Genomic DNA, 57671 nt, shown 5'->3' on the forward strand with positions numbered 1-57671 from the left:
AGGATATTATCCTGCAGACCAATATTCTGCCCCACCTCGATCTGATGCCCTCCCACATCGACCTCGTTGGGGCCGAGGTGGAAATGATCAACCTGCCCAACCGCGAGGAGAAGATGAAGCAGGCGCTGGCCTCGCTGGTCGATCAGTACGACTTCATCATCATCGACTGCTCGCCCTCGTTGGGCCTGATTACGGTAAACGCCCTCACGGCTGCCAACTCGGTAATCATCCCGGTGCAGTGCGAATACTTCGCTCTCGAGGGCTTGGGTAAACTCTTGAATACCATTAAAATCATTCAGAGCCGCCTGAACCCGCAGCTCGAGATTGAGGGGATTTTACTCACGATGTACGATGTGCGCCTGCGCCTCTCCAACCAAGTAGTGGAAGAGGTGAAGCTGCACTTCCAGCAATTGGTGTTCGATACCATCATCCCGCGCAACGTTAAGCTATCGGAATCGCCGAGCTTTGGTATTCCGGTAATCCTGCACGACGCCGAAAGCAAAGGCTCGATCAGCTACCTCAATCTGGCTCGCGAGATTGTGGAGAAGAACTCCGTGACGCAGGACGGTGCAGCGTACGCCGAAGGCGACGCTGCCTAGGTTTACTTAGGATAATAACTCCAAGGGCAGCCCCTAACAGGGCTGCCCTTTTGCTTTATCATGGCTACGCATAAGCGAAATGTATAAGCCCTATTGCGGCAACGATTGGTAAGAATGAAAGAAGCTCAATCTAAAGGGTTTATAACGAAATATAGTCCAGTTGCACTGTTTATATTATTCCTTGATTAAATAAAAATTTACGATTATTTTATCTAAACAAAACATCAAACCGTACAAGATATGTCCTCCTACTGCTACTGCCCTTCTGCCGTGGCTTACCCGTGCTGCTTGCTAATACCCGCCCACCCTCTCTCCACTAGCTATGAAGCATGCTTTACTGTTATCCCTCCTGACGATGGTTCAGGTGGGATACCTACAGAGTTCGGCTTCAGGGCAAAACCTGATCCAGAACGGAACATTTCGTAATTACCCTGCTACCCAAGCCAACGCCACAGAGCTGCCTCCCGGTGCCGACCTAGGCGGGTGGAGCAGCGGGCTAGGGTACAGTGGTACCAGTATGTACCCGCCCGACACCAAGATATCGGTGCAAACGGGGTCGGTGGTATATTACTACAACATGGTGCGCCAGGGTATTTTTCCTGGTGATGCTGCTAACCGCGTACCTCCTTCGAATACTTGGCTGTACTCCAACGGCAACCTCAGTGGTTTGCCCATGACGGTGTGGATCCAACGCGTTGAGGTTAGGCCCAATACCGATTACTTGTTCTCCTTCTACACATCAAACGCCATCAGTTCCGAGCGCGATTTGCAATCGGATCCGATTCTACGGATCGAGGTAGACGGCAAGCAAGTAGGGAAAGACATACAAGTGTACGACGAAGCCGATCCGCGCTCGGGCCACAAAGGGCGCGACGCTTGGGACCGGCGGGTGGTACACTTCCAAACGGGGCCCGGCGTTACTAGCATCGAGCTGAAGATCATTGACCTGGCTACCGACAGCAACGGCGACGACCTTGCTCTTACGGCCCTCGATTTGCACCAAGCCTCCAAGGAGGAAATCATTCGGGCTACGGCGCCTAGCGGGCTGGCATTGTTTCCAAATCCCGCGGTTCGCTCTACGCGGCTCGACTTGCGCACATTGCCTGAAGGCAGCTACGAGGTAACCTTTATTGACGCGGTTGGCCGCTGGATTCGTACCGAGCAACACCTAGGCGGCGAAATGCAGGCAATTGATTTACGCGAGCTTCCTGTGGGTACCTACCTGGTGCGGGTGCGGAGCGGCAAAACCAACCACACCTTGCGCTTGATGAAAGAGTAGTTAAGCACCGATGCCTAGGTACTGTACGCGAGTATAACCACAGTTGAATGTTGCAACCGGGTCGGGCCGGAAACACCTAGGTGTTTCCGGCCCGACCCGGTTGTTTGGGGTTGCTACAAACTGCAGCCAGTGTATTATGATAGACCTTTGGAACAAATAGAAAAACATTAATTATAATTTTTCTTATTGAGAAATGCTAATCCGGAAGCCGTGGTATGCCGGTGTTTCGCCGGTGAGCTGATCGTTCATAAGGATTATTGAAAATTAACCCGCCTAGCAAAAGAGCACGAAAAACGGCTTAAGCTCGCTGCTATCACATTTTATCCTCCCTTGGCGTTAGCGTGAAAGCCAGGTGCTAAGTGCGGGTGTTGCCGCCGGCTCGACTATAACCTTTAATTTTGTGCTCTATCCGGTACTTTGCCGGTAATATCACTCTTAATCATAACACGATGCGTAGTCTGATATTCTGCACTGTACTGGCCGGGCTTGCTGCCGGCCCATTTGGGTTGGTTGGCGCTGAGGCACACGCAATGAGGGGGGGAGAGGCAGCTCGGATGTTCGGTAAGGCATCATTGCGGTTTGCTCGCCCAGCGGTATTGCCCGTGCAAGGCGCAGGCAGCGGACTTACGGCCAGCTATTTTGCCAACGGCACCCTGGCCGGCGCTCCGAGCGTGCGCCGCATCGATGCCGCTATCGACTTCAACTGGGGCACCGGCTCACCTGCTGAGGGCTTACCCACCGATAATTTCTCAGTACGCTGGGAGGGCCTCCTGGCAGCACCTAGCACGGGGCGCTACCGTTTTCTGGCGCGCACCGAAGACGAAATACGCGTGTGGGTGAACGGCAAGCAGATGATTGACACCTGGAACGGACGCAAACCCAGCGCAGGCGAAGGCTACGTGGAGCTGGCTGCGGGCGAGAAAACCAGCATTCGCATCGAGTATGCCGACTCGGAAGGCGATGCGCGCTTGCAGCTGCAATGGGTACCGCCAGGGCAAGCGGCGCAGGTTATTTCTACGAGCTACCTGTACCCGCTCGGCTCGCCTACCACGCCCGACCCTGTAAATCCGGCTGCAGCGGTTGCCGCTGCGCCTGCAGCTAAGCCCCAGCCAGCACCCGCCAAAAAACCGGCAGCACCAGCCGCTGCCAAGCCCGCTGCACCCAAAACTACCGCTGCTAAGCCCGCCGAAACCAAGCCGGTGGCCAAGGCTACGCCCAAACCCGAACCCGCAAAAACCGAGGCCAAGCCGGCAAAGCAGAGCAAAGCCGACGCTAAAGCAGCTGAAACCGCTGCTGTATTGCCCGCAGGCGTGTACATCCTTACCTCGCGCGCTGGCAACAAACCGCTGGAGGTAATCGAGCCTGGCCGCCCCAACAGCCGCGCCTATACCGAGGCCGGTGCCGGCGGACCCGTCGTAGAAGGCCGCAGCACGGCCCCACAGTGGCGCATCGAAAGCCTTGGCAATGGCTACTACCGCATTGGCGTGCAAGGCAGCAACAAAGTGCTCGAAGTGCTGGGTAGTGCAACGTCAAATGGTACACCCATGAGCCTTTGGACGTATTACAGCGGCAACAACCAGCTGTGGCGCATCGAGCCGGCCGAAGGCAGCTACTACAAGCTAATCGCCAAGCACAGCAATAAGGCCCTCACGGCTAAGGACTCTATCGAGGGTGGCCTGCAGCAGTGGCGCTACAGCGCCCGCGTAGACCAGCAATGGAAACTGGAAGCAGTGGCGCAGGAAGATGCCGTATCGCCGGTGGCTGCTGCCGCACCTGCCGACCTTAAGGGTACCGGCTCCTACAACATGAGCATTTACCCCAACCCAAGCAACGGCGTGGTGCAACTGCGCTACGCATTGCCCGAGGAAATTCCGATGGGCTGGGTGCTCTACAACCACAACGGCGCCCCGGTGCGTGTATCCGACTACCGCCGCAAAGCCGCTGGTAACCACCACCAAACGCTCGATTTTACGGGCTTGCCCGCTGGCGACTACAACCTGCGCATGACGGTGGGGGCTAACACTACGCGTGTGCAACTGCAGTTGCGCAAGCCCTCGGCTGGAGAGACTGCTCCAAGCGGAGAAGCCTCGGCCGTGGGCGTTAAGTAGCCCTAGGTCATGCAAGGCTCCGCAACAAAAAGGGCTGGCTCCGAGTAGGAGCCAGCCCTTTTTTCTGTTAGCAGCTCTGGTGGAGCCAAACATATTTACGACCGTTCCAATAAATCATGCCCCCACCGGACGCATCCTTCCAAATCTCAATCGCAGGGCGCTGCAGCTGAACGGTACGGTCGCCGGAAATCTCACCATTTTTACCAAATAGCCCTCGAAGGTGCTAGGTTTGATGTAAAGCTGCCAATGGTCGGCCCATTGGAAGTTGGTGTGCAACATATCGTTGCTGAAAGCGGAGCCGGTGCCAATAACGTGTACGCCCGTTTGGCCTTGGTGCAGAATCAGCATACCATGGCTACCCGACTGCTTGCGAATTACTGCGACGGCTACATCTAGTTTGCCGTCGCCGTTGAAATCGGCATGTAGTGCCTGCGGTTTTAGGTAAGGAACTCGACTGTATGTTTGACTGAGGCGAGCAGCCTGCCATTGGGTTTCTGCCCATGCGGGCAGTGCGTAGGGCGCCGACTGTACTGCGGATGATGTAGTTGTCAACGCAGTAACAAGAACCAGCGAGTATCGATAACGCATAGGTGTTAAGTAGCGGATTAGTAAAGCACCCGAAATTTAATCGTCTGCTCTACCTGCCGGAGGGCTTTAATCACCTCTTGATCGTACTCCCGGTTCACGTCGGTAATCACGTAGCCGATGTGCTCGTTGGTTTTGAGGTACTGACCTAGGATGTTGACAGCGTGCGCCGCCAGTACGTTGTTGATGTGGGCCAGCACGCCGGGCACGTTGTGGTGAATGTGGATAAGCCGGTGGGCCTGCTGCTGTGGCGGCAATTGAATATTCGGCAGATTTACGCTTTGAAGGGTGTTGCCGGTATTCACGTAGCCCATAATGCGCTCGGGCACAAACTCGGCAATGTTGCGCTGCGCCTCGGCCGTGCTGCCGCCCACGTGCGGAGTAAGCAGTACGTTGGGCAAGCCGCGAAGCGGGCTTTCGAAAGGTTCGTCGTTGGTTTTGGGCTCGTACGGAAACACATCCACCGAAGCGCCACCTAGGTGACCCGAGCGCAAGGCATCGGCCAGGGCCTCGATATCGACGACGTGGCCGCGGGCGTTGTTGAGAAACAGGGCGCCGGGCTTCATCAAGGCAAACTCGGCCGCGCCAATGAGGTTGGTGTTTTCGCGGCGGCCATCTACGTGCAGCGTTACAATATCGGCTTGGCGCAGCAGCTCCTCCAGCGTGCGGCACTTGGTGGCGTTGCCGAGCTGCAGCTTCTCGGCAATGTCGTAGTACAGCACCTGCATGCCTACGGCTTCGGCTACCACCGAAAGCTGCGAGCCAATGTTGCCGTACCCCACAATGCCCAGCTTTTTGCCCCGGATTTCGAACGCGCCGCGGGCCGATTTATCCCACACGCCGCGGTGCATTTGTTCGCTCTTCACGGGTAAGCGGCGGGCCAAAGCAATGATTTCACCTAGGGCCAGCTCGACAACCGAGCGCGTGTTGGAAAACGGCGCGTTGAATACGGCAATGCCCCGCTGCATGCAGCCGAGTAAATCAATCTGGTTGGTGCCGATGCAAAAGGCACCTACGGCGATGAGGCGATTGGCGCGCTCCAGCACCCGGGCCGTAACCTGCGTTTTGGAGCGGATACCTAGTATGCTGACGCCCTCGACGCGCTCCATCAGTTCCTCCTCATCGAGCCCGCCGGGTACCACCTCCACCTGATAACCCTCTTCGCGAAACAGGCGCTCGGCCGTAGGTTCGATGTTTTCGAGCAGCAGCGCGCGAATGCGGTTTTTAGGGTAGGAGAGGGTCATCGGCAACTTGTTTTGGTACAGAAACTCGTCGAAAGAAGGCACTACCTCATCGGCTTGGGCCACCACGGCAGGGCGGGCTACGTTTTCGGTGAAGGCGTAAAAGCGGGCTGCCAGGCCGGCTTCGCGAATCTGGTAATCGGTAATGCCGTCGCCGAGCACGTACACCGGGGCGTCGTCGAGGCCGAGCAGGTGCAGCTGCCTGATTTTGCCGCCGTCCTGGCTTAAGGGGTTGTTCGGGTCGAAGCCGGTGATGCGGCCCTCGGCATCGAAGGTGAACGTGTTGGCCAGTACCTGCTCGGGCGGAATGCCAAACTCGGCCACCACCGGCTCAATAAACTCCCGAAAGCCGCTGCTCACGATGTACACGCGGTCGGCGTGTTGCTGAAAAAACGCCTGATTGCGCCGAATGCTCTCCGTAACCTTGGTGTGCAGGTGCTGCACCAGCTCGTGCAGGTGCTCGTGCCGGGCAGGCAGCAGCTCGATGCGTCGCCTGAGCGATTCGCTGAACGACACGGAGCCGTCCATGCCGCCATCGGTGAGGGCTTTTATCTGAGCCACTACCTGCTCGCGCTCGGGGCGTCCGCGCAGGGCTATGTCAGCAAGCTCATCAAGCGCCTCTACCTGCGTAAAGGTGCTGTCGAAATCGATAACGATGTAAGGAAGCGGCGGTGTGGTGTTGGCCATGGTGCGGGTAAGGTAGGGCAGAAACGATTAGGCCGCTACCGGCAGAGCTCCAACGGAAGCAGGTAACGGCGGCACAGGGCACAAAAAAGCCCGCCGGCAAATAAGGCCGGCGGGCTAGGCTTTGAAGTGCCGAAGCAAATCGACTAGTCGTCGATTTTAGCTTTCGACTTCTTCTTCTTGTCTTTGATCTTGGCATCAGCCTTGCCGCCCGGAGCCGTCAGTACCGAAGTGCCATCGGTGGTGCCGGCAGCAGGTTGGGTGGTCATCGAGCCACCGGTGGTGGTCGATTCTACCGTGGTGGTAGTGGTTTCGGTGGTGGTAGCCGGCGTGGTAGTGGGCGTCGTCACCGGGGTTTGCGGAGCCGTTTGGGCCGGGGTGGTCGTTGTTTGCTTGGTAGTGGTAGTGGTGGTGTTGGTTTGTGCGTTAGCAGCATAGGCACCACCTACAAGCAGGGCGGCAAGAACAACAAACTTTTTCATGGGTAGGGAGTTTAAAACGCTCACACATAAGAAGCTTCCGGCAAGAAGCTCCTCTTTAGATTAGCCTTCAACGATATTAAGACGTGAGGGTTACGGTTGAGGTGAAATAATTGTCGAGCTTGGGCCTAATTAAGCGAAGGTCAGGGTATTAACAAGCTGCCGAAAAAGCTGAAAACGAATTCCCTTGAGCAATGCGTCCCTGCCACGGGTCCATTATCTTGTCGCAGTTTTGATAGTTCAAGGTTTACTACTCGCATTGTCGACGTTATCTGGCGCGGTTACGCAGCCGCAAACAGCCACCGAGCAGCCCGTACGAATGCGCACCTTTGGGCTGGAATGCAAAACCACAATTAGCCAGGCGGCGGGCGGGGTGCTGGAGTTGTGGGTGCCCGTTCCGCGCTCCGATGCTTCGCAGCAAATACAAGCTGTGCAGGTAGAGGCAGCCTACCCCTACGAGATTGTAGAGGGCCGCTACGGCAACCGCATGCTGCACATGCGCCTGGCGCAGTCGCCCGCAACGGCATTTACCGTAACGCTGCGCTGCCAAGTAACCCGGCAGGAGCACATCAACCCGCTGCTACCTAGGGCGGCCATGCGCAAACTCCCCAAACCGCCACCCGACCCAGAGCTGAAACGTTGGCTTGGGCCTGACCGCCTTGTGCCGCTCGACGACAAGATTCGGCTTTGGGCGCACGAGGTGGTAGCCAAGGCCAATGCCAAAACCGACCTCGAAAAAGCCCGCGCCGTGTACAACCACGTGGTAAGCACCGTGCAGTACGACAAAAGCGGGCAGGGCTGGGGCCGCGGCGACATTTACTACGCTTGCGATACGCGCCGCGGCAACTGCACCGATTTCCACGCGGTGTTTATCGGTTATTGCCGCGCCCTGGGTATTCCGGCCCGGTTCAGCATCGGGCTGCCGCTGCCCCCGGAGCGCGGTACCGGCGAAGTAAAAGGCTACCATTGCTGGGCCGAGTTTTACACCAAGCAAACGGGTTGGGTGCCCATTGATGCTTCCGAAGCAGCCAAGAACCCCGGCAAGCGCGAGTACTTTTTTGGCGCCCACGATGAAAATCGGGTGGAGTTCAGCCGCGGCCGCGACCTGGTGCTGACACCCGCCCAGCAGGGCGAACCGCTCAACTACTTTGTGTTTCCGTACGCCGAACTCAACGGGAAGCCTTACCCCGAACTGAGCTACCAATACCGCTACCGCGACGCGGCTGAGTAGCGGCTTTGGGTAAGTAGCTCCGCAGAAATGCTACCTTGCCCCTATTGGCAGTGCATCCTTAGGTTATGCAAATACCTTTTACTCCACTGGTTGCGCTGCTGTTTGCGGTAGTAGCGCAGGCCGTGTTTGCCGCGGGCCTGCTCTGGACGGCGCCACTCAACCGCCTGCCCAACCGCTTTTTGGCACTGCTGATGCTGGCCATTGCCCTATGGCTGCTCGATGCCTTTTTCCGGGTGGCCAACGTGTATGGGCAAAACCCCAATTGGTATTTCGCGCCCATCTACTACTCCTTCGCTTTCGGGCCGCTTTTGTACCTGTACGTGCAAAGCCTCGTCAACCACGGTTTTCGGTGGCGGGGCCGGTACTTGTGGCATTTTGTGCCGGTGCTGCTGCAAGCGGCGCTGTACTGGTGGTTGCGCTTTCAGCCCTACGAAACCCGCAACTGGTTTTGGCAAACCATTCATCGGCCCTATACCTACCGGCTCGAGTTTGTTGGCACGTGGGTGTCGTTGATGGTGTACCTAGGGCTGGCGCTGCAGCTGCTGCGCCGCTACGGGCGCTACCTCAACGACAACTTTTCCGAAACCTCGCAGCTGCGCCTGCGCTGGCTGCGCACCTTGCTGCTGGTGCTGGCGGTGGTAAGCGCGCAGTGGCTGCTGGAGCTGGTGCTGCGCGAGTTTTTTGGGCTGTACTACCGCTACGATTACTCCACCGAGTTGCTGGGTGGCGTGGTGCTGCTGATTGGCGTGGTGGGCTTGCGGCAAGCCAACATGGCGGCCGTGCATTTCGAGCCCGACGCGGAGGAGCCCTTGCTTGTGCCCGAGGCGCAACCCGCAGCGGCAGCTGCCGCGCCCAGCGCAGTGCTAGCCGCTCCCGATCGGCCGATGGTAGCCGAAACCGCTGTGGCGGCCCTGCCTGCAACCGAGGTAGCCCGCCCAAGCCAAACCACCGATGCAGCCGTGGTGGAGCGCATTCGGGAGGCCCTCGAGAACCAAAAGCTGTACCTGAACCCCACGCTTACGCTGGCCGAGCTATCGGCGCATACGGGTTTGGCACCCCGGCTTATTTCGTTTACCGTGAACAACGGCTTCGGCCAATCCTTCAATGATTTGGTGAACAGCTACAGGGTAGCCGAGGTAAAGCGGCGCCTCGCCAGCACCAACGATGCCACACGCCTTACCCTGTTGGGCATTGCTTTCGAGTGCGGGTTCAACTCCAAAACTACCTTCAACCGCATCTTCCGGCAATTTACCGGCATGGCGCCGAGCGCCTACGTCCGGCTTCAGTAGTAGCCTAGGCCCACATCATGATTTGGGGCGCCCCAACTCCGGAAATGGGGCGTTTTGAGCTGAGGCAAACAGCACTTTTGGGTCGTTCAACATCAACCCCACGACACATGAAAACCCTGTTTGCTGCCCCTGTGCTGGGCTTGCTGATGCTAGTAGCACCTAGGGCCCACGCCCAAGCCGCCTGGCCCGACCGCACCCGTGCGCTGCCGGCCAAGCTGCGCCAAGTACCGGTAGGCCTTACGCTGTGGCACACGCCCAACCCGGTGTACCCCGAGCCCAACCCCGAAAAGCCAGGCCAATACGTGTGGAAGCACAGCACCAGCGTACGCGCCGACGTGGCCGACCTCGAGATAGTGGAGTGCGGCAGCTTTATCTGGTACAACGAAAGCGGCTGGCAGGCCAACATGCGCGAAACCCCCGCCGAGTTTGCCGAACTGTTCGGGTGCCCCCAAGGCAAACTCCTGAAAGGCCAGACCTACACCTATGAGCGCAACTACCGCTACGCCACCAGCCGGCAGCAGCTGTACGGCGGCGATGCGCTCTGGTACATCTTGGCCCGCGACAAAAACGGGCGGCTTTTCAAAGGCATGGGCCTCATCGAAACGGAGCAGCAGCTCCAGGGTGATAACACATCAACGCGCTAAGCACAAAGGCCATGTCAACTACAATCAACCAACGGGCAGTGGGAGTGTGGCTTGTGGGGCTGCTGTGCCTAGGTGCCTTGCTGCTGATGAGCTTCGGGCAAGCACCCACCCGCTACGTAGTGCGCCCGGCCGCCTGCCGCCTTGCCTGGACGGGCTATGCCGAGGTGGGCACCTGGGCGCCCAGCGGTACCGTGCAGCTGCGGCAGGGCAGCTTCGAGTACGACGGAACCACGCTGCGCAACGGCGTTTTCGAGATTGATATGCGCACCATAGCCCACGAAAACGCCCAACTGCAGCAGCACCTTCGTGGCGCCGACTTTTTTGCGGTAGCTGAGTTTCCGGCGGCCACATTTCGGCTGAGGCAGGTAAGCAATGGGCGGGCTACGGGTTGGCTTACCATCAAAGGAGTTACCCAGCCTGTCGAGTTTCCGGTGCAGTTGGAGCGCCAAGGCAGCACGTTGCGCATCGAGGGAGCCGCTACGCTCGACCGCACCCGTTACGGCATTCGCTACAACTCGCGCAGCTTTTTTGCCGACCTAGGCGACCAAGCCATCCGCAACGACTTTCGCATCGTTTTCGCAGTAGTGGCTGATGCTCAGCTCCGAGCGCTGCCCTAAGTAGCCAAACTGGCTAAGCTGATGAGAAGTCTATGCTAAAATATTTAGTTTATTATAGCTATATATTTTAGCTCTTATTATATTTGACTAATCATCAGCAAAGGGGTAAGCTCATGGATATACGTGCGGTTAGTACACTCGAGCTAGGTGCGTGGTCCGAAGAAACCTACCAGGAGCTAGCCGATGCGCCAGCCATGGCACGGGCCAGTGCCACGCAGCTGTTTAGCGGAGATATTGAGGGCGAAGGCCGCCTTGAGATTCTGATGACCTACTACCCCGATGGCTCGGCCAGCTCGGTAGGGTTGGAGCGGGTGGTGGGCCGCGTAGGAGGGCGCACCGGCAGCTTTGTGTTGCAGCACAGCGGCAGCCTCGAAGACGGGGTAGCCAAAGCCAACCTGGCGGTGGTGCCCGGCTCGGGTACGCACGAGCTAAACGGGCTGCATGGCCGCGGCTGGTGCGTGCGCCCCCAAGGCAAACCCGGGGCTATTACACTGGAATACAGCTTTGAGGACTAGCCCGCCGGCGCCCTAGGTATTGGGCAGGCCGAGTGCGTGTACTAGCTGAACAATACCCATTTACCGCGTCGGTAGTACAACGGAGGCCAAGTTACTTCCTCCGCATGCCCACCAAGCGCCAGCCCCGCGAGTTTATTCTGCAAACCGTAACCCTGCACCAAGAGGTGAACGGGGTTGAAGAGCTAACCCTAAGTACCAATGCCGGCGACATGCCGGCTCGTTTTCACCCTACTGCCCCATACGCCAGCGCCGTGCTGTGGGTAGGGGGCGCAGGCGGTGGCCTCGATGGCCCGGCCTGGGGCATGTACCCTAGGTTGGCCGCCCAGTTGCAGCTGCACGGCATTGCCTCCCTGCGCCTGCACTACCGCTACCCCAACGACCTCGAAGCCTGCGTGTACGATGTGCTGCTGGCGGTGCAGTACATGGTACAGCACCGTTCTCTTATCAAGGTAGCGCTGGTGGGGCACTCGTTTGGCGGAGCGGTGGTAATTGCGGCCGGGGCCATGGCCAGCGAGGTAACGACCGTAGTGGCCATGAGCAGCCAAACCTACGGCACCAACTTAGCGGCCAGGCTCAGCCCCAAGCCCTTGCTGCTGGTGCACGGCACCGACGACGAAATACTGCCACCCGCCTGTTCCGAGGACATCTTCGCGCGGGCTAGCGAGCCGAAAGAGCTGTTGCTGTACCCCGGCTGCGGCCACGGGCTCGACGAGTGCTGCGACCAGGTTGACGAGGACGTAGTAGCCTGGCTCACGCGCCACCTGATGCAGTCCAGCACCTAGGCCAATTAGCCTTCCTTGTACAGCTTGCCCGCCTTCTCAGCTGACACTTTGATGCCCTTGATCATGGCCGAGCTGAAGCCTTGGTGCTCCATTTCGTTGAGGCCGGCAATGGTGCAGCCCTTGGGCGAGGTCACTTTATCAATTTCCTGCTCGGGGTGCGAGGCCAGCTGCAACAGCAAATCGGCGGCGCCTTTGGCGGTTTGGGCAGCCATCTTCAGGGCATCGTGGGCATGAAAGCCGATTTCGGTGCCGCCCTGCGAGGCTGCCCGAATGGAGCGCAGAAAAAAAGCAATGCCGCATGCGCACAGGGCCGTGGCCGAGGTCATCAGTTCCTCATTGATGCGGATGCTCACGCCCACGGTGTCGAAGAGGCGCTGCACCAAGGCAAAGTCATCCTCCGCAGCCTCATCAGCCGCCACGCACGTCATCGATTGGCCAATGGCAATGGCGGTGTTGGGCATGGCGCGCACCACGCGCACCGACTGCCCTAGGTGCTGCCGGATATCGGCGCAGCTCACCCCCGAAACCACCGATATCAGCAGCGGCTGCCGGCTTTGCAAAGCCGGGGCTATTTCATCGAGCAGCTTATTCAGTTGTTGCGGCAGTACGGCCAGCACCACAATATCTGCAGCCTGCACGGCGCCTAGGTTGTCGGCGGTGGTGGCGTAGCCGGCAGCGGCCAGCGGAGCCAGGGCAGCCGTGTTGCGGCGCGTAAGGGTAACGTGCGCGGGTACCGCCATGCCGGCTTTCACGAGTCCCTTGGCCAAGGAAAGGCCAATGTTGCCGCTGCCCAAAATGGCGATGTTGAGGTTGGTGCTATCCATAGTCGAGAGGGGCAATTAGTGTGCGCCGCCTGGGTTATGGCCCCCCGGTTAAGCGGGCATATAGTAAAAGTGCAGTTTGGCCCCCGAAGGTTGCAGCCTCACTTGCGTTATGGGCTGCAATCTTAATACTTCGGTAACGTGCAAGCCGCTTATACGTCAGACCTTTGCGCTGAGGATTGCCCGCTACTGAGCTACGGGCGTAGCCTATACTGAAAAGCCCCGGCGCTGAGCGCCGGGGCTTTGTGTTTGGGGTTGTGCTACAAGGCCGGTTCGCTCTGCCGCTGCGCTGTGCAGGCGGGTATCCAAGCATCGGTTTGGCACTCGGGGCAAGTAGCCACGGCACCGCGCTCCAAGTGCTGCACGTAGCCGCACTGGCAGCAGGCATGCAGCCCGGCCTTTTCTACACGCTTGCGTTCCTGCCCAAGCCGCTCGGGCCAAATGGGCAAGCCGGGCTGTACGTCTTCGGGTGTGTAGAAGTAGGCGCTGACGTTGCCGGTGGCCTCGATGTAGGCGCGGCGCACTTGCCCTAGGTGCTCTACCTGCAGCTGGCGCAACTCGCCGAATAGCTCTTTCTGCGTCAGGTTTTGGCGCTTAAAGTTTTCGAGCTGCACCCGGCCTTCCTCGATCAGCAGCACCGGAGCGCCCTCGAGCCAATTGCTGAAGCGGGGCAACTTTTCGGTAAGGCGGTTGAACAGCAGGTACATGCCGGCTACCATGGTAAACACAACCGCCACGTGCAGCAGCGGCACGTCGTCGTAAAACATGGCGTCGCCGGCGGCCGAGCCCAGCGCCAGAATAATGCTGAGCTCGAAAATGGAAAGTTGCCGCACGCCGCGCCGGCCCGTAATGCGCAGCAAGCCCAACGTGAGCAGGTAAGTAACCAAGCAGCGGAAAGCCACCTCGAGCAAATACGCGGGCGGAGCCTCATCCGACAACAGCACGCGCTGCCAGTCGAATGGCTCGATGGATGAAAGCAATAGCATAGCGGCAACTAAGTAGCCTGGGTGTGACAGGTAGTAGCAAAAAAGCGCAGCACCGGTGTGGCGGTGCTGCGCTTTTCTACGCATCGGCAGCGGTTGGGGCTGAGGCGCAGGCGGTTTACTTTAGGTAAGCTGAACCCGCCCTAGGTGCGCTGCGCTACAAATCCTGCTTGGGGTTCCAGTTTCTGAACACGTTTTGCAGGGTGTACTGCTGCGCTTCGGCTGCGGTGAGCTGGTGCGCCCACAGCACGCGCTGCTTGGGCTGATAGCCCTTGCCGCGGTTGTTGTACTCGGCGTAATAGGCGGTTTGCTTGTTGCTTTCTTTCTCCCAATGGTCCCAACCCTCGGGCCGGATGTGCGGCCCGAGGTCGCAGCCGATAAACACCGTTTTGGCATGCGGCCGCCACGGGCGCCCTAGGTAAAACGAACCCTTGGCAGCATCGGCAGCTGGCACCACGCGGCAGTTGCTGAACACGTAGCCGTAGCGGGTGCTGTCGGGCGTGGAGGCGGCCGTAACGTAGCCGTTTTGCTTGCACACAAGGGTGCAGTTCTCAAACCACGCCGTGCTCGAGCCGAAGATGAAGTCAACGGTGCCCTCGATGTAACAATCCTGGTAGTACTGGCGCGCGCCGTAGCCGTAGGTGTACAAGGTGTCCTGAAACCCCAGAAAACGGCAGTTTCGGAAACGGGCTTTATCACCCGCCACCCACATAGCCACGGCTTGGCCAACGGGCCCCGAAGAGTTCTGAAACGTCAGGTTTTCGGCCGTGAAATCGGTGCCGTAGATGTAGCAGCTCGCGGAGCCCGAAGTGCCCTTGTCTTCGCCGAAGATGTTCTTCTTCTGGTTGTAGTCGTCGTAGGTGAGGATGGTTTGGTCGCGGTCTTCGCCGATAAAACGCACGAAATTTTTCGAGCCGGCCACGATGAGCTTTTCCTTATAAGTGCCCTTCTTGATGAAGATGGTAGTCACCTTCTTGCGGAAATCGGGCACGGCGTTGATGGCCTCCTGCACGGTTCGGAACTGCCCCGATCCATCCTGCGCCACTACAAAATCATACCCTAGGGCGCGGCCGATCATCAGCCAGCTCAGGTACAAAAACGAAAGCAGATGCTTCATGGCGTGGTGGGCTGCGCGTCGGGTTTGTTAGTGGCGGGCGGCACGGCGTTTTTGGGCAGCGGCTTAGCCATGCGCTCGGCCAGCAGCGGCAGCTTTTGGGCTTGTACTTGGCCTATTACCAACTGGGCCATTTTGCGGGCACCCAACTCGCTGAAGTGCGTGTTGTCGTCGCGGCCGTAGGGGTAGTTGGGATGCTCGCCCGGGGCCAGCTGCAGAAACAACAGCTTGGAGTTTTCTTCGCCGAACTGCTGCAGCAGCTCCCGGCTGAGCTTATCAAGGTCGATGAGCGGCACCTTATGGGTTTTGGCCACCTCGGCCGTGGCCGCCGAATACGCAACGTGGGTTTCTTGCTGCTGGCCGTTCTTAAACTTGCGCCGCGTTACGGGCGTGATAAGCACCGGATAGGCCTTTTTACTCCGGGTTTCCTGCACAAACCGGATCAGGTTGTTGCGGTAATTGGCCGGCGAGGTGTAGCGGTCGGGGTGGGCTTCCGATTCGTCGTTGTGGCCGAACTGGATGAACACATAGTCGTCGGGCTGCAGCGTTTGCATCACGGCTTGCCAGCGGTTTTCGGCCAGGAAAGTGCGCGTGCTGCGGCCATTCATGGCGCGGTTATCCACTACCACCGTCGAGTCGAAGTAGGTGGGCAGCGGCATGCCCCAGCCGGTTTCGGGAAAGGTTTGCTTTACCTTCTGCGCAATCGTCGAGTCGCCGATGAGGTACAGCTTAATCTTCTTGGGCGGGGCGGGTGCCGTGGTGAATGCCGCCAGCAGCAGGAGCAGCAAGCTCAGCGGAACTAGTTTTTGATAGGGATTAGGCATCGGTGTTACTGATTATGACACATCCTGAGGCGCCAGCCAAAGAGCCTCCTTGTGCAAGTACGACCTAGGCAACCAACGTCATTCCGTGCAAAGCGAGGAATCTCGCGTGCTGACGCTGTATAGTAGAATACTACCGGGCGAGATGCTTAGCTGCGCTGACCTGCGGTTCGGCTAGCGCCTCTGCATGACGACCGAGGCGAAGCGGGAGAGATGCTTGGCTACGCCGACCTTCGGTTCGACGGGGCTCAGCATGAAGGCCTAAATTGGTGTTATTTCGTTTTATGATCCTTCGGCTAACTCTTAAGCTGACAGACTATTTGTGTTGCTACCGGGCTTGCGGATCAACTGCCACTTTCACTTCGCGTTGCACAACGCGGTTGGCCAGCTCCAATTTCAGGGCCCGAATATCGGCCAGCACCAACTGCGCCATTTTGCGGGCGCCCAGCTCGCTGAAATGCGTGTTGTCGTCGCGGCCTTGCGGGTAGTTTGGATGCTCGCCGGGCGCCAGTTGGTTGAAGAGCAGCTTGGAGTCCTCCACCCCGAATTGCTGCAGCAGCGCCTCGCTGCTTTTCTCCAAGTCGATGAGCGGAACTTGGTTGGCGCGGGCTACTTGGCGCACCAACTCGGCGTAGGGGTGCGTGCCCACTACTTTGCCAGCCTCATCAAATTTGCGCCGTGCCACGGGCGTGATGAGCACCGGTGTGGCTTTTTTGCTGCGCGTTTCGGTAACGTAGCGGAGTAGGTTTTGCTGAAAGTCGGCCTCGGTGGTGGCGCTTTTCTTGGTGGGTACTTCGTCGTTGTGACCGAACTGGATGAGCACGTAGTCGCCTTCGCGCAGCTGCTGCGCAATAGGCTGCCAGCGGTTTTCCTGCAGAAAAGTGCGGGTGCTGCGGCCGTTCTGGGCGTGGTTTTCAACGGCAACCAGCTCGGGCTCGAAGAAGGCCACAAAAGGTGTGCCCCAGCCGGTTTCGGGGTAGGCTTTTACCTCCTTCGTCGACATGGTAGAATCGCCCACCAGGTACACCGTAATCTTTTTAGGGGCCGGCGCCACGAAAGCCACCAACAGCAGCGCTGATAAGCAAAGCGAAGAAAGAAGGCGGGTGGTCATGAGTGCAGAGGTGGGATGAAGCGGCTATGCCACAACGCTGGCGGCGGTGCTCACTCACCAGAGTACACCACCAGCCAGCGTCGGGCATAAACACTCGTCAGGTTGATAATCAGTAATCTGGCAGCGGCACGCAAACAAGCCGAAGCATTTTTCTGCGCACACGATGCCGGGAACGTTGCCGGCTGCCCTAGGTATTGCACCCTTCATGCACCAACAAAAGGCGCTACCCGCAAACGCAAACCCCGCGGCCTCGCTGCTAAGTCATAGCAACGGGGCCGCGGGGTTCTTGGGCTAATGTAAACCTAGGCGCTGGCCTGGTTCAGCTGGCGCAAATCCTGGCCGCTCAGCTCGAGGTGCATCGAGTTGAGCAAATCCTGCACTTGCTCGGAGCTGGTGGCGCTGGCAATGGGGGCGGTGAGGCCAGGTTGGGCCATAATCCAAGCCAAAGCAACCTGGGCCGGCGTAGCACCTAGGCGGCCCGATATTTCATCAAGGGCACTTAAAATCCGCAAGCCGTGCTCGTTGAGGTACTTGGCACCTACGCCACCGCCGCGGGCGCTCTTCTGCAAATCGGCCTCGGAGCGGTACTTGCCCGTAAGAAAACCCGCCGCCAAGCCGTAGTACGGAATCACGCCGATGCCGTGCTGCTGGCACACGGGCAGCAGGTGTGTTTCAAAATCGGCGCGGTCGTAGAGGTTGTAGAGGGGCTGCAGGCTTTCGTAGCGCGGCAAGCCGTGTTGCTCGCTGGCCTGCAAGGCTTCGGTTAGGCGCTCGGCCGAGAAGTTGGAGGCCCCGATGGCGCGCACCTTGCCCTCTTTGATAAGCTGGGCGTAGGCTTCGAGCGGCTCCGATACGGGCACCGTGGGGTCGTCTTTGTGCGACTGGTACAGGTCGATGTAATCCGTCTGCAGGCGCTTAAGCGAGCCTTCCACGGTGCGCAGAATGTAGTCTTTGGAGAGGCCTTTCTGATCGGGCGCTACTTCCCAGCCTACTTTGGTGGCAATCACGATATCGTCGCGGCGGCCGCGCTTTTTCAGCCAGTTGCCGATAATAGTTTCCGACTCGCCGCCGGTGTGGCCCGGCACCCACACCGAGTAGCCGTGGGCTGTATCGATGGCATTGCCGCCACCGTCAACAAAGGCATCGAGCACCCGGAAAGAGGTGGCCTCGTCGGCCGTCCAGCCAAATACGTTGGCGCCTAGTACCAGCGGCGCAATGGAGAGGCCCGAGTGGCCAAGTTCGCGTTGTTGCATAGTCGAATCAGGGGAAAATAAGTAGTACCAACCAGCCGGGTACCGTAAGGTTTAGGACACCTTAGGTCGGTGTGTTGCTAAGCCAGTGCTTACGCAAACCATTCAAGCGGGGGCAACAACTGCTTGGGTCTTGCCGTGTGCTGCGTACCTTCGGCTGTATGCCCCAGCCAAGCCTTCCTAACCTTTTGCGCAACCATTTTGCCAAGCACCAATTGCCGAAAACCTGTCGGCTGTGGCTGACCGCCGCGCTGCTGCTGGCTGCCGGTAGCACACAGGCCCAACAGGCACCTAGGGCTTCGCTTATCATCCGCAACGGGCGCGTGCTCGATGGCTCAGGTAATTCTTGGTTTCGGGGCGACGTGGCCGTGCACCAAGGGCGCATCGTAGCTGTGGGGCGCCTGCCGGCCAACTTCTCGGCCGATACCGTTATCGATGCCAAAGGCTTGGTTGTAGCGCCGGGGTTTATTGACGTGCACACCCACATCGAGGACGACGAGCTGCGCCAACCCACCGCCGATAACTTCATTTACGACGGCGTAACCACGGTTATCACTGGCAACTGCGGCTCCTCGCGCCCCGACCTAGGGCGCTACTTTCAGGTACTCGATAGCGCTAAGCTGGCGGTGAATGTGGCCTCGCTTATCGGCCACGGCGATGTGCGCAAGGCCGTGCTGGGCCGCGCCAAACGCCAGGCCACCGAGCCCGAGCTGCAGCAGATGGAGCAGCTGGTAGCCCGCGCGATGCAGGCCGGAGCCATGGGCCTATCAACGGGGCTGATTTACATACCCGGCACCTATACCCGCACGCCCGAGCTGATACGCTTGGCGCGGGTAGCCGGGCAGTACCGCGGCCTCTACGCCACACACATGCGCAACGAGGGCGACAGCGTGCTGCAAGCCATACAGGAGGCACTGCTGATTGGCCGCGAAGCCAGCCTACCCGTGCAGATTTCGCACCTGAAAATTGGCGGGCAGCAGAACTGGGGCCGCGCTCCGCAAGCCCTGGCACTGATCGAGCAGGCCCGGCAAGCCGGCCAGGAAGTTACCATCGACCAATACCCGTACACCGCCAGCTCTACCTCGCTCAGCACCATCATTCCCGACGATGTGCAGGCCGATGGCCGCGACTCGCTGCGCGCCCGGCTGCAGCGGCCCGCCGTACGCGCCGCCGTGGAGGCCGCGATGGTACGCCGCCTCCGGCAACGCGGCCTCAAGCACTACGACTACGCCGTGGTGGCCAGCTTTCCGCCGCAGCCCAGCTACCAGGGCTTGAGCATAGCCGAAGTAAACCAACGCCTAGGTCGCAAGCACAAAGCCGCCGCCGAAGCCGCCACCATTCTGGACTTGGTACTGCAGCACGACGCGGGCATGGTGTTCCATGGCATGAGCGAGCAGGATGTGCAGCAGATCATGCGCTACCCCTTCAACATGGTGGCCTCCGATGCCAGCGTACGGGTATGGCAGGAGGGGGCACCGCACCCCCGCGGCTACGGCTCCAACGCCCGCGTGCTAGGCCGCTACGTGCGCGAGCTGCGCGTCATCAGCCTCGAAGAAGCCGTGCGCCGCATGACGTCGTTGCCGGCGCAAACCTTTGGCCTCGCAGACCGCGGCCTGCTGCGCCCCGGCATGGCCGCCGATATTGTGGTGTTCGACCCCGCCACGGTGCAAGACCGCTCCACTTTTGAGCAGCCGCACCAGTACAGCACGGGCATGCAGTACGTGCTCGTGAATGGCGGCCTAACGGTGGTGCAAGGCAAGCACCTAGGCACCCGCGCCGGGCAGGTGCTCTACGGCCCCGGTAAGCATTAGCCCAATGTAGCGCGAAGTAGCGCGGACTTTGCAGTCCGCGTCCACAGGTAGTAAAATCAATCGTTGCCGGTGGCGCCGGTAGCGCGGCCTTCGGCGCGCGTTGGCGTGGACGAAATCGTCGGGAAGAAACTGCGCTGTACCACTCGTTCTGGCAAACGCGGGCTGAAGCCCACGCTACAGCGCATTAGCTTCCTAGGTCCAAAAACAGAAATTAGTATCTGTGGACGCGGACTACAAAGTCCGCGCTACTGCTGACCGCGCTCCAGCACGCGGTAGCTGTGCGGCGGCACGGGCAGCGTCACCTCAGGCGCAATGCTGTAGGCCTGATCCACGAACACATCCTGGTATTCGCCTACCCATTCCCTAGGTATGGGCAGCTCCTCCAGCTGGTTGCCCATGTTCACAGCTACCAGCACCGCGTTTTCGCCTTTGTGCCGCACAAAGGCGTATACCGAAGCCGGCGAGGTGAGGCGCGTAAACTGCCCGCACGGGTCGCCGTTGGCAAGGGCCGGGTTGCGCTTTTTCAGCTGCAGCAAACGGGTGTAAAAATCCTGCAGCGGGTAGCTGCCCCACTCAATTGGGTCTTTGTCGAAGAACTTCAGGCGCTTTTTCAGGGCCGACTCCTGTCCGCTGTACACCATGGGGATGCCCGGCAACAAACCCGTGAGCACGGCCTGCGGCACGGCGTTTTCACCTAGGCGCTCGTACTCCGTGCCGTCCCAGCTGTTGATGTCGTGGGAGGTGGTGAAGTTCATGAGGTAGGCACTGGCCGGGTATTTGGCGCGCTCGGCTTTCAGGTACGCATCGATGGCGGCAACGGGCTGCTGGCCGCGGGCTACGCTATCGAGCAGGTAGCGCAGGCGCAGCGCATACGTGGCATCAAAAGCCTTTTCGAGCATGCGGGTGTTCGGGTCGAACTCGCCTGGCTTCAGGAACGGCGGGTTGTGCAGCTCGTCCCACTCGGCCAGCATAAATACCGGCTTCATCTTTTCGAGTTCCTGGCGCGTGGTATTCCAGAACTCCATCGGCACCAGTCCCGCTACGTCGCACCGGAAGCCATCCACGTCGGCCTCGCGCACCCAGTAGGCCATGCTTTCCGTCATGTACTGGCGCAGCTCGGGCTTGCTGAAATCGAGGTCGATTACGTCCTGCCAATCGGCTACGGGTGGCACAGGTTGGCCTTGGCCGTTGCGCGTAAACCAGTCGGGGTGTTCCTTGGCAAGTCTGCTGTCCCAGGAAGTGTGGTTGGCAACCCAATCGAGGATTACGTGCATACCGCGCTTATGCGCTTCCTGCACCAAGTGGCGCAGGTCGTCGAGGGTGCCCATTTCGGGGTTGACAGCGCGGTAGTCTTGCACCGAGTAGTAGCTGCCCAGGGCGCCCTTGCGCTTCTCTTGCCCAATGGGGTGCACGGGCATCAGCCACAAAATGCCCACGCCCATTTTTTCGAGGCGGGGCAAGTGTTTTTCGAATGCCTTAAACGTGCCCTCCGGCGTGTATTGCCGGATGTTTACCTCGTAGATGCTGGCTTGGCGGGCCCACTCGGGGTGCTTAATGGTGTACTGCGGCGGGGTAGGAGCGCAGTCGTTTTGGGCGGTGGTTTCGGTTTGGCGCTGTTGGCAGGCGTTTAGCAAAGCTGCCGACATAAGCCCCATAGAAAGAACGGTGGATAGACGCATGGCCTAAACATACGCGGTTGAGCTTGTTGTTGCGCCTCCACGAGCCCGCAGCACACGTTGCCCCGCATGCGCGGCAACGTTGGGCAGTGTACCTTTAATAGGATCGGCTGCAAGCCTTACTGCGGGCCGCTCGCGCATTTATCTGTTTGCTTATGAAATACTTGTACTGGCTGTTGGCCGGAACGCTTCTGCTGACGGTGGTTATGTGGGCGCTGGTGCCGGCACCCGGGCCAGTTGCTGCGGCCACGCTGGGCGGCCAAGTAGTGGAGTTTTTTGCCTTGCTGCTCGACCCAACGGGTTTTCCGGCGAGGTGGCGTTGCGGCCGCTGGACGGACTTCCACGGCTGGCTTTACATCGCGTCCGACCTGCTGATCTGGGCAGCCTATTTCACCATTCCGTTTCTGCTGATCAGCTTTGTGCGGCAGCGGCGCGACATTCCGTTCGACCGTCTGTTCTGGGCCTTCGGGTTGTTCATTTTCGCCTGCGGCGCCACGCACCTCATCGACGCCATAATTTTTTGGGTGCCACTCTACCGCCTCAGCGGCTTGGTGCGGCTGCTTACGGCCGTTGCCTCGTGGGGCACAGTGTGGGCCTTGGTGCTCGTGCTACCTAGGGCGCTGCTGCTGAAAACGCCCACCGAACTGGAGCAGGTAGTACAGGCCCGCACCGCCGAGCTGGGCGCCGCCAACGAGCAGCTACGCCAACGCGAAACTGAGTTCAGCACCATGGCCAACGCCATTCCGCAGCTGGCCTGGATGGCCGAGCCCAACGGCGACATTCGTTGGTACAACCAGCGCTGGTACGACTACACCGGCACCACCTTCGAGCAGATGAGCGGTTGGGAGTGGCAGCAAGTGCACCACCCCGAGCACCTAGGGCACGTGCTCGAAAGCTGGCGGCGCCACCTGGCCGCAGGCGAACCGTGGGAAGACACCTTTCCGCTGCGCCGCCACGACGGAGTATTCCGGTGGTTTTTGTCGCGCGCGGTGCCCATCCGCGACGAGCACAACCGCATTGTGCGCTGGTTTGGCACCAATACCGACGTAACCGACATGCGCGAACTGCAGGAGCAGGTGCAGCGCAGCGAAACCCAGTACCGCGTGCTGATGGAAAGCATTCCGCAGCTGGTGTGGGCCGCCGACGGCGACGGGCACCTCACATACTGCGACGGCCGCACCACCGACTACACCGGCCTAGCGCCGGGGCAGCTGTGCGGCCACCCTTGGCTCGCCTTACTTCACCCCGACGACCAAGCCCCTGCCCAAACGCAGTGGCAGCAGGCGCGGCTAAGCAGCAACTTGCTGGAGGGCGAATACCGCATGCGGCGGCACACCGGCGAGTACCGCTGGTTTTTGGTGCAGGCCCGCCGGCTAAGCAGCTCGTTGGCCAGTGGCGAGGCCCAATGGTTTGGTACCTGCACCGATGTGCACGAGCAGCACACCCTCCGCGAAGCCCTGCAGGTGCAGAATACGGAGCTGGCCCGCACCAACCGCGAGCTTGACACCTTTGTGTACGCTGCCTCGCACGACCTCAAGCAGCCCGTGCACAACCTAATGGGCCTTTTTGCCGAGCTGAAGCGCACCGCCACCTTTGCCGACCCCGAAGCCGAACGCATGCAAGGCATGGTAACCGATGCCATGGAGCAGTTGCTGGGTACCATTCAGGCCTTGGCCGAGGTGGTGCGCGTGCAGCGCCACGCCGAGCATTTGCCACCCGAACCCGTGCAGCTGCAGCCCTTGGTAGAGGAAGTAATCCGGACAGTACAGGACCTAGGCACAACGCCACCCACGTGGCAGCTCGATTTCTCGGCGCTGTCGGCCGTGGTGTTTGTGCGCGCCAACCTGCGCTCGGTGCTCTACAACCTGCTCAGCAACGCCGTAAGGTACGCCGACCCCAACCGGCCCGCGATTATTGTGGTGCGTACCGAGTTGGAGAACGGAGTACCCGTATTGGTGGTGCAGGACAACGGTTTGGGCATTGATCTGGCGCGGCACGGGCACGAAATGTTCCACTTGTTTCGCCGCTTCCACGACCATGTACCCGGCACCGGGGTAGGCTTGTATCTGGTGCAGCGCTTGGTGGAGCAAGCTGGCGGACGACTGGAGGTGCAAAGCCAGGTAGGCGTCGGAACTACGTTCAGGGTATACCTACACGCGGAATAAAGCAGCGCCCCAGGCCGCTGTTGGGCCCCGGAACTAGGTTGGCATCACTCAGCAAATTCAGGAAGCGCTGTGGCGAAAGACACTTGCGGCAACGCACCACTTCTTCCTCCATCAGGGCTATGTGAGCGGCAGGTCCGCCACAGGCGGTGGCACCTTGGCGTAGGAACAGCCAAGCCAGCTTAGTCAACGTGGTTCGCGCTCCGGGTGGCTGAGACGTTAGATGCTGAATTACGGAGCGAGCAATATATGACGCCCAAAAAGCGAGGTGGTTATCATCTGATTAACAGTTTGTTGCAGGCGCTTTCTGGCGATACAGTGCGCAGGCGGATTATCAACAAGGCGCTGAAGTACGTAGTTGTACGCCGAAGTCCGTTTTAATCCCTGCGCCATGCAGGTGCCCTCAGGCAGGGCAAGTTCATGCCCATTCGCTATGCTGCTCGAAACCAAGTTGCCGATACGCTACATCTTTAGGCGCATCATGCCCGATGTGCTGCGGGTGTTGTTTATTTCCCTTGCATTTCAGCTGATCAAGGAGGTATTCGGGTCTTACCTGCCGCCCGTACCGCTGCAGCTGCCAACCATTCTGGGTAGCTCAATTTCGTTGCTGCTGGCGTTTAAAATCAGCCAATCGTACGACCGGTGGTGGGAGGCCCGCCGCATTTGGGGCGCCATCGTAAACGATTCCCGCTCACTGGTGCTGCAGCTCAGCAGCTTTCTGAAACCCGAAGCCCAGGTGCCAGGCCCCGATCAGCGCACACCGGTGCAGGCTGTGACCTACCGCCAAATCGCCTGGGCCTATTGCTTGGGCCAATCGTTGCGCGGCCTCGATCCGCTCGATGGCATACAGAGCCTGCTTACCGACCATGAGTTGGCCTACACCAAGACGCATAACAACAAGCCCTTGGCAATAATGGCGTTGCACGTGCAGCAACTGCGCGACCTGGCTAACCAACAGTTTCTCAATTCCTTTCAGCAAATTCAGCTCGATGCCACCTTGGTACGCCTCACGGAATCGATGGGCGCCGCTGAGCGCATCAAAAGCACCATCTTCCCAACGAGCTACCGCCTGATGGTGTACTTCTTTATTTACTTGTTTCTATTTACGTTGTCCCTAGGTCTGGTAGAAACCATTGGGCTGTGGGAGGTGCCGGTGCTGCTGCTCACGGCCTCCACGTACTTTTTGCTCGAGCGCACCGCCCGCTACCTGCAGGACCCCTTCAACAACAAGCCCACCGACACCCCCGTGACGGCCATTGCGCGCAACATCGAAATAAACCTGCGCCAGCTGCTCCACGAAACCGATGTGCCCAAACCATACCCGCCCGGCCCGTACTACCTGATGTAGTGCGCAACCCTAGGGCAGCGTACCCAACGGGTTCCTGCGCTACAGTTGCCCTAATGAAACTTGCGCAGTCGCTTTTTGCTGAGCTCGTAGCTGATGATGGCCGGTACGTAGAACGTAACATCGGCCAGCAGCTTGGCCAGCAATATGCCGCCCGAAAGGCTGCCCATCATGGCCGGTAGTGCGTACATCAGCGCGGGCCGAATCACGAAGCTGTCGGCCAGCTCGGCCACGCCAAACTCCACAAACAGCGCCCGCAGGTTTTTCAGGAAAGTACGCCCGGTGTAGGCTTTGCCGTGGGCGTGGCGGGTGCGGCGGGCGTGCAGCACATCAATCAGCAAAATATAGCCGAAGTAGGCCACGTTGCCGCCCCAGGTGCCGGCTAGCGCAGTAGTAAGGCGGTTGCCGATAGCCCAGTGCGCCCAGGCCGCGCACACCAGCGTAGCCACCACCGAAAGCACCTCGGCGGGCAGATAGCGGCGCAGCCATTCCTTTACTTTCTGTTTCATGCCGACAGTGGGCAGGCTGTTGCTGTTTCTGATGATGGTATTGGGCGAGCGAGGTAGCGTGGGCTTTAGCCCGCGTTTGCCTGCACGAATACTGCCGAACGATGTCGTAACAAAGTAAGTCGTTCGAGAAAATGCGGGCTAAAGCCCAAGCTACAGCCAAGCAAGCAGCCCCGCCTTAGGTACGTATCCGAGGGCGGGGCTGCTGAATTGCTGGGAGCTGGGTAAGCGGTTAGCGCATGACCAAAATGCGCTGGCGCTGACCTTGAGCTTCGAAGTAGTACACGCCAGCCGGTACTTGCTGCTTCTGGTCGTTTTGGGTGTCCCAGCGCAGCGTACGCTCGCCGGGCTTGGTACCATCAGCAAAGAGGGTGCGCACCACTTGGCCGGCAGCGTTGCGTACCTGCACCGCATATTGGCCGGGTGTGTGTACTTGGTACTGCACCTCGGTGCCGCTGTTGGTGCTGCGGTCGGCCACGGCACCTAGGGTAAAGGCCACGGGCGAGCGGTCGGGCTGGGCGGTTTCGGTGGGCAGCAGGCGCACACCGCGCAGGGCCAACTCCACGTTCTGGCCGCGCTGTTGCAGCGTGTTGATACGCAGCGTGCGCGTGGCGGCATCGTACTGCCACGCCGACGAGGCCAACGGTTGCCCGTTCAGCGTAGCCGCGGTGGGCGCGGCAGCTACCCTAGGTATCCACCACTGCACGGTGCGGCGGGCAGGTTCGTTGGGGTAACCTTTGCCGGGGTACAGCTCGGTGCCTAGCGTCAGCTGCAGTTCGGTGCCGGTGTTGTTGGCGCGCAAGGCCCAGCGGCGGTACTGCTCGGCAGCCAGGGCTTGGGCGTTTTTGCCGTCGTCTTCATACAGTTTGCTTTCCGAGTATTTAACGCCGGGAGCGGCGTAGTAGCGCACGTACAGCGTATCGGTGGGGGCTTGCGTGGTGTTGGGCCCCACTTGCGCCATGGGCAGCAGCGCCCCAGCTCGCACCAACAGCGGAATATCACCTAGGGGCGCCGAGGCACCGATGGTTTGGCCGCCGCGCACCGGCGTGCCGGTGTGGTAATCGGCCCAGGTGCCGGTGGGCAGCACTACGTTGCGGCGGCGCTGGCCGGGCTGCGTTACGGGCGCCACCAGCAAATCGCGGCCCAGCAGGTACTGGTCGTTGAGGTTGGCGAGGCGTTCGTCGGTAGGGTGCTCGTAGTTCATGGGGCGGGCCAGCGGCGCACCCGTAATGGTGTTGTCGTGGGCGAGGGTGTAGAGGTAGGGCAGCAGCGAGTAGCGCAGGCGCACGTAGCGGCGCACAATGCTTTGGTAGGGCTCGGGGTAGTAAACGGGCTCGGGCGGAACGCCTTCGCCGTGCGGCCGCAAAATGGGCGACAAGGCCGAGTGCTGCAGCCAGCGCGTGTACAGCTCGGCATCGTAGGGGCCTACGCAAAAGCCGCCCGCATCGGAGTGCATGTAGCCCACACCCGAAAGGCCCATGCCTAGCATAATGGGCACCTGCGCCTGGTACCCGCTCCACGAGCGGTTAATATCGCCCGACCACGGGAATACGCTGTGGCGCTGCATGCCCGCCCAGCCCGAGCGGGCCAGCAAAAACAGCCGCTCGTTGGGGTACTTGGCGTAATGGTTTTCGCTTAGGATAGAAGCCCAAGCCTGCCCGTACGCGTTATGAATCTGGCGGGTAGTGCCGCCGTCGTACACCATGTCGAAGGGCTGGTTTTCCGGCTCGCCCAGGTCGAACCACCAGCCGCCCACGCCGTCGCGCTTCAGGCGGTCGTACTGCTCCCACATCCACTGGCGCGTGGCCGGCCGAAACATATCGAGCAGCGTAGCCGGCCCGGCCCAAAACGACTCCACCGTGTACGGCTGGCCTTTCTGGTCGCGGCCCACCAGGCCCCGGCTGCGCACCAGCGCGTCGTTGCGGGAGGTGCGCATTACGTAGGGTTCCGAAATCAGGATGGTTTTGACGCCCGCCGAGTCGAGGCGGCGCATCATGCGCATGGGGTTCGGGAAGTTGGGCGCATCCCAGGCAAAATCGCCCTGCCGCTTGGTGCCGCCAAACCAGTACAAGTCGAGCACCACGCCGTCGATGGGAAAGCCTCCGGCGCGCATCTTGCGCGCAATACCTTCGGTTTCGGCCTCGGTGCGGTAGCCAAAGCGGCTCTGAATCAGGCCCAACGCCCAGCGGGGCGGCAGCGGCTGCGTGCCCGTGAGGGTGGTGTAGGCTTCGAGTACTTGCTGAAAGGGCTGCGATTCTACATCGGCCGAGCCCTGGTTGGGGCGCGGGGCTTCGCCTACCAGCAGGTAATACGTCAGGTTTTCGAGGCCTTCGCCGTCGTAGCGGAGCACGTTGGGCTCGGTGGCGCCTAGGTCGAAAGTGCCGGGAGCGTGGTTGTCGAAGAACAGGCCATACCCGCGCGACGACAGCACCACCGGCAGGTTGGTATTCAGCTGCGGGTCGCCGTTTTGGTAAGCGTAGTGCGCCACGTTGTAAAGCGTGAGCTTGCGGCCGCGCCGATCGACGGGCAAAGCGCGCGAACCAGTGCCGTAAAGGTGCTCGGTGGGGTTGAGGCGGAAGCTTACGCCCGCGCCGCCGGTGGCCGTAGCAAAGTTGGCTTGGCGCGTGTACAGCCCACCGGCATCGGCCAAGAGCGTATCGGCGCCGCGCATAAAGCTGATGCGCAACGGGCTCTTCTGCACCAATACCTCAAGCAAGCCACCTAGGGGTTGCGGGTTCACGCGCAGCGAAGCGGCCGATTGCTGCAGTTTGGGCTGCTGCGTAATGGCTTGGCCGCGGCCGGGCGCCGAGCTAAACGCCGTGATGGGCCGCTGCAAGCGCAGGCTTATCGAGGAGTCGCGGGGTGCGGGCGAGCCGCTGGGGTAAAAATCGACGCGGTAGGCCTCGCCGCTGAAGCCGGCCCCGGGTGCAAACCACGGCTGCACGCGCACGGTGGCGCCGGTAGTGGTGCGGATGGTGAGCACCTTGCCCTGCAGGGCGTGGCTCTGGTAGTTACCAATGCTGCTAACGGGCGCTTCGGGCCGCTGAAACGGGTCGTCGGCGGGCGGGCCGCCACCTTCGCGTTGGGCCACGGCAGCGGTGGCGGCTGACAAAAACAGCAAGGGCAACAGGCGGCGGAAATGCGCAGGCATTGGCAGAGCAGGAATACTTGAGCTAGCAAAATACGCGTTCGGGCCGCATTGGGCAGAACGGCGCGCAAAAAGCCTTGGAGCAGTACTTGATGATGGGGCGGCGCCTAGGTACAGGTGCTGGTGCGTAACCACAACAGTAACAACGATAAAGCTGGCCCCGCGTACGCCCTAGGTACGTTCCGCAACTAACCTAAGCCAGCCGTCATGCAAGCATCCGGAAGTGAAAATACTCCGCAACTAAACGCCACCGTGCAAGCCCTGCAATCGGCCGACTTGCTGCAGCAAGGCCCGCAAGCCCAGCAATACATCCGCGAATGGGCCCAGGCCCTGCGCCGCTCTACCAACACGCAGCTCTCCGATATTGCCTCCGAGCTCGATCGGCTCAACGACCTGCTGCAAACCGCCTCGCCCGATAAAGACCGCGTGCGCCAATCGTTGCAAACCCTGGCCGAGTACACCGAGCGTGCCGCCGAAAGCATCGGCGCTTCGAGCGGCGACATGCAGCAGCTCAGCCATGCACTTAATGGAGCGGCCAACCAGTTGCGGTAGCAGCACCTAGGGATTTTGGTATACGGAGCTGGTGTTCCGGTAGACTAAGGGTAATATTAAGCCGAATATATATTATTCGGCTGGGGCAACCGTGCGCCATCGGCAAGCATCTGCCCAGCTGCAAGTGCGCTTCAGCGCTTGCAAAGCAGCTTACATACTTAGTCCTACTTATCACCACCACCGTGAAAAAACGTTTCCGCCTATTCTCCTTTGTAATCAGTGGCGCTTTTGCTCTGTTGCTGAGCAGCCCTGCCGCCGCGCAAACACAAGCACCTGCCGACAGCGTTGATATGCTGGTAAAACAGGCCATGCAGCAATTGCGCATACCTGGCTTGCAGCTGGCCGTGGTGCGCCACGGGCAAGTGGTGAAGTTGGGCAACTACGGCCTGAGCAACGTGCAGGACTCGGTGCCGGTAACCAGGCAAACGCGCTTTTTCCTGAACTCTATCACCAAAGCCTTTGTGGGCGTGGCTGTAATGCAACTGGTAGAGGCCGGTAAGCTCGATGTAGCCGCGCCGGTTGGCCGCTACCTGCCCGAGCTGCCCGCCGCTTGGCACCCCGTTACGGTGCGGCAGCTGCTTACGCATACCTCCGGCCTGCCCGACATCATGCCCGAGGATGCGATGGTCACCGAAAACAACGAAAAGGCCGCCTGGGCGCAGGTGCAAACCCAACCGCTCGACTTCCCGGCCGGCCAGCAATTTGCCTACAACCAAACCAACTACCTGCTCCTGGGTAAGCTCATCGATAAGCTCAGCGGGCAGCCCTTTGCGCAGTTTATCCGGCAGCGCCAGCTCGAGGTAGTGGGCATGCCCCGCACCACCGCCGGCGACGCCCACGACGTGCTGCCCCGCATGGCCCGAGGCTACACCTACACGCAGTACATTGATGGGCAGGTGCGCCGTGGCAAGCAGATGCGCAATTTGTTCGAGGTATTCCCGCCCTCGCTGCGCACGGCTGCGGGCATGAGCTCCACAGCCGAGGAAATGGCCCGCTGGGTAATTGCCCTGCAACAAGGCAAGCTGCTGCAACCCGCCAGCATCACCACCCTCTGGACGCCTGGCCGCCTCAACGACGGTACGCAGCGCAGCTTCGGCGGCAAGCTCACCGGCTACGCCCTAGGTTGGCCCACGGTTGACAGGCCCGAGCACCCGGCCGTGGCGCCCGTTGGGGGCGGCCGCTCGGCCGTGTTCGTGTACCCCCACGACGACCTCGCCATTGTTGTGCTCACCAACCTGCAAGGCGCCAGCCCCGAGCGGTTCGTCGACGAGCTGGCAGCCTGCTACATTCCCGATATGCGCGCGGCCGATGGCTTTGGCTTGCCGCCCGTGGTGCGCGCCCTGCACCGCACGTTGCGCCAGCGCGGTTTCCAGCACGCCGAGGCCGAGGTGCGCAAAGCCAAGCGCCAAAACCCCAATTACCAGCTAACCGAAGCCGACGTGAATGCCTGGGGCTATATCCTGATGCAGCAAGGGCAAATGGCCAACGCCCTGTCCGTGTTTCAGTTGAACGTGCGTTTGTACCCCAACAGCGCCAACACCTACGACAGCCTGGCCGAAGCCTACGCCGAGATGGGCAACAAGAAGCTGGCAACCCAGAACTACGCCCGGGCTTTGCAGTTGAACCCGCAAAACAAGACGGCCGCTGAGTACCTGAAAAACTAAGGCAGCATAACGTGACCTCCAGGAAGTAAAAAAGCCTCGCCTACAACCGGTGAGGCTTTTTTACTTCCTGAAGGTATTCCTGGCGCGAGCCGTAGCGCTTTCAGCGCGCGACTCGTGCCTTTTGATGGCGGGGAGTTCCCGGACTCCCGTACCGCGCAGGTGCCCAAGTAGCATCGTTCAACGCCCGGGAGTCCGGAGACTCCCACCCATGCGGCGGCGCGAGTCGCGCGCTGAAAGCGCTACGGCTCGCGCCAGGGTTGCTTAGAACAAAAGCGTCATGTCGAGTTTAAAGCAAAACATCTCGCGTCTTGGCGCTGGAAAGTAAATAGACTATCTGTCGAGATGCTTAGCTGCGCTGACCTTCGGTTCGGCTGGCGCCTCTGCACAAAGACCTGAGGAAAAGCAGACAAGCTGGCTAATACCCCGCCGCCGTATCGTCGCCGCGTGGGTCGGCGCCGCCTACCAGGGTACCATCATGGCGCCGCTCAATCATATCGATGCGGCCCCAGGGGCTGCGTGGGTTTAGTTTGTAGCCGCGGCGCTCCAGCTCGGTGCGGGCAGCGGGGGAGAGGGCGCCTTCTTCCACGTCGATGTGGTCGGGGAGCCACTGGTGGTGCAGGCGGGGCGCCGCCACGGCCTGTTGCGGATCGAAGCCGTATTCGAGCACATTGAGCGTAGCCTGCAGCACGGAGGTGATGATGGTACTGCCGCCGGGGGTGCCTACTACTAAGCACACCTGGCCTTTTTCGGTAACGATAGTGGGCGTCATGGACGAAAGCATGCGCTTGCCGGGCCCGATTGCGTTGGCCGTGCCGCCAATTACCCCATACATATTTGGTACGCCGGCCTTCACCGAAAAATCGTCCATTTCGTTGTTCAGCAGAAAGCCCGCGCCTTGCACCACTACCAGCGAGCCGTAGCCGCCGTTAAGCGTGGTGGTGCAGCTTACCGCGTTGCCCTGCGCATCTACAATGCTGTAATGGGTCGTCTGGTCCGACTCGTAGCCGGGTAGCCCTGTACCGGCCGTTACCTGCGCCGAGGGCGTGGCCACGCTGGTTGGCGCAACGCCCTGCATACGCTGCTTAAGGTATTTGGCATCGAGTAGCTGCGCCACGGGTACCTGGCCGAAATCTGGGTCGCCGAGGTAAGTGGCGCGGTCGGCGTACACGCGGCGCTCGGCCTCGGTAATAAGGTGTACACCTGCGGCGGAGTGCCAACCTAGGCGGCCGAGGTTATACGGCTCCAGCATCTGCAGCATCTGGAGCAAGGCCACGCCCCCCGACGAGGGCGGCGGCATGCTGATGATGTCGTACTGGCGGTAGCGGCCGCGCACGGGCTCGCGCCATGCGGGTTGGTATTGGTCGAGGTCGGCCTGGCTGATGATGCCTCCGCCGCGCTGCATTTCGGCCAGCAACAGGCGGGCGGTTTCGCCCTGGTAAAAGCCCGCGCGGCCGTTTTGCTGAATCCGACCTAAGGCCGCTGCCAGCTCAGGATACTTGATAACGTCGCCGGGTTGCCATGGGCGGCCTTCGGGGTGGACATAGGTCGGCACATGCTTATTAACACTTAGCATATGCGGCCGAACCGAGTTGAGCCCCGCTGCTTCCTTAGACGTTAGCTGCAAGCCTTGGGCAGCCAGCTCGGCGGCGGGGCGCACCAAATCGGCCCACGGCAACTTACCCAGTTTCTGATGCAACGCTACCATACCCGCCACCGTGCCGGGCACGCCGGCGGCCAAGTGGCCCCGCGTGCTCAGGCCGGCGCGCACGTTTCCTTGGGCATCGAGGTACATATCGCGCGTGGCTGCCAGCGGCGCTTTTTCGCGAAAATCAAGCGCGCCCACCGAGCCATCGGCGGCGCGGTACACCACAAAGCCGCCGCCGCCAATATTGCCCGCCACAGGCAGCGCCACGGCCAAAGCAAACTGCACCGCCACAGCTGCGTCGTAAGCGTTGCCGCCTTGCCGCAGTACCTCCAGGCCAATGCGCGTAGCCTCGGGGTGCGCCGATACCACCATGGCCTGGCGGGCCGTAACGGGCGCCGCAGCCCTAGGTGCCGGCAGGGCAGTAGCAGCGGCGGAGGCAGTGTTGGCAGCCGGTTGGCGTTGGCAAGCGGGCGAGCCAACCAGCACAGCGGCCAGGCCCAGAGCAAGTAAGGAGCGGTGGAGCATGCAGCTAAATTACGTTTGTTGGTGTTTTTGCTACTGATTCCGCTCTGCCACACCATGCACCACCGTTCCTGTCTGCCCTTCCTGTTTCTGCTTGGCGCGCTGGCGCCGGCCGCTTCGGCCCAGACGCTGCCGCCTAATTTGTTGCTCGACGATACCTTCGACGACAACCGGCAGGGCTGGCGCGTGGCCGCCGATGCCAATGGCAGTTTCGCGCTCGAGGGTGGCACTTACCGCGTGCGCAACCAGCAGGGCGTGAGCCTGGAGCTGAAAACCTTGCCCCTGAACCTAGGAGCCGACTACGCCCTCGAGGCAACTGTGCAACTGCAAGGCGAGGGGCGGGGCGGCTTGTTTTGGGGCGCTGCCGACGACGATAATGGCAACGTATTCGCCCTCGAAAACGACGGCCGCAGCTACGTAATTGGCCGTTGGCAAAAAGGCAAGTGGGAAGAGCTGCGCCCGGCCACTGCCGTGCCGGGCAACGCCGGTGGCAAGCCGCACACCCTGCGCGTGCTGGTGCGCGGCAACGAAGCCCGCTACTACATTGATGGCACGGAGGTGTGGAAGCAAGCCGGGCTGCGCACCTACGGCACCGACCTAGGGCCCTACGCCAGCCGCCAGGCCGAGCTGCGCCTCGATCGGTTGCGTGCCTGGCACAAAGCCAGCATCAGGCTAGCGCCCGATCTGCCGCTTACCATGCAGCGCGAGCACCTAGGCGTGGCTATCAACGAGCCCGACGTACGCGAAACCAACCCGCGTGTCAGCCCCGATGGCCGCCAACTGTACTTTGCGCGCGATGTGCAGCAAGGCACTACCCAAAACCTCGACGTGTTTGTGGCGCAGCGCCAGCCCGATGGCCGCTACGCCGATGTGCAGCCCCTAGGTAAACCGCTCAACAACGAAGGCAACAACGCCGTGGAAAGCATCACGCCCGATGGCAACACGGCCTTGCTCATGAACCTCTATAAGCCCGATGGCAGCAGCCGGCCCGAGCGCGGCGCCTCCGTGGCGCGCCGCCGCCCCGATGGCAGCTGGGGCACGCCTGAGCAGGTGCGCTTTCGGGCTTTGCCACCTGCCGCCGAGCGCGCCGACTACTGTCTGGCCGCATCGGGCAACGTGATGCTGCTGGCACTCGATGCGCCCACGCACCCGCAGAAGTGCGACTTGTACGTGAGCCACCAAACGCCCAAAGGCGACTGGACCGAGCCCAAACCCCTAGGGGGTACCATCAACACACCCGGCGACGACTACGCCCCGTACTTGGCGCCCGATGGCCGCACGCTGTATTTCGCCTCCAGCGGCCACCCCGGCTTTGGCGGCGACGACATTTTCGTGACCACGCGCCTCGACGAAACCTGGACGAAGTGGAGCCCACCGCTGAACCTAGGGCCGGGCATCAACACCCTGCAAGACGACGGTTATTTCTCCGTTACAGCCTCCGGCGACCATTCTTTTTTGGTAGGCACCAACGACCGCGGCAACTACGACCTTTACCGCGTAGCCCTGCCACCAGCGCTGCGCCCCAAAGCCACTGTTCTGGTACGCGGCCGCACCCTCGATGCCCGTACCAATCAACCCATAGTAGCCGATATCAAGGTGGAGCTGCAGCCCAAGGGCACCGCCGCCGGCGAGGCCCGCGCGGCTACGGCGGGTCGCTTTCAGCTAACCTTGCCCGGCGGCTCGACCTACGTGGTGCGCGCCACCGCCACCGGCTACTTGCCCACCACCGAGCCCCTCGACTTGAGTAGCAACGCACAGTACTCCGAAATCAGCCGCGATATATTGCTTGCGCCGCTATCGGCCGGGCAGCGCATTGCGCTCAACAACTTGTTTTTTCAGCAGAGCAAGCCCGATTTGCTGCCCACCTCGCAGCCCGAGCTCGATCGGCTGGTGCAGGTGCTGAAAGACAACCCCGAGTTAAAAATTCGCCTCGAGGGCCACACCGACAACCAAGGCGACCCCAAGCTGAACGTGAAGCTCTCGGAAGAGCGCGTGCAGCACGTGCAGCAGTATTTGGTAGGGCAGGGCATTGCGGCTGCGCGCCTTCAAACCGTGGGCTTCGGCGGCAGCAAACCCGTAGCGCCCAACGACAACGAGTACAACCGGCGCAAAAACCGCCGTGTAGAGCTCGTAGTGGTTGAATAAGCTGTGCAGCAGTGTAAGTAAGAGAAGCTGAGCGCAAAGCAGTGGTTTTATTTGCGCAGTTTCTTTAACAACTTGGCCGGGCAAAGCCACGCCCGCGTACCACCCCGGTACGCGCTTACCTTTGCTCCGAACCAAACGCCTGCTCCGATGGATACTGCCGAAGTTACTGCCCCGGTTACTGCTGCCGAACCGCAACTGCCCTTGGTGCAACAAGACCCTTGGCTGGCTCCTTTTGCCGACGTAATTCAGCGCCGGCTTGCGCGCTTTGAGCAGCGACTAACCGAAATCCAGGCCGAATGCGGCTCCTTGGCGCGCTACGCTTGCCGCCATCAGCAATTCGGCTTGCACTACGATGCGCGCCGCCGTGGCTACTGGTTCCGGGAGTGGGCGCCGGCTGCCGAGGCCGTGTCCATCATGGGCGACTTCAACCAGTGGGATAGGAACTACACCCCGCTCGCGCGCCGCGCCGATGGCGTGTGGGAAGTATTCCTGAGCGAGCAAACCTTCCCGAACCTGGTGCACGGCTCGCGCTACAAAGTGCACATAGTGGCCGCCAACGGCGCGCGCGACCGGCTGCCTGCCACCGTGCGCCGCGTGGTGCAAGATGAGCACAGCAAAGACTTTGCGGCCCAGGTGTGGCGGCCCGAGCACCCGTTTCAGTGGACGGACCAGCAGTTCCGAGTGAACAACTACGTGAAGGAGCCGCTCATTTACGAGGCGCACGTGGGCATGGCCCTCGAGGAAGGCCGCGTAGGTACCTGGCGCGAGTTTGCCGACTACATTCTGCCCCGCATTCAGGCCGATGGCTACAACGTGGTGCAGCTCATGGCCGTGGCCGAGCACCCGTACTACGGCTCGTTTGGTTACCACGTGGCCAACTTCTTTGCGCCCTCGGCCCGCTTCGGCACCCCCGAAGACCTGAAGTACCTAGTAAACGAGGCGCACCGCCGCGGCTTGGCCGTGGTGATGGACGTGGTGCACTCGCACAGCGTGAAAAACGAAGCCGAAGGCCTGGGCAACCTCGATGGCTCCGATAACCTGTACTTCCACAAGGGCGAGCGGGGCAAGCACCCTGGCTGGGATTCGCTGCTATTCGACTACGGTCGGCCCGAGGTGCAGCAGTTCTTGCTCAGTAACCTGCGCTACTGGCTCGAGGAGTTCCACTTCGATGGGTTCCGGTTCGATGGCGTAACCAGCATGCTGTACCACCACCACGGAGAGGGCACGGCTTTCACCGAGTACGCGCAGTACTTCGGCCCCGAAGCCGACGACGACGCCATTCTGTACCTGCAGCTGGCTACGGCGCTGGTGAAGGAATGCAAGAAATCGGCCTTGCTGATTGCCGAAGACATGAGCGGCTTGCCGGGCCTGGCGCGCCCCCTGAAAGGAGGTGGCATCGGCTTCGACTACCGCTTAGGTATGGGCCTGCCCGATTTCTGGATTAAGACCCTAAAGCATCAGCGCGACGAAGACTGGAACCTAGGCGGCTTGTGGCACCAACTCAGCAACCGCCGCGCCGGCGAAAAAACGGTGGCCTACGCCGAGTCGCACGACCAGGCTTTGGTAGGCGACAAAACCCTCTCGCACTGGCTGCTCGATGCGCGGGTGTACAGCAGCATGTCGCGCCTCAACTCGCCCGACATTGAAACCGTGCGCGGCGTGGCCCTGCACAAGATGATTCGGTTGGTTACCCTAGGTGCCGGTGGCGAGGCCTACATGAACTTCATTGGCAACGAATTCGGCCACCCCGAGTGGGTCGATTTTCCGCGCCAAGGCAACAACTGGAGCCACCACCACGCCCGCCGGCAGTGGTCGTTGGCCGACAACCCCGACCTGTACTACCACGCCTGGCTGCAGTTCGACAAGGCCATGATTGCTTTGGAGCGCCGCACGCGTTTCCTGAACGCGGGCCCGGCCCGCCTGCTCCACATCGATGAGGACAATAAAATAATGGCCTTCGAGCGCGGCGGCCTGGTGTTCGTGTTCAACTTCGACCCCGAGCGCAGCCTGCCCGATTACCATTTTTTCGCCGGTACCGCTGGCAGCTACATACCCGTGCTTGACTCCGACGAGCCGCAGTTCGGCGGCTTCGGGCGCATCACAGCGGGTATCAAGCACTTCACCCAACCCGACGAGCACGGCACGCCGTTCCTAAGCCTGTATTTGCCCACCCGCACCGCTCAAGTGTTGCAGCGGGTGAAGTAGTACCTAGGGAAACGTTCACCCAGCACTGAACAAAAAGCTACTAGGCTAAAAACCGCACCGCCCGAATCCTAGCAGCAGGAGTCGGGCGGTGCGGTTTTCGGTTGGTGCGAGCTGAACGTTTGTGCCACGAGAGGAGGGATTGACGCCGCTCGATGCGCAGAATGTCGTGCCCCCTCGCAATGGCAGGCCGGGGAACGGTTGCCCTTAGCTCCGCTTCTTACCGGCCTTAATCATGCCCACGGCTTTGCGCATGCGCTCGTACCGAATTTCGGTGCTCTTGGCGGCCTCAATCCAGCGGGTGTATTCTTTTTGGTGCGTGTAAGAGAGCAGGTCGAATTTCTCGCGGGCACCGGGTTCGGCGGCCAGCACGCGAGCAAACTCTTCCGATAATTCCACCACGCGCGGGTTGGTGTCGCGGGCCAGCTCCACGTGTACCTCGTGGCCCCAGGTTTTGTCGATGGCACCGCGCACTTGCTTGGGCACAATCAGGCAGTGCGTGCCGTCGCCGAGGGGCATGAGGCTGCCTTGGTACGGAAAGCCATCGAAGGTAGCCAGCACTTTCACCTGCCCGCGGGTGCCGTACACTTCTTTTACATCGAAGGGCATGAGCACAAACACGCCGCCGCTTTCGCTATCGAGTTCTAGCGGGGCGTCGAAGGTGTGTTCGGGGGTGAAAGCGGGTACGTTGGACATGGGGCAAAAGTAAGGTTAAGCAAAAAGGCGCGGGTCGAGCACGAGGGCGGCCGTAAGGTCGGGAGCAGTGCCAGGGGCTTGCACGTGCAGGCGCTCGGCGGGTATGCGGTACATGGCTTGCAGGCGCTCGGCGGTATGCTGATCGGGCACCAGCACGCGGTCGGCATGGGGGAGAGCCAAGCGTTCCAGGGCCTCACCCCAACCCCGATCTACGGGTGAAAGTAGGTCGGTGGCCAGCTGCGTAACACGCAACACCAGCGGCCGGTGGGTAATATGCCGAATTTCAACTCCGGCCAGCCACACTGGCCAATCCGGCGCGAAAACCACATCAAAGGTAGTGCTGTGGGCCAAACGCACGGCGTGGCGGGCGTATTGGATGATGCGAAAGTTCATGCCGTCGAGGTCAGCGGCCGAGCTCAGTACGGGTTCTGGCTGCGCCGAAACCGACTCATCGAGCCGCTCCGGAGCGTGCTCCACGGCTGGCGCGTTGGCAGGCGCCAATTGCCCGGGCACCGCCGAGGCGAAAGTTGGTACGTCGGCGGGGGGGCTCTCGGGCTTGGGAGCGGGTGCGGTTGCCTCCGGTGCGGCGTTGTCGGCAGGAGCACCTAGGGGCAGGTCGTCGGCCTGCTCGTCGAAACTCGTGTATGGGCTGCTCAGCTCGGCGGCTTCCAGCACCCCGGGCTCGGAGGCGGGTTGCCGTTCCAGCACTTCAGGTGTAGGAGTGCTGCCGATGTAGGGCGTAGCAGGTACCTGAAAGCCGCTTGGCTGCTCATTGGTCGGTTTGCTGCTGGCCGTGGTGTAGGTGCTGCTTCCGATGTAGGGGTAGGCCGGGGCGGCGGTACCTAGGGTGGCAAAATCGGGAGCCGGGGGCAAGGCGCCGCCTAGGTGCTGCGCGGTGGCATTGCCGGGCAGGGCAGCGGCCGCAACGGGCTCGGCAAGCCATAGCTGAATACCGGCGGTAGCGGGCAAGGCATGCGCCAGCGGTAGCGCTTCGGACGCGGCGTCCCAGCCCAGTAGCAGCACAGAAGCAGAAGCGGTGTTGAGCATAGGCATGAGCAGTGTACGAGCCAGCGCTAACCTAGCACCGGGGCAGCGGGCAAACAACACAAATCGCGCGAAACCTGCTTACCTTGCATGCTAGCCCGACCGGAAGCCTCCGGCCGGGCGTCTTTCTTCACCTAGTTTGCCGCAACCCTGAACTGACATGGACAATACCACGATTCAGGAAAACAATTACATGATTAACGACTTGGCCCAGAAGGCTAAGCAGGATTTTACGCCTGGCCAAGTCGTAAGTGCCGAAGTCGTTCCGGGTACCGCCGATTTCCGCTTTACCGCCGACAACGGGGTGGTGCTGCTCGTGCAGGTAATCACCGATAAAATTTTGCGCTTCCGCTACAGCACCGACGGCTACTTCGCGCCCGATTTCAGCTACGCCTTCGAGGGCGGGGTGCCGCCTCGCGAAACCACCACGCTGCTCGAGTTTGTAGAAAAGGACGACCACTACCGCCTCACCACGGGCCGCCTCATCTGCATCGTGGGCAAGGAGGGCATGCACGTGCGCCTGCTCAACCGCTCGGGCGTGGTGCTGTGCGAGTACGAGAAGGGTTTCCACTGGGAGTACGATTACGAGTCGGGCAACGACATCGTGAAGATGAGCCAGCAGGTGCAGCCCGGCGTGCATTACTTCGGCCTCGGCGACAAGCCCGCCAACATGAACCTGCGCGGGCAGCGCTTCTGCAACTGGGGCTCCGATACCTACGGCTACGTAAAAGGCTCCGATCCGCTCTACAAGAACATTCCGTTCTTCATGGCCCTGCACCAAAAGCTGGCCTACGGTCTGTTCTTCGACAACTCCTTCAAGAGCTACTTCGACTTTGCCGCCGAGCGCGCCGACGTAACCTCGTTTTGGGCGCACGGGGGCGAGATGAACTTCTACTTCATCTACGGCCCTACGCTGCTCGAAGTAACCCAGCAGTACACCCACTGCCTCACAGGCACGCCCGAGATGCCGCCGCTGTGGGCCCTAGGTTACCACCAGTGCAAGTGGAGCTACTACCCCGAAAAGCTGTTCCGCGGCATCGGCGAGGAGTTCCGGAAGCGCCAGATTCCCTGCGATGCGCTGTACCTCGACATCGACTACATGGATGGATACCGTTGCTTTACCTGGCACCCCGAACACTTTCCTGAGCCCAAAAAGATGGTGCAGGAGCTGGCCAACGACGGCTTCAAGACCATCGTCATCATCGACCCCGGCATCAAAATCGACCCGCAATACCCGGTGTGGCAGCAGGGCTTCGAGAACGACTACTTCTGCCGCCGCGGCGACGGGCCGCTAATGAAAGGCTCGGTGTGGCCGGGCCTGTGCCACTTTCCCGATTTCACGCGCACCACGGTGCGCGAGTGGTGGAGCGGCCTGTTTAAGGGCCTGATCGAGGACGTGGGCGTGCGCGGCGTGTGGAACGACATGAACGAGCCGGCCGTGTTCGAGAAGGGCACCTTCCCCGACGATGTGCGCTTCGATTACGACGGCAACCCCTGCACGCACAAAAAGGCGCACAACGTGTACGGCATGCAAATGGCCCGCGCCACCAACGAGGGCGTAAAGCGCTTTGCGCACCCCAACCGGCCGTTCACCATCACGCGCAGCACCTACTCAGGCGGGCAGCGCTACTCTTCGGGCTGGACGGGCGACAACGTGGCCTCGTGGGAGCACCTGTGGCTGGCCAACATTCAGTGCCAGCGCCTAAGCATTTCGGGCTTCTCCTTTATCGGCTCCGATGTGGGCGGTTTCATCAACACGCCCGATGGCGAGCTGTACGTGCGCTGGGTTGCCTTGGCGGCGTTTCACCCGTTCTTCCGTACGCACTCGTCGGGCGACCACGGCGACCAGGAGCCTTGGTCGTTTGGCGAAGAGTTTACCGACCTGGCGCGCCACTTCATCGAGCTGCGCTACCGCCTGCTGCCCTACATGTACACCACGTTTTGGCAGTACGTGCAGCACGGCACGCCCATGCTGCGCCCTTTGGCGTTCATCGACCAAAATGACATCGAGACGTACCAGCGCATGGCCGAGTTTGCCCTTGGCGACCACCTGCTGGTGTGCCCCGTAACGCAAGCCGGCGTGGATGGCCGCTGGATGTACCTGCCCAAAGGCCAGTGGTACTACTGGTGGACCGACGAAGCCCGCGACGGTGGCGCCGAGGTTTGGGCCCCCGCTGGCCTCGACCGCATTCCGCTGTACGTGCGCGCCGGGGCTGTAATTCCGCTGCGCCCCGTGATGCAATACGTGGAGGAGCTGCCCGTAACCGAGCTGACGCTGCACGTGTACTACAAAAACGGCAAGGAAACCAGCACCCTCTACGACGACGGCGGCGAAGGCTACGGCTACCAGCAAGGCCAGTACACGCTGCGCCGCTACACCGTAACGGGCACCGCTACCAGCCTGAAGCTGCAGCAAGAAACCGAAGGCGAGCTGACGCCCAGCTGGGCCACTTGCCGCGTGGTGCTGCACGGCCTGCCCCTAGGTGCCGAGCTGCTGGCCGTTACGGCCGATGGCAAAGAGCTGGCGGTGGAAGTTGCCGCCGCGGCCAATGGCGGCCAGGAGCTACCGCAGGTGGTGGTGCCAGCCGGCTTTGCCGAGCTGGTATTTCGCACGGCATAAGTAGTACAACTGACACCCACAAAAAGCCCTAGGTGCTGCGCAGCACCTAGGGCTTTTTGCTTATTGTTGTGCCGTTAAGCTTAACCGTATCAGCTTTTGCAGAATCAAAATACTGGTGTGCCTAGGCGCTGGGCGAAACACATGGCAGCGGCGCTAAGCTTGCTGCTGTGGGCTGGGGCACCGGCTGCCGCCCAACGCATCGTGCTGCCTACGGGCGAATACATGGATACCACCAGCCTGCGGAATCCTGGGTGTGGTGCGCCGTTCTACCAGTACTATCAGGTAAAGGGCAAGTACCCAGTTGCCTCGGCTACCCTTGCCCGGCAAGCGCAGGCTTTTTTGCAGCAGCGAAATGGCCGCTACACCGGTACTGGGCTGATTACCTTTCGCTTTGGCATCGACTGCGAAGGCAAGCGGCTGCCCTGGACCAAGGTACTGCAGACCGATGCCGCCTACCGTCCTACGCATTTCGCGCCGGCGTTGGTCGAGGCGCTTTATGCCTATCTGCAAACCCTCACCGAGTGGCGGCGGGCAGCGGGACCCAACCGCGAACCGGCCAATTACCTAACCTTGCTAAGCTTCCGCATTCAGGATGGAAAAGTTGTGGCCGTTACTCCTTAGCCTAGGTGGCCTACTGAGCTTGGGCGGTTGCCAAACGGAGGCCAAGCCCACCGCTGTTGCCGACCCATGCCTCAATCGGGCGTATCAGGCCAAGCTGATTGAGCGGTACATTGAAAAGGGCGCTCAGCGCTACGGCTACAACCACCCCAACTGGGAGGTGTACTGCGACAGCCTGATTGCCGCTTGCCCGAACGTTGCAGTAGGCTATCAGGAGAAAGCCATACCGTACCTGAAAAACGGCGACTACGCCCGCGCCTTCGCGCTCGAAGACAAAGCCGTAAGCCTCGATCCCAAAACCTGGACCGCCTACCGCGGCTTCCTGTACTGCATCTTCACGAAGGACTACCCAGCCGCCCTGCGCGACTTTGAGCAGGCCGAAAAGCTAGTGCCCGGCGGCTACCAGATGGACCATACCTACTGGTTCTACCGGGGTTTATGCAACCTGGAGCTGGGCGACCTAAAGGCCGCCGAAGCCGATTTGCTACGCGATGTGGCCGCCCAGCAGCAAGGCAACGCCAGCACGGCGGCGCATTTCAACTCACTGTTTTACTTGGGCGTGGTGGCATACGAAGCCAAGCAACTGCCCAAAGCCGCCGACTACCTGCGCCAAGCCCTGCAGCAGTACCCCCAGCACCCCGACGCCCATTACTACCTAGGGCTTACCGAGCAAGCCATGGGCAAAGCCAACAGCGCTCAGCAGCACCTAGCCCAGGCCCGCCAGTACCTGCAGCAAGGCTACAGCATGAGCGAGGACAACCTGTTTTACGCGAACTACCCACACCAAATAACCGCTTACGAGGTAGCGCAGGCGCTAACCGCCAAATAAGCCGCCGACGTGGTAGTTGACGAAGTTATGCGCTAGCCAGCAGGCGCGTGCGCAGGTAATCGTATACCTCTGGATTGGCGAGCAGGGTGCCGTGGTGCTGCCGCGAAAACACCTGCACTTGCACCTGGCCGTGGTCGGAAGGCGCGCTCTTGAATACGCTGCCCGTTGCCGAGCCACCACCTACCAGCCCATCGCCGAAGTACTGGGCCAGCCACGATTCGGCGTTCTTCAGCAGCGAGGCGGCCAGTACGTGGTAGCGCACCCCGGGCAGCGGCGGCACAGGAGTGCGAGGTGGCACCAGGTCGTCCGCGTGCGGATTCTGCCAATCTTCGTCCACCAGGCGGGCATGACGCAAGTCGCGGATGCCGTTGCTGCGCCGGTCGATGGTATCGGCGAGCAAGCGCGCCAGGCGCAAATCGAAGCGGCGGAGCATCAGGGCCGTCAGAAAGCTGTGTTGCTCCAGGAAAGAACCCTCGTTGGGCACAGCCAGCAAAAACACTTGGCGCAGTTGGCTTAGCCACGGGGCCTGGGTTTGCTGCCCATAGTAGCCGGCGCTTCGGATAACCAACCCGCCCATGCTGTGGCCCACCAGCACCAGCCCGCTTATGGCGCCGGGCCACTGCTCAACCAGCGCCGTAAGCAGCTGGCTCAGCTCGCGGCCGTTCTGCGAAATGTGGCGGCCCGAGTTGTAGCGTACGTACAGGCTGCGCACGCCTAGGTCTTGCTCGAGGCGCGGGCCGTAGCGGGGTACTTCGGGCGCACCCGTTTGCCAAATGTGTTCGTCGCCCATCAGGCCATGCACCCACACAAGGGTGCGTTTGGGGCCGTCGGTAAGGTCGAGGTCGGCCACGGCTACATCGGCCCCTTGGCGCCGAAAGCTAAACCGAATGGCGCGGTGGTCGCCGCGGGTTTCGAGCTGGTCGCCAATGGCGCCGTTGAGAGCCGGCAGCAAAAAGTGGCGGTAGCTGCGGCCGGTTTGGTACAAAGCCTCGGCGCCGGTAAACGGAGCGGTGGCAGCCCGGCGCAAAGCCGCCGTGGCCCGCCGCCAGCGCGGCTTATCGTCGGCCGAATCGGAGTTGGGCGGATTGCGGTTGAGGCTAGCCATGCTGCGGTGGAGCTTGTGCGCGAAAGTACGCGGGCGACGTGGGGGTGATTAGGGGCGATGCGGGCAGACGGCCTAGGTCAGAAACAACTTAGTTGCTCGGCCAACCTAGGCCTAGGCGGCCAGCCGTTGCTTACCGAATTACCAACCGGCGCGTAACAGTGCCAGCAGGCGTTTCAAGGCGCAGCAGGTACATGCCCGGTTGTTGGTTTTGTAAGCGCAGGGCCCGGCCGTTGTAGAGGCCGCGCGGCGCGGCGCCCTCGCGGTACACCTCCCGACCTAGGGCATCGGTTACGCTGAGCGGGGCCGTAGCTACGGCCGGGTTATCGAGCGAAGCCAATGCAAACTCGCCGGTGCTGCTGGGGTTGGGGTACACGCTCAGGGCTGCTGCCAGCGCAGCCGATTGTTTGTTGGAAGTAACCCGCGAGCCGAACGTTACCTCATCGACAATAAGCGTAGAGCTGGCCGTTGCATTGCCGGTACCCACCACAAAACCCAGGCGCAGGGTGTCGGGAGTAAGCGTGCCGGGCTCGTACTCGATGTTGTAGGCAGCTTGCCCAAAGGTGCTGCGAGCGGGCAAATCGAGGCCGCCGGTGCCAATAAAGTTGCCCTGGGCAGTGCGCGGACCGCGCGAAAGCGCCGCCAAAGCCGCCGCCGAATCGTTGGGGGCCAAGGTGAGCTTGTACCAGAACCGCACGCTGCCCGGCCGGCTCGTAAAGGGTATGCCGCCCGCCGTTTCGGGGTTTTGCGGATCAATTTTAGAACCCACAAACACTACCGAAGGCACATAACCCGTGAATGGCAAACCCGGGAAAGCAATTTGCTTGCTCTGCAGCTGCACCGCAAAGTTGCCCGCGTGCCGGTCGGTGCTTTTGGTGGCGAAACCTAGGGAGAAGGGCAACTGCGTGGCCACTAGGTCGTCGAGGGAGTACCAGCCGTTCAGGCTTTCGCGCAGGCCGCTGGTCGTCCAGTTCTCGAAACCGTTGTTGGGCAGCGTTTGGGCTTGTAAGGCGGCAGGAGCAAGCAGGCCGAATAAGAGTAGGAATTTTTTCATAGCGGGCTTGGGCGAAGTGAGCAATGGTTGAGCTCGGGCGGGTATACGTAAACGAAAGGTCTGGTTTCAAGCCGACATTCTCAATGACCTGAATCAGGGAGGCCGAGTACACTACGGATGCGCGTTGGCGGTGCGGGGTTGCAGCAGCGGCCAAGCTAGCAGGGCGCCGGCCAACAAGCCGCCTAGGTGCGCCGCATGATCGACGTTGGGGTTGAGGTTGCTGGCGAAGTTGGTGCCCACCAAATACAGCGTGTGTACAAACAGCGCCGCCCGCGCCGAGCGGCTAAGGCGGGTGGCGTGGGTAGCTGCCAGCGTAAGCATAGCCCCGTACAGCCCGAAAATGGCCCCCGATGCACCAACGCTGTTCACGCCCGCGCTGTGCCACCACAAGCTGGCCAGGCTGCCACCTAGGCCGCTAAGCCAATACAGCACCAGCAGCCGCCACCGGCCTACCAGCGGCTCGAGCAAAGCCCCGATAAAGAGCAGCGCGTAAGTATTCAGCAGCAAGTGCCACAGGCCGCCGTGCAGGGCGCAGGCCGTAAGTAGCCGCCACCACTGGCCACCTAGGGTAAGCGGCGTAAAATTGGAGCCCCACAAAATCAGGTCGCGGCCGGCGGGCTCTACGGCATCCACGCCGCTGGCCACCATCAGCAGGTACACCAGCAAGTTCAGGCACGCGAGGGCAAGCGTTACGGCTACCACCCCAATGCCGGGAATGGTAGCAGGAGGTGGGGGACTGGTTGGTTCGGGAGCGGGCACTTGGCCGCGGCGCTGCAACTCGGCCCAGGCTGCCTGTACCAACTCGGGCGCAAACGACCTAGGGTGCTGCGTGAGGTAGAGCAGCTCGGCGTCGGTTTTGCGGGCAAATGCCTGGGCTAATGGCGAACCTGGTTCCATGCCAAAGCGCCCCGCCACAAGCAGGCCAACTAGCTGAAGCCCGACAACTTGGCAACCCTGTGAGGGCAACTGCGGCTGAACCGCGGCGCCAGCCTGCCGTATAGCCAGAGCCACACCACCCGAACCGAAAACACCATGGAACAGGATCCAATTCAGCAAGAACCCTACAACCAGGAGATGAACGCCCGCGAAGCAGGCCCCGAGTACGACGCCCAGGCCACGGCCTCGGGCCAGTCGCCGGCCGAGCAGGAGCGCGACCCGCAGGGCCGCTTTGGCATGGGCGACCGAATGGGCGTGCTCACCGGCGACAACGCCGACGATAACTCGGGCAGCGGCGGCAACGTGGGCGGTCAAGCAACCAAAGGCCCCAACGTAAGCCGCAGTACCGAATACAACAACCCTGGCAACGCCGACGAAGGTGACGTGGGCGGCAGCACGGCCTCGGCCGGCACCGGCACCTCGGCCGGCCAACCCGGCCAGATTCCGATGATTTAACCTTCCCTTCAACATCACCCCGACCTACCTACAGCTATGAGCAAGCAACCCCAAAAGGAAAACACCAACCCCACCAACCAGGAAAGCAGCGGCGCCGATAAGGTGGGCATGGCCAACAGCGGCCAAAATCAGTTTCCGTTGAAGAAAGATGCCAAAGACGCTGCCGACCGCAACGGCAAGCAAAACGATATGCCCAGCGCCGGCTCGCAAGTACGCAGCGGCGCCAAGCACGTGGATAGCGGCAAAGGCAATCAGGATCAACAATAATTTCCCAGCAACATGAAAGGCTCTTCCGATAACAACAATCAAAACCAAGGCGCCCAGAGGCCTAGCGCAGCGCCGGGCTCGGCCCCCATCGATAAAACCAGCCCCGACGGCAACATCAACCGCAGCGAGGCCAAGCACGTGGGCGGTGCCAGCCCGAGCAGCGTAGGCAGCCCCGAGGCCAACCGCAGCACTACCGGCCAGCACGGCGGCAACCACGGCAACGACCGCGACAACCGCAACGAGCAACCTGCTTCGGGCGAAAACGCCAAGGGTAGCTCGAACCGCGGCGGGCAGGTGCCTACTTCGCAGCAAAACCAAGGCGGCGGCCAGGATACCGACCACGCCAAGCACAACCAAAACCAGCGCAAAGGCGAGTCGAACGACTACGCCAACGGCAGCCTCTCGCGCAGCTCCGCCAACGACGGCGGCACTATTGATGACTCGAACAACCGCGACGCCAAGTAGCACGCAGGTTTGGGCCCGCTAGGCCGATTGCGGCCTAGCACGGCTGTAATTAGAAACCGGTTCATCGGCGCCATGAAGTATCTTCCGGCACGATGAACCGGTTTTTTGTGCTCTTGCCTTTGCTGGCCGCCTGGCCCGCCGCGGCCGCCCAGGCCCAATTGGGTAACCCACTCAAGCAGTTGCTGCGCCGCGACACCACGGCCGCCGTGCGCCGCGTAATGGTCGACCCCGATGCGCACCGGGTGCAAATCATCTACACGCAAATCAGGCGCGATGCCGCGGGCAAACCGCAGTTCAAGTCGTACGCGTATCGGCTGAAGCCCAGCGAGTACTTCTACCCGGCCAGCACCGTAAAGCTGCCCGCCGCGGCCGTGGCCTTGCAGAAAATGCGCCGGCTGAACGCGGCTAAGCTGGAGCCTGAAACCCCGTTGCGCATCGATTCGGCCTTTGCAGGCCAAACGCGCGTGCTGCTCGATAGCAGCGCCCTAGGTTACCGGCCCACCATTGGGCAATACATCCGCAAGGTGCTGCTGGTGAGCGATAATGATGCATTTAATCGGCTGTACGAGTACGTGGGGCAGCAAGAGCTGAACGCGAGCTTGCGGCAAGTTGGCCTTGCGCAAACCCGCATCATCCACCGCCTATCCATAGGTGATAAGGAGCCCGGCTCGCGCCACACCAACCCCGTCACCTTCTTCGCCGATACCACGCTGCGCACCGAGCTGTACCGCCAGCCCGCCGCGTTCAACGAAGGCGCGCTGCCGCCCATGGCGGCAACCGACATCCACATCGGCAAAGCCTACATGGACGGCAGCCGGCGCGTGGAGCAGCCGCTTGATTTCAGCACCAAAAACGAGTTTCCGCTCCGCGACCAGCAGCAGGTGTTGCGGGCATTGCTCTTTCCGGAGTCGGTGCCGCCGCAGCAGCGCTTCGACCTAACGCCCGACGATTACGCTTTTCTGCGCAAGTACATGCGCTTGCTGCCGCGCCAAAGCCGCTACCCTAGGTACAACCCCGCCGAATACCCCGACAACTACGCCAAGTTTCTGCTGACCGGCGGCAAAGCGGCCGCGCTGCCCGAGGGCGTGCGCATCTACAACAAAATTGGCCAGGCCTACGGCTTTCTGATCGATAATGCCTGCATTGTCGATTCGCTGCGCGGGGTGGAGTTTATGCTCTCGGCGGTGGTGTACGCCAACCACGACGAAGTACTCAACGACGACCAGTACGACTACGACACCGTGGGCTTCCCGTTTCTGCGGCGCCTAGGTGAGCTGGTGTACCGGTACGAGTTGGGCCGCACCGCGCCGCGCCGCCGCAAGCAGGTGCGCACGTATTGGAGCGAGCAACACGAACGCGCCACGCCCTGATGCCTGCTCCCGAAATTCCGCTGAACAGCTACGGCCTGCCCGTGCTTACCGACGCCGCCCAGTATTGGCAGTTGGTGCGCCTCAACCCCGAGCACGAGCTCATCGACCTAGGCGCGTTCATTCCTGGCGTACAGCTCGATATCCGTTACGCCACCGCCAACAACTTTTTGGGCGAGGCCGTGTACGCCGAAGCGGCCGCCTACCTGCGCCGCCCCGTGGCTGAGGCCCTAGGTGCTGCGCAGCAGGCGTTGGGCAAAGTAGGAGTGGGGCTAAAGGTGTTCGATGCCTACCGGCCGTACAGCGCTACGGTGCGTTTCTTCGAGAAGATACCCGACGAAACTTACGCGGCCCCGCCGTGGCGCGGCTCGCGCCATAACCGGGGCTGCTCCGTCGATGTGGCCCTGATTGACCTAGGCACCGGCGCCGACTTGCCCATGCCTACCGAGTTCGACGCCCTAGGCCCCGAAGCGCACTCCGACTACCTAGAGCTGCCCACCGCCGTGCTGCAATACCGGGCGCTGCTCCATACCGTGCTGGCGCAGCACGGATTTGTGAACTACCGGGCCGAGTGGTGGCACTTCGACCACCAACGCTGGGCCGATTTTCCGCTGCTCGACCTTGCATTTGCTGAGCTGCGGCGTTGAGCCTCGGCTATATGGTGTGTAAATTGCATCGGATTTTGGTGGGCGGCCGGTATTGGCCGCTGGTTGGTAGTTGCTTGTTGTATTTTCTTGATGCGCTGTTGTTTGCCCTTTGCCGCCTCGCTGGCGTTGCTGTTCTCTTCGGTTACCGCGTGGGCTCAGCCGTCGGCCGCTACGGCGCCGCTTACCAAGTTTAAAAGCCCGGTACTTACCACGCCCATTTCGGCGCCGCCGCCCAAGCGCGAGCTGCGCGGCGTCTGGATTGCCACCGTCGAGAACATCGATTGGCCGAGCCGGCGCAACCTCACGCCCGAGCAGCAGCGGCAGGAGTATATCCGTATGCTCGATCAGCAGCAGCGCACGGGTATCAACGCAGTGTTTGTGCAAGTGCGGCCCGCCTCCGATGCCTTTTACCAGAGCAGCCTGGAGCCCTGGAGCAAGTGGCTCACGGGCCAGCAGGGCAAGGCACCGGGCTGGGACCCGCTGCCCTTCCTTATCGAGGAGGCGCACAAGCGCAACATGGAGTTCCACGCCTGGTTCAACCCGTACCGCGGCAGCACCGATACCACTACGGCCCGCCTCGCGCCCAACCATCCGTACCGCCAGCACCCCGATTGGTTTTTCCGCTACTCGGGTAAGTTGCTCTACAACCCCGGCCTGCCCGAGGTACGCAACTACATCACCAAAATCATCATGGATGTGGTGCGCCGCTACGACATCGACGGCGTGCACTTCGACGACTACTTTTACCCGTACCCCGACCCTGGCCAGGTTATTCACGACGAGCGCGCCTTTGCCCAGTACAACGAGCAGCAGCTTAGCCTGCCCGATTGGCGCCGCCGCAACGTAAACCAGCTGGTGCAACAGGTGCACGACTCCATCGACGCCGAAAAGCGGTGGGTGAAATTCGGCATCTCGCCCTTCGGCGTGTGGATGAACCAAGCCAGCCACCCCGACGGCTCCGATACCAAAGCTTTTCAGGGCCACACTGGCCTTTACGCCGATGCACTGGAGTGGCTGCGGCAAGGTTGGGTTGATTACGTGTTGCCGCAGCTGTACTGGAGCACCAACTTCAAGTTGGCCAGCTACGCTACGCTGATCGAGTGGTGGTCGCGCAACCGCTACGACCGGCACCTGTACATTGGCCACGGCGCCTACCGCATGTTCGAAAGCACCAAATCGGATACCACGTGGCGCAACCCCGGCGAGCTGCCCAAGCAAGTGCGCCTCAACCGCTCGTACCCCACCGATATCAGCGGTAGCGTGTTCTTTTCGGCCAAATCGGTGCTGAACAATCCGCTGAAAACCACCGACTCGCTGCGCGAAAACCTGTTCCGCTACCCAGCGTTGCTGCCCACCATGCCTTGGAAGGATGCCGTGCCGCCCCGCACGCCGCAAGGCCTTACGCTGGTGCGCGCCGGCGGCCCCGTTACGCTTACCTGGCGCCCCGGCCCCGCCGCTGCCGATGGCGATTCGGCCCACGCCTTTGTGGTGTACCGCTTTGCCCGCGGCGAGCAGCCCACCCCCGACGACCCCAAGCACATCCTGCTGATTCAGCCACGCGCCGGCCGCAACAGCCTGGCTTTCATCGACACCACCGCGCAAGTAGGCATTGACTACGCCTACTACATCACGGCCATCGACCGCCTGCAAAACGAGAGCGGCCCCACTCGGGTAACCACCCTAGGCTCAGCCGCCGGCCCCGTTATCGCACAATCCGATGCCGAGCCCGCTGCGGCCGCTACGCCGCCGGTTGTGCCCACCCCGCCCGTAGCCGCCGAACCCGCCGTTACCGAAAAGCCAGGCACCACTAAAATCACGCGCAGCGCCGGCAGCGTCACCATCAAAACAAAAGCCAAGACCAAGAAGCGCGGCTTCTTTAGCAGGTTGTTCGGGCGCTAGTAGTCGCATCCTGCCCCTAGCTCACAAACCAAAAGACGCCCCGCCTGGCAGCTGCCAGGCGGGGCGTCTTTTGGTTTGTGAGCTAGGGGCAGGTACTGGCACGGGTTCTAAGACTCGCGCCAGTACCCGGGTTTAAGTAATTTCGCTTGCTCGAATTGTTTGTTGTCAGCCTTATCATTTACAACAAAGCTCTTTGACTTAGCATTTTCTATGAAACACATTTTCTTTCCTGTCTTAACTATCTTCATTATTGCTTGCAGTAGAAGTAAAGATGAGTTACCAACACCTAAACCGATGCCTGCAGAAATGCTGCAAGCCAAAACCTGGGTCGTATCCGGGCGAAGCGTGACTAACGGGCAAGGCCACGTCGCGGACTTGTATACCGGCTGGCCAGCGTGTTACCAAGACGACTTCTTTCTGTTCCACGCCGGGGGGAACCTAGTCTTCGACAACGGCGCAGCCAAGTGTAGCCCGTCGGAGCACCAAAGCACAACCGGCACCTGGGTGCTAAATTCCGACGGATCAGCTCTGCAAATCAACTTTTCATCGCTGACCACCAACACCGTCCCGCAGCAGATTCGCGGCCGCGTCGAGGAATTAACTCCGGCCAAACTGGTCTTTGTGCACACCGATACGGTGAACGGGCAGGTTTTCGCAATCCGTTACACTTACCGAGGGCAGTAAGATTAGGGGGCCAAAGCGGCCAGCTAGCGCTCTGTTGCGCTTGTACTTACCAACCTAGCCCATGCCGGCACTTAGGTCTATAACATAGGTAACTAGATATAAGGCCCCCTTGGCAGCTGTCGAGGGGGCCTTACTGTTCAACTTAATTTGAAACTACAGTCAGAAAAGTTGCGAGTTAATACCATGGATAATAGCTTATGAATAACGATGCCTTACAAGAAAAAAGCCCGCTTGGCAACTGCCGAGCGGGCTTTTTGCTTGCGGTACCTAGGGTACTGCTTACAGCGCCTTGATATCCATGGTCAGGGTAACACCCGTGGCCGTGCGGTTGATGCCCGTAACGGTGAAGATGGCGTACTGATCGGCGTTGCGCAGGCGCGCAATGACCACGTCGCCAACTACTACGTTGTCGAGCTGGGCTACCTGGTTAGCGGCGGCAGCCGTTTGGTACGTTTGGCGGATGCTGTTCAGAGTAGCGTTGGTATAAGCCGCAGCGCCACCGCTGGTGTAGCGGAAGAACTTGGTCGTGTTCAGCGCCTTTAGCTGCACGGCGTTGCTGGCCGTGCTGGTGATGGCAACGTCCTTGCTGGCGGTGGCACCCGGTTGGGCTACGGTCGCAAAAGTCGTCAGGTCGTAAGCGGCTTGGTCGCCACCGGTGGTGCCGGTGTAGGTAAGGGTAGCATTGCGCGGCGCGGCCAAAGCTGTAGTGGTAGTTGGCGTGATGGGCGCGGCCGTGGCCGTGGCCGAGCGTATGCTAGGAGCACCAGCCGGTAGCGGCAGGGTGGGCTTGTCCTGGAAGCGCGACTTCACCTCGAAGCGGTACACCACGTCTTGGCCACTTGAGTTGGCGGGCAAGGTCAGGTCCACGTTCACGGTAGTGGCCGCGCCCGATTGGGCTGCTGTGCCCACCGGCACGCGCTGGCGTGCTACCCGGCGCTCGGCGCCCGTACCCACGCGCATGTAGGTAATCAGGCTGTCGATATCCTTGTAAAGCGTGCCGGCCGTGGTAAGCGCGGTGGCCGTGTTGATGCCGCCCGTATTCAGCTTCACCGGGAAACGCACCACGTCGCCGGGCACGCGCGAGGCGTTGTTGGGAGCGGTCAGGTTGGTTGGCGCATCCACGGTAATAGTGGGCACGGGCTCGGCCAGGCGGAAGCTGAACGAGCGGGTTTTAACCTGGGTGTTCTCCGACACTACTACCGCATCAACGCGCACGTTGGCCTTGTTCTGGCCGGCCGGCACGGTGTAGTTTACCACCAGCGTATCGGCGTTGCGCAAGCGCGAGAAAGCCGCCCGGTACGGAATGGTTTGCACCAGCGTAGAGTCGCGGTTCGGCTCGATTTTCTGCAAAATGCGGATTTCCTTAATGGGCGCCGTTTGCTGGGCAAAGCGCAGCTCAAAGCTCACCACCTCGCCGGTAGCGTACTTGGTTGACGTACCTAGGGCGTTGTCAACAAACGTTGGGAACTGGCCATCTACCTCGTTGTAAAAGGTATCCAGTTCCGATTCGCAGCCGGCCAGCACCGGGCCCGCGAAGGCCAGCAGCAAAGCACCGCGGCGTAGATATATCGTTGATTTCATGAAAGTAGATTCGGCGGAAGAAGCTGAAACAAAAGCCTACGGGCACTACTGCTGGTCCCACCACATGGGCTTGGTGATGTAATCGTCGGAGTTGGCGGCGCCAACCGACGAAAACAGCTGCGCCACGTTCTGCGGGTTGTACTGCACCTCCGTCAGGGCCGGCAACATGCGGCGCGGCCAACGGTCTTTGTAGTCGGGCTTGGCGGCCAGCACCGGGTTGGCGTTGTTGGGGTAGCGCAGGTTCACGTAGATATCGGTGCTAAAATCGAAGCGGCGCAGGTCTGTCCAAGATTCCGGGTTCAGGAACATGGCAATGTACTTCTGCTCCATGATGCGCTTCAGATCCAGCTCGCCCTCGTTCTGGGCCACCGCCGCGCTGGCCATGTAGGCATCAATCTGCGCCTGCGTAATCACCGGGAAGGTTACAGCCGGTACGGCGTTCGAGCCGCCCACGCCAATCTTGCGCATGTGCGCCTGAATGCCCTCGCGGTAGGCGCGCAGCGCACGGCCTTTGTCGCCGGCCCGGAAAGCAGCCTCGGCCTCGATGAACTTCAGCTCGTGGTAGGTAATTACCTCAAAGTACCCTAGGTCGCGGGCGTACCAGCTCGAGTAGAAATCGGTAGCATTGCCGGTAGCGGCGCTGATGGGCGTACCACCACCCACGCCGGGGTCGCCGCCGGTGCTGTTGGCCGTAGCAATAATCGGGAAGCGCGGGTCGGTTACGCCGGGGTAAGTAGCACCGGGCGCACTGCCATTCAGGTACTTAATGATGTTGGTAGAGAACGTAGCCGAAAACGCCGCCGAAGCAAAGTTGGCGCGCGTAGTACCGAAGATGTTGGTGCTGCCCGTTACCGGCGCCACCGCCACCTCAAACTGCAGCTGCGCATCGTCGGCGGTAGCACGGAAGCCTTTATCTACCAAGGCCAGCACAGCCTGCGGGTTGTAGCTGCCCTTTTTGGTGAGGTGGTTCAGCTGGCGGGCCTTAAGCGAGTTGGCCAACCGAATCCACTTCTGCACGTCGCCTTTGTACAGAATGTCGCCGCTGATGCTGGGCGAGGTAACGTAAAGTGGGCGGAAGTTGGCCGAAGCCGGCTTCTGCATTTCCACGATGCCCTCGTCGAGCAGCTTGTCGATGGTGGCGTAAATCTGCTCCTGCGGATCGTACTTGGGCGTGTAGTTAGCCGCCCCCTGAAACGCCTCCGAGTATGGAATGTCGCCGAGCATGTCGGTGGCGTGAGCCATCGTCATGGCCAGCACAATTTTGCCGGCGCCCACGTAGTACGGCGAGCCTTCTTTCTGGCCTTCGTCGATTACATAGCGGCCGTTGCCGGCCGAGTAGAAGTACAGGTAGTTGAAGGTGTTGGTGCTGTTGCCGTTCGTCAGGTAAAACTGATCGGTGCTGGCCAGCGCCGGCCGACGCACGATGTATTGCGAGATGTACGAGGTCGTCAGGGCCGTGAACATCTGCTGCTGAATGCCCTGCGAAATCGCGCCGGGCAGCAGGAAGTTGGGCGTGGCCGTAATGGGGTTGTTGGGGTCGGTGTTTACGTCCAGAAACTTTTCGCACGACGTAAGCACCCCGCTGCTCATGAGCAGGCCCAACGCGAGGATGTATTTTTTCATCTTGAATGACATGGTAGAAACGGTGCGCTGCCTAGGTCCTTGGAGCTGGTTAGGCATTGTGCACCTAGGAATTTAGAAGTTGGCACGCAGCGACATATCCACACCGCGGGTAGCAGGCACGCTGCCGTAGTCGAAGCCCGTAGAGCCACCGCCGCGCACGCCGGCACCAGCGGCCGAGGTTTCGGGGTCGACGCCGGAGTACTTCGTGAAGAGCAACAAGTTGCGGCCCGTAACGCTTAGCTCAATACCCTTGATGGTGCCCGAGTTGCCGAGCCAGGTTTTGGGCAAGCTGTAGGTAAGCGTAGCGTAGCGCAGGCGCGTCCAAGAGGCATCTTCGATGAAGGGTGTACCCACGGCACCCAGGATGCTGGTGTAGTAAGCTTGCGTCAGCTCCACGGGGCGCGTGTTCGGCGTGTAGGTGCCGTCGCCTTTGGCTACTACGCCATCAAACACCACTTCCTTGTAGCGGTCGAGGGTACGCTCGCTCAGGCCGTTGCGGGTAGTCAGCCAGTCGTTGCCGTTCACCACTTTGCCGCCCTTGCGGAAGTCCCACATAAAGCTAAACGTGAGGCCGTTGTAACTGAAGGTATTGGTTACCTGCGTGGTGTAATCGGGGGCGCGGTTGCCAGCATATTGGTACACCGCCGTGTTGATGGTGGGGTAGCCGTTGGCGCCAATGATGATTTTACCAGCGTCGGGGCCCGATTGCACGCGCTGGAAATCGTAAGCGGCAATGGAGGTAATCGGGCGGCCGGGGAAAGCACTACCGCGAGCCACGTCGATGATCGAGGCATCCGACTGGTTTACCTCCGTCAGGAAGCCGGGCAGCTGCTTGGCTTCGTTGCGGTTAGCCGTAAAGTTGGCTAGGGCAGTCCACTCGAAACCGTTGGCCAGCTTCACGGGCGTACCCGACAAGGCCACCTCGATACCGCGGTTAACTACCGTACCGCCGTTGATGTACTGTAGAATAAAGCCCGAAGCCTGGCTTACGCGCGGAGCAATCAGCTGGTCGCGGGTTTCCTGGTGGTACACGCTGGCGTCCAGACCTAGGCGGCCGCGCAAAAACTGCAGGTCGAGGCCGGCTTCGTAAGCGCGGGTGCGCTCCGGTTTCAGCAGGCGGTTCGAGCCGAAGAAGCCTTGGCGGAAACCACCCCCAATGTACGTTGACTGCGCCAAGGGCGAATCAACGCGGTAGGGGCCAGTGTCCTTACCCACCTCAGCCACCGAAGCACGGATTTTGCCGTAGTTCAGCACAGGGTTGGTATCCAAGCCCAGGGTGCGGCTGAACTCCCAGCCACCGGCCGCTGAGCCGTAAAAATAGCCTCGGCCATAGTTTTTGTTCTGGCCGGGGCGGGGCAAGGAGGATGAGAGGTCGTAGCGGCCGTTCAGCTCCAGCGTGGCTTGCTTAAAGAAGTCGAAGCTCAAGCGGCTGAAGTTACCCACCCGGCGGCTCGTGCGGTTGTTGGTAAGGGCGTTGCGGTTTACCGTGTTGTTGATCGATACGAAATTCGGGTTCTGGAAAATCAACCCGATGACGTCGGTGGTTTCGTACGCGCCCTGCTCCACGGTATTGCCGAATACCAGCGAAGTGCCCACATTCTCGCTGAAGTCGTGGGTTAAAGTGGCCAGGAAGTTGGAGTTCAGCAGGCGCACGAAGTTGGTGGTTTCGGCAATGCCCCCGTTCTGGTTGTTGGGCTGTGAGGTACCCACGGCGCGCACCGAGCGAAACTTCTCGGTGTACACGTCGGTGCCTAGGTTATAGCTCAGGCGTAACCACTTGGCCGGGTCGTAGGTGAGCTGCGTGTTGGCAATTACGCGGTTCGTGCGGTCGGTTTGGGGGTTGAACTCCGTCGTCCAGTAGGGATTGTCGGCGTCGTTGGTGCCTACCGATAGCGGCGTGAGGCGGCGGCGCGTGCCGTCGGGGTTCAGGTAGTTGCTGGCGTCGTCGTTGCGGGGCCAGTTCAGCAAGCTCACGAAAAAGCCGCCCGTACCGCCGAACAAGCCGGGGCCCTGCAGCGGCCGGCGGCCGCCCGAGTTCAGGTACTGCGCCGAGCCCGAGGCGCCCAGCTTGGGCGACAGCTGCACCTGGCCGTTTAGGCGCACGGTGGTTTTGTCGTAGTTGTTTTGCGGCGTTACACCCTTGGTATCCTGGTGCGAGGCCGATACCATGAAGTTGGCCTTGTCGTTGCCACCCGACATGGTGAGGTAGTTCTGGAACGAGGTGCCCTTCTCGAAGAAGTTGCTTACGTTGT

General features: G+C 61.0%; 48 protein-coding genes (2 of these 48 cut by a window edge). 26 read left to right on the plus strand and 22 right to left on the minus strand.

The genetic code is table 11. The features are described 5' to 3' along the window. The 3 genes from ASU33_RS20390 to ASU33_RS20400 all read left to right on the plus strand — a co-directional run. Positions 1–599: the 3' portion of a ParA family protein gene (locus ASU33_RS20390; RefSeq protein WP_059072631.1), read on the plus strand. Its footprint begins 211 nt before the window's first position; only the last 599 of its 810 coding nucleotides appear in the window; its start codon lies beyond the left edge, outside the window; the stop codon is at positions 597–599. Between the two features lie 322 nt (positions 600–921). Beyond that, positions 922–1878: a T9SS type A sorting domain-containing protein gene (locus ASU33_RS20395; RefSeq protein ID WP_078063285.1), complete on the plus strand. Its 957-nt coding sequence runs from the start codon at positions 922–924 to the stop codon at positions 1876–1878. Between the two features lie 602 nt (positions 1879–2480). Beyond that, the gene (locus tag ASU33_RS20400) at positions 2481–3986 is read left to right on the plus strand and encodes a PA14 domain-containing protein (RefSeq protein WP_286130714.1); all 1506 of its coding nucleotides are present in this window, start codon (positions 2481–2483) and stop codon (positions 3984–3986) included. A 114-nt stretch (positions 3987–4100) separates the two neighbouring features. Here the strand turns inward: ASU33_RS20400 and ASU33_RS20405 are convergent, their stop codons facing one another. From ASU33_RS20405 to ASU33_RS20415, 3 genes are all read right to left on the minus strand, one after another. Beyond that, on the minus strand, positions 4101–4574 hold the full coding sequence (locus ASU33_RS20405) for an FG-GAP repeat domain-containing protein (RefSeq protein ID WP_059072634.1): 474 nt from the start codon (positions 4572–4574) through the stop codon (positions 4101–4103). A gap of 17 nt (positions 4575–4591) precedes the next feature. Then, positions 4592–6499, minus strand: coding sequence for a phosphoglycerate dehydrogenase (serA, locus tag ASU33_RS20410; protein WP_059072635.1), 1908 nt, complete (start codon positions 6497–6499; stop codon positions 4592–4594). 143 nt (positions 6500–6642) lie between these two features. After that, positions 6643–6978 carry a hypothetical protein gene (locus ASU33_RS20415; protein ID WP_059072636.1) on the minus strand — a complete coding sequence of 112 codons (336 nt, stop codon included), beginning with the start codon at positions 6976–6978 and terminating at the stop codon, positions 6643–6645. A 256-nt stretch (positions 6979–7234) separates the two neighbouring features. On the opposite strand from ASU33_RS20415, the gene ASU33_RS20420 reads away from it, so the two are divergent. From ASU33_RS20420 to ASU33_RS20445, 6 genes are all read left to right on the plus strand, one after another. Continuing rightward, on the plus strand, positions 7235–8206 hold the full coding sequence (locus ASU33_RS20420; RefSeq protein WP_059072637.1) for a transglutaminase-like domain-containing protein: 972 nt from the start codon (positions 7235–7237) through the stop codon (positions 8204–8206). 65 nt (positions 8207–8271) lie between these two features. Next, positions 8272–9495: a helix-turn-helix domain-containing protein gene (locus tag ASU33_RS20425; RefSeq protein ID WP_059072638.1), complete on the plus strand. Its 1224-nt coding sequence runs from the start codon at positions 8272–8274 to the stop codon at positions 9493–9495. Between the two features lie 107 nt (positions 9496–9602). Beyond that, positions 9603–10139 (plus strand): hypothetical protein, encoded by a 537-nt coding sequence (locus ASU33_RS20430; protein WP_059072639.1) that lies wholly within the window; start codon positions 9603–9605, stop codon positions 10137–10139. An 11-nt stretch (positions 10140–10150) separates the two neighbouring features. Continuing rightward, positions 10151–10756 (plus strand): YceI family protein, encoded by a 606-nt coding sequence (locus tag ASU33_RS20435; RefSeq protein WP_078063287.1) that lies wholly within the window; start codon positions 10151–10153, stop codon positions 10754–10756. Between the two features lie 113 nt (positions 10757–10869). Then, entirely contained in the window at positions 10870–11271 is a 402-nt protein-coding gene (locus ASU33_RS20440; RefSeq protein ID WP_059072641.1) for a DUF3224 domain-containing protein, read from the plus strand. A gap of 104 nt (positions 11272–11375) precedes the next feature. Continuing rightward, the gene (locus ASU33_RS20445; RefSeq protein WP_059072642.1) at positions 11376–12053 is read left to right on the plus strand and encodes an alpha/beta hydrolase; all 678 of its coding nucleotides are present in this window, start codon (positions 11376–11378) and stop codon (positions 12051–12053) included. Between the two features lie 5 nt (positions 12054–12058). On the opposite strand, the gene proC is transcribed toward ASU33_RS20445, so the two are convergent. From proC to ASU33_RS20475, 6 genes are all read right to left on the minus strand, one after another. Next, the gene (proC, locus tag ASU33_RS20450) at positions 12059–12877 is read right to left on the minus strand and encodes a pyrroline-5-carboxylate reductase (RefSeq protein ID WP_059072643.1); all 819 of its coding nucleotides are present in this window, start codon (positions 12875–12877) and stop codon (positions 12059–12061) included. A gap of 257 nt (positions 12878–13134) precedes the next feature. Then, a complete protein-coding gene (locus tag ASU33_RS20455) occupies positions 13135–13860 on the minus strand; it encodes a DUF421 domain-containing protein (RefSeq protein WP_160328249.1) in 726 nt (241 codons plus the stop codon). Positions 13861–14014: 154 nt separating this feature from the next. Next, a complete protein-coding gene (locus ASU33_RS20460) occupies positions 14015–14974 on the minus strand; it encodes a pectinesterase family protein (RefSeq protein WP_059072645.1) in 960 nt (319 codons plus the stop codon). Continuing rightward, positions 14971–15795 carry a rhamnogalacturonan acetylesterase gene (locus ASU33_RS20465; RefSeq protein WP_059072646.1) on the minus strand — a complete coding sequence of 275 codons (825 nt, stop codon included), beginning with the start codon at positions 15793–15795 and terminating at the stop codon, positions 14971–14973. The genes ASU33_RS20460 and ASU33_RS20465 overlap by 4 nt, the downstream gene beginning before the upstream one ends. A 325-nt stretch (positions 15796–16120) precedes the next feature. Beyond that, a complete protein-coding gene (locus ASU33_RS20470; RefSeq protein WP_059072647.1) occupies positions 16121–16903 on the minus strand; it encodes a rhamnogalacturonan acetylesterase in 783 nt (260 codons plus the stop codon). Between the two features lie 302 nt (positions 16904–17205). Continuing rightward, entirely contained in the window at positions 17206–18156 is a 951-nt protein-coding gene (locus ASU33_RS20475) for an aldo/keto reductase (protein ID WP_059072648.1), read from the minus strand. 185 nt (positions 18157–18341) lie between these two features. Here ASU33_RS20475 and ASU33_RS20480 point away from each other — a divergent pair, with 185 nt between their 5' ends. Further along, positions 18342–19964 carry an N-acyl-D-amino-acid deacylase family protein gene (locus tag ASU33_RS20480; RefSeq protein ID WP_216818579.1) on the plus strand — a complete coding sequence of 541 codons (1623 nt, stop codon included), beginning with the start codon at positions 18342–18344 and terminating at the stop codon, positions 19962–19964. A gap of 245 nt (positions 19965–20209) precedes the next feature. Here ASU33_RS20480 and ASU33_RS20485 read toward each other — a convergent pair whose 3' ends face one another. Beyond that, positions 20210–21610 carry an alpha-amylase family glycosyl hydrolase gene (locus ASU33_RS20485; protein ID WP_059072649.1) on the minus strand — a complete coding sequence of 467 codons (1401 nt, stop codon included), beginning with the start codon at positions 21608–21610 and terminating at the stop codon, positions 20210–20212. Positions 21611–21795: 185 nt separating this feature from the next. On the opposite strand from ASU33_RS20485, the gene ASU33_RS20490 reads away from it, so the two are divergent. Beyond that, a complete protein-coding gene (locus ASU33_RS20490; RefSeq protein WP_059072650.1) occupies positions 21796–23805 on the plus strand; it encodes a sensor histidine kinase in 2010 nt (669 codons plus the stop codon). Here the strand turns inward: ASU33_RS20490 and ASU33_RS21970 are convergent. Beyond that, complete coding sequence (locus ASU33_RS21970) at positions 23780–23992, minus strand: chromate transporter (protein ID WP_216818580.1); 213 nt, start codon at positions 23990–23992, stop codon at positions 23780–23782. The genes ASU33_RS20490 and ASU33_RS21970 overlap by 26 nt on opposite strands. Positions 23993–24235: 243 nt before the next feature. Between ASU33_RS21970 and ASU33_RS20495 the strand changes: the two genes are divergently transcribed. Next, positions 24236–25150 (plus strand): bestrophin family protein, encoded by a 915-nt coding sequence (locus ASU33_RS20495; protein ID WP_059072651.1) that lies wholly within the window; start codon positions 24236–24238, stop codon positions 25148–25150. Between the two features lie 50 nt (positions 25151–25200). Here the strand turns inward: ASU33_RS20495 and ASU33_RS20500 are convergent, their stop codons facing one another. Both ASU33_RS20500 and ASU33_RS20505 read right to left on the minus strand, forming a co-directional pair. Then, positions 25201–25656: a hypothetical protein gene (locus tag ASU33_RS20500; RefSeq protein WP_059072652.1), complete on the minus strand. Its 456-nt coding sequence runs from the start codon at positions 25654–25656 to the stop codon at positions 25201–25203. Positions 25657–25885: 229 nt separating this feature from the next. Further along, entirely contained in the window at positions 25886–28804 is a 2919-nt protein-coding gene (locus tag ASU33_RS20505) for a TIM-barrel domain-containing protein (protein WP_059072653.1), read from the minus strand. Positions 28805–29008: 204 nt separating this feature from the next. Here ASU33_RS20505 and ASU33_RS20510 point away from each other — a divergent pair, with 204 nt between their 5' ends. After that, complete coding sequence (locus tag ASU33_RS20510) at positions 29009–29353, plus strand: hypothetical protein (protein ID WP_059072654.1); 345 nt, start codon at positions 29009–29011, stop codon at positions 29351–29353. Between the two features lie 182 nt (positions 29354–29535). Beyond that, positions 29536–31017 carry a serine hydrolase gene (locus ASU33_RS20515; RefSeq protein ID WP_286130702.1) on the plus strand — a complete coding sequence of 494 codons (1482 nt, stop codon included), beginning with the start codon at positions 29536–29538 and terminating at the stop codon, positions 31015–31017. Between the two features lie 415 nt (positions 31018–31432). Here ASU33_RS20515 and ggt read toward each other — a convergent pair whose 3' ends face one another. Beyond that, positions 31433–33187 carry a gamma-glutamyltransferase gene (ggt, locus tag ASU33_RS20520; protein WP_078063291.1) on the minus strand — a complete coding sequence of 585 codons (1755 nt, stop codon included), beginning with the start codon at positions 33185–33187 and terminating at the stop codon, positions 31433–31435. A 54-nt stretch (positions 33188–33241) separates the two neighbouring features. On the opposite strand from ggt, the gene ASU33_RS20525 reads away from it, so the two are divergent. Beyond that, positions 33242–35329 carry an OmpA family protein gene (locus tag ASU33_RS20525; RefSeq protein WP_149867336.1) on the plus strand — a complete coding sequence of 696 codons (2088 nt, stop codon included), beginning with the start codon at positions 33242–33244 and terminating at the stop codon, positions 35327–35329. A 147-nt stretch (positions 35330–35476) separates the two neighbouring features. Next, positions 35477–37534, plus strand: coding sequence for an alpha amylase C-terminal domain-containing protein (locus ASU33_RS20530; protein WP_059072656.1), 2058 nt, complete (start codon positions 35477–35479; stop codon positions 37532–37534). A gap of 204 nt (positions 37535–37738) precedes the next feature. Here ASU33_RS20530 and ASU33_RS20535 read toward each other — a convergent pair whose 3' ends face one another. After that, complete coding sequence (locus ASU33_RS20535; protein WP_059072657.1) at positions 37739–38227, minus strand: YdeI/OmpD-associated family protein; 489 nt, start codon at positions 38225–38227, stop codon at positions 37739–37741. Between the two features lie 15 nt (positions 38228–38242). Continuing rightward, positions 38243–39274, minus strand: a complete 1032-nt coding sequence (locus tag ASU33_RS20540) for a glycosyltransferase family 4 protein (RefSeq protein ID WP_059072658.1) — start codon at positions 39272–39274, stop codon at positions 38243–38245. A 157-nt stretch (positions 39275–39431) separates the two neighbouring features. Here ASU33_RS20540 and ASU33_RS20545 point away from each other — a divergent pair, with 157 nt between their 5' ends. The 3 genes from ASU33_RS20545 to ASU33_RS20555 all read left to right on the plus strand — a co-directional run bounded on the left by ASU33_RS20545 (position 39432) and on the right by ASU33_RS20555 (position 43338). Next, positions 39432–41891, plus strand: a complete 2460-nt coding sequence (locus ASU33_RS20545; protein WP_286130703.1) for a glycoside hydrolase family 31 protein — start codon at positions 39432–39434, stop codon at positions 41889–41891. Positions 41892–42032: 141 nt separating this feature from the next. Next, positions 42033–42512 (plus strand): hypothetical protein, encoded by a 480-nt coding sequence (locus ASU33_RS20550; protein WP_059072659.1) that lies wholly within the window; start codon positions 42033–42035, stop codon positions 42510–42512. Continuing rightward, the gene (locus ASU33_RS20555; protein WP_078063293.1) at positions 42484–43338 is read left to right on the plus strand and encodes a tetratricopeptide repeat protein; all 855 of its coding nucleotides are present in this window, start codon (positions 42484–42486) and stop codon (positions 43336–43338) included. Before ASU33_RS20550 ends, ASU33_RS20555 begins: the two co-directional genes overlap by 29 nt. 25 nt (positions 43339–43363) lie before the next feature. Here the strand turns inward: ASU33_RS20555 and ASU33_RS20560 are convergent, their stop codons facing one another. The 3 genes from ASU33_RS20560 to ASU33_RS21545 form a co-directional block, all read right to left on the minus strand. Continuing rightward, positions 43364–44443, minus strand: a complete 1080-nt coding sequence (locus ASU33_RS20560) for an esterase/lipase family protein (protein ID WP_059072661.1) — start codon at positions 44441–44443, stop codon at positions 43364–43366. 130 nt (positions 44444–44573) lie between these two features. Next, on the minus strand, positions 44574–45494 hold the full coding sequence (locus ASU33_RS20565; RefSeq protein ID WP_059072662.1) for a T9SS type A sorting domain-containing protein: 921 nt from the start codon (positions 45492–45494) through the stop codon (positions 44574–44576). 111 nt (positions 45495–45605) lie between these two features. Then, positions 45606–46391, minus strand: a complete 786-nt coding sequence (locus ASU33_RS21545) for a rhomboid family intramembrane serine protease (RefSeq protein ID WP_059072663.1) — start codon at positions 46389–46391, stop codon at positions 45606–45608. A gap of 135 nt (positions 46392–46526) precedes the next feature. On the opposite strand from ASU33_RS21545, the gene ASU33_RS21550 reads away from it, so the two are divergent. From ASU33_RS21550 to ASU33_RS20605, 7 genes are all read left to right on the plus strand, one after another. Next, positions 46527–46886 carry a hypothetical protein gene (locus ASU33_RS21550; protein WP_059072664.1) on the plus strand — a complete coding sequence of 120 codons (360 nt, stop codon included), beginning with the start codon at positions 46527–46529 and terminating at the stop codon, positions 46884–46886. A gap of 36 nt (positions 46887–46922) precedes the next feature. Then, positions 46923–47153, plus strand: a complete 231-nt coding sequence (locus ASU33_RS20580; RefSeq protein ID WP_059072665.1) for a hypothetical protein — start codon at positions 46923–46925, stop codon at positions 47151–47153. Positions 47154–47165: 12 nt separating this feature from the next. Continuing rightward, a complete protein-coding gene (locus ASU33_RS20585; protein ID WP_059072666.1) occupies positions 47166–47618 on the plus strand; it encodes a hypothetical protein in 453 nt (150 codons plus the stop codon). Between the two features lie 92 nt (positions 47619–47710). After that, positions 47711–48988 (plus strand): serine hydrolase, encoded by a 1278-nt coding sequence (locus tag ASU33_RS20590; RefSeq protein WP_078063295.1) that lies wholly within the window; start codon positions 47711–47713, stop codon positions 48986–48988. Further along, on the plus strand, positions 48988–49632 hold the full coding sequence (locus tag ASU33_RS20595) for a M15 family metallopeptidase (RefSeq protein WP_059072667.1): 645 nt from the start codon (positions 48988–48990) through the stop codon (positions 49630–49632). Before ASU33_RS20590 ends, ASU33_RS20595 begins: the two co-directional genes overlap by 1 nt. Positions 49633–49734: 102 nt before the next feature. Further along, positions 49735–51531, plus strand: coding sequence for a glycoside hydrolase family 10-like protein (locus tag ASU33_RS20600; RefSeq protein ID WP_059072668.1), 1797 nt, complete (start codon positions 49735–49737; stop codon positions 51529–51531). 210 nt (positions 51532–51741) lie between these two features. After that, positions 51742–52215: a hypothetical protein gene (locus tag ASU33_RS20605; RefSeq protein WP_149867337.1), complete on the plus strand. Its 474-nt coding sequence runs from the start codon at positions 51742–51744 to the stop codon at positions 52213–52215. 279 nt (positions 52216–52494) lie between these two features. On the opposite strand, the gene ASU33_RS20610 is transcribed toward ASU33_RS20605, so the two are convergent. The 3 genes in view from ASU33_RS20610 to ASU33_RS20620 are tightly spaced (at most 45 nt apart) and all read right to left on the minus strand, a layout consistent with a single transcriptional unit that may run on beyond the window. After that, entirely contained in the window at positions 52495–53796 is a 1302-nt protein-coding gene (locus ASU33_RS20610; RefSeq protein ID WP_059072670.1) for a hypothetical protein, read from the minus strand. A gap of 45 nt (positions 53797–53841) precedes the next feature. Next, positions 53842–55476, minus strand: coding sequence for a SusD/RagB family nutrient-binding outer membrane lipoprotein (locus ASU33_RS20615; RefSeq protein ID WP_078063297.1), 1635 nt, complete (start codon positions 55474–55476; stop codon positions 53842–53844). A 15-nt stretch (positions 55477–55491) separates the two neighbouring features. Next, positions 55492–57671, minus strand: partial view of a SusC/RagA family TonB-linked outer membrane protein gene (locus ASU33_RS20620; RefSeq protein ID WP_059072672.1) — the 3' portion only. It continues 946 nt past the right edge of the window; only the last 2180 of its 3126 coding nucleotides appear in the window; the start codon falls outside the window, past its right edge; it ends in the stop codon at positions 55492–55494.

It is taken from the genome of Solirubrum puertoriconensis (genome assembly GCF_001483135.1).
In the GTDB taxonomy this organism is placed as follows: Bacteria; Bacteroidota; Bacteroidia; order Cytophagales; family Hymenobacteraceae; genus Solirubrum; species Solirubrum puertoriconensis.

Bases quoted from the DNA above. Each gene is read 5' to 3' on its own strand.
- ASU33_RS20475 (WP_059072648.1), bottom strand. From the start codon at position 18,156: ATGCAACAACGCGAACTTGGCCACTCGGGCCTCTCCATTGCGCCGCTG.
- ASU33_RS20465 (WP_059072646.1), bottom strand. From the start codon at position 15,795: ATGCCTAATCCCTATCAAAAACTAGTTCCGCTGAGCTTGCTGCTCCTG.
- ASU33_RS20395 (WP_078063285.1), top strand. From the start codon at position 922: ATGAAGCATGCTTTACTGTTATCCCTCCTGACGATGGTTCAGGTGGGA.
- ASU33_RS20525 (WP_149867336.1), top strand. From the start codon at position 33,242: ATGCACCACCGTTCCTGTCTGCCCTTCCTGTTTCTGCTTGGCGCGCTG.
- ASU33_RS20430 (WP_059072639.1), top strand. From the start codon at position 9,603: ATGAAAACCCTGTTTGCTGCCCCTGTGCTGGGCTTGCTGATGCTAGTA.
- ASU33_RS20455 (WP_160328249.1), bottom strand. From the start codon at position 13,860: ATGCTATTGCTTTCATCCATCGAGCCATTCGACTGGCAGCGCGTGCTG.
- ASU33_RS20530 (WP_059072656.1), top strand. From the start codon at position 35,477: ATGGATACTGCCGAAGTTACTGCCCCGGTTACTGCTGCCGAACCGCAA.
- ASU33_RS20510 (WP_059072654.1), top strand. From the start codon at position 29,009: ATGCAAGCATCCGGAAGTGAAAATACTCCGCAACTAAACGCCACCGTG.
- ASU33_RS20585 (WP_059072666.1), top strand. From the start codon at position 47,166: ATGAAAGGCTCTTCCGATAACAACAATCAAAACCAAGGCGCCCAGAGG.
- ASU33_RS20550 (WP_059072659.1), top strand. From the start codon at position 42,033: ATGGCAGCGGCGCTAAGCTTGCTGCTGTGGGCTGGGGCACCGGCTGCC.
- ASU33_RS20435 (WP_078063287.1), top strand. From the start codon at position 10,151: ATGTCAACTACAATCAACCAACGGGCAGTGGGAGTGTGGCTTGTGGGG.
- ASU33_RS20425 (WP_059072638.1), top strand. From the start codon at position 8,272: ATGCAAATACCTTTTACTCCACTGGTTGCGCTGCTGTTTGCGGTAGTA.
- ASU33_RS20460 (WP_059072645.1), bottom strand. From the start codon at position 14,974: ATGAAGCATCTGCTTTCGTTTTTGTACCTGAGCTGGCTGATGATCGGC.
- ASU33_RS20590 (WP_078063295.1), top strand. From the start codon at position 47,711: ATGAACCGGTTTTTTGTGCTCTTGCCTTTGCTGGCCGCCTGGCCCGCC.
- ASU33_RS20490 (WP_059072650.1), top strand. From the start codon at position 21,796: ATGAAATACTTGTACTGGCTGTTGGCCGGAACGCTTCTGCTGACGGTG.
- ASU33_RS20440 (WP_059072641.1), top strand. From the start codon at position 10,870: ATGGATATACGTGCGGTTAGTACACTCGAGCTAGGTGCGTGGTCCGAA.
- ASU33_RS20405 (WP_059072634.1), bottom strand. From the start codon at position 4,574: ATGCGTTATCGATACTCGCTGGTTCTTGTTACTGCGTTGACAACTACA.
- ASU33_RS20605 (WP_149867337.1), top strand. From the start codon at position 51,742: ATGAAACACATTTTCTTTCCTGTCTTAACTATCTTCATTATTGCTTGC.
- ASU33_RS20500 (WP_059072652.1), bottom strand. From the start codon at position 25,656: ATGAAACAGAAAGTAAAGGAATGGCTGCGCCGCTATCTGCCCGCCGAG.
- ASU33_RS20505 (WP_059072653.1), bottom strand. From the start codon at position 28,804: ATGCCTGCGCATTTCCGCCGCCTGTTGCCCTTGCTGTTTTTGTCAGCC.
- ASU33_RS20615 (WP_078063297.1), bottom strand. From the start codon at position 55,476: ATGCCTAACCAGCTCCAAGGACCTAGGCAGCGCACCGTTTCTACCATG.
- ASU33_RS20595 (WP_059072667.1), top strand. From the start codon at position 48,988: ATGCCTGCTCCCGAAATTCCGCTGAACAGCTACGGCCTGCCCGTGCTT.
- ggt (WP_078063291.1), bottom strand. From the start codon at position 33,187: ATGCTCCACCGCTCCTTACTTGCTCTGGGCCTGGCCGCTGTGCTGGTT.
- ASU33_RS20535 (WP_059072657.1), bottom strand. From the start codon at position 38,227: ATGTCCAACGTACCCGCTTTCACCCCCGAACACACCTTCGACGCCCCG.
- ASU33_RS21550 (WP_059072664.1), top strand. From the start codon at position 46,527: ATGGAACAGGATCCAATTCAGCAAGAACCCTACAACCAGGAGATGAAC.
- ASU33_RS20565 (WP_059072662.1), bottom strand. From the start codon at position 45,494: ATGAAAAAATTCCTACTCTTATTCGGCCTGCTTGCTCCTGCCGCCTTA.
- ASU33_RS20470 (WP_059072647.1), bottom strand. From the start codon at position 16,903: ATGACCACCCGCCTTCTTTCTTCGCTTTGCTTATCAGCGCTGCTGTTG.
- ASU33_RS21545 (WP_059072663.1), bottom strand. From the start codon at position 46,391: ATGGAACCAGGTTCGCCATTAGCCCAGGCATTTGCCCGCAAAACCGAC.
- serA (WP_059072635.1), bottom strand. From the start codon at position 6,499: ATGGCCAACACCACACCGCCGCTTCCTTACATCGTTATCGATTTCGAC.
- ASU33_RS20540 (WP_059072658.1), bottom strand. From the start codon at position 39,274: ATGCTCAACACCGCTTCTGCTTCTGTGCTGCTACTGGGCTGGGACGCC.
- ASU33_RS20560 (WP_059072661.1), bottom strand. From the start codon at position 44,443: ATGGCTAGCCTCAACCGCAATCCGCCCAACTCCGATTCGGCCGACGAT.
- ASU33_RS20415 (WP_059072636.1), bottom strand. From the start codon at position 6,978: ATGAAAAAGTTTGTTGTTCTTGCCGCCCTGCTTGTAGGTGGTGCCTAT.
- ASU33_RS20485 (WP_059072649.1), bottom strand. From the start codon at position 21,610: ATGTCGGCAGCTTTGCTAAACGCCTGCCAACAGCGCCAAACCGAAACC.
- proC (WP_059072643.1), bottom strand. From the start codon at position 12,877: ATGGATAGCACCAACCTCAACATCGCCATTTTGGGCAGCGGCAACATT.
- ASU33_RS20445 (WP_059072642.1), top strand. From the start codon at position 11,376: ATGCCCACCAAGCGCCAGCCCCGCGAGTTTATTCTGCAAACCGTAACC.
- ASU33_RS20580 (WP_059072665.1), top strand. From the start codon at position 46,923: ATGAGCAAGCAACCCCAAAAGGAAAACACCAACCCCACCAACCAGGAA.
- ASU33_RS20555 (WP_078063293.1), top strand. From the start codon at position 42,484: ATGGAAAAGTTGTGGCCGTTACTCCTTAGCCTAGGTGGCCTACTGAGC.
- ASU33_RS20545 (WP_286130703.1), top strand. From the start codon at position 39,432: ATGGACAATACCACGATTCAGGAAAACAATTACATGATTAACGACTTG.
- ASU33_RS20610 (WP_059072670.1), bottom strand. From the start codon at position 53,796: ATGAAATCAACGATATATCTACGCCGCGGTGCTTTGCTGCTGGCCTTC.
- ASU33_RS20495 (WP_059072651.1), top strand. From the start codon at position 24,236: ATGCTGCTCGAAACCAAGTTGCCGATACGCTACATCTTTAGGCGCATC.